Origin of the sequence: Pseudomonas sp. B34(2017) (assembly GCF_002112915.1) — a bacterium.
In the GTDB taxonomy this organism is placed as follows: domain Bacteria; phylum Pseudomonadota; class Gammaproteobacteria; order Pseudomonadales; family Pseudomonadaceae; genus Aquipseudomonas; species Aquipseudomonas pharyngis.
This window is the reverse complement of record NZ_NEJA01000001.1, coordinates 341521-398719: the sequence shown is the minus strand read 5'-3', so window position 1 is coordinate 398719 and position 57199 is coordinate 341521. Positions and strand designations below refer to the sequence as shown.

50 protein-coding genes and 1 pseudogene (2 of these 51 running past the window's edge) are annotated in these 57199 nt (G+C 61.1%); 22 read left to right on the top strand and 29 right to left on the bottom strand.

Annotated features, from left to right (window positions below; genetic code table 11):
* Positions 1–686 carry the 3' portion of an aspartyl/asparaginyl beta-hydroxylase domain-containing protein gene (locus CAF80_RS01865; RefSeq protein WP_085666759.1) on the top strand. It extends 253 nt beyond the left edge of the window, so only the last 686 of its 939 coding nucleotides appear in the window; the start codon falls outside the window, past its left edge; its stop codon occupies positions 684–686.
* A 56-nt stretch (positions 687–742) separates the two neighbouring features.
* Here the strand turns inward: CAF80_RS01865 and CAF80_RS01860 are convergent, their stop codons facing one another.
* The gene (locus CAF80_RS01860) at positions 743–943 is read right to left on the bottom strand and encodes a hypothetical protein (RefSeq protein ID WP_074691111.1); all 201 of its coding nucleotides are present in this window, start codon (positions 941–943) and stop codon (positions 743–745) included.
* Positions 940–1485: a hypothetical protein gene (locus CAF80_RS01855; RefSeq protein ID WP_085666758.1), complete on the bottom strand. Its 546-nt coding sequence runs from the start codon at positions 1483–1485 to the stop codon at positions 940–942. The genes CAF80_RS01860 and CAF80_RS01855 overlap by 4 nt, the downstream gene beginning before the upstream one ends.
* Before the next feature lie 450 nt (positions 1486–1935).
* Between CAF80_RS01855 and CAF80_RS01850 the strand changes: the two genes are divergently transcribed.
* Positions 1936–2799, top strand: a complete 864-nt coding sequence (locus CAF80_RS01850; protein ID WP_085666757.1) for a DMT family transporter — start codon at positions 1936–1938, stop codon at positions 2797–2799.
* A gap of 57 nt (positions 2800–2856) precedes the next feature.
* Here the strand turns inward: CAF80_RS01850 and CAF80_RS01845 are convergent.
* Positions 2857–3764: pseudogene (locus tag CAF80_RS01845) on the bottom strand (DMT family transporter).
* 84 nt (positions 3765–3848) lie between these two features.
* A complete protein-coding gene (locus CAF80_RS01840) occupies positions 3849–5474 on the bottom strand; it encodes a methyl-accepting chemotaxis protein (protein ID WP_085666756.1) in 1626 nt (541 codons plus the stop codon).
* Positions 5475–5879: 405 nt separating this feature from the next.
* On the opposite strand from CAF80_RS01840, the gene aceK reads away from it, so the two are divergent.
* The 5 genes from aceK (at position 5880) to CAF80_RS01815 (ending at position 14065) form a co-directional block, all read left to right on the top strand.
* Positions 5880–7601, top strand: coding sequence for a bifunctional isocitrate dehydrogenase kinase/phosphatase (gene aceK / locus CAF80_RS01835; RefSeq protein ID WP_085666755.1), 1722 nt, complete (start codon positions 5880–5882; stop codon positions 7599–7601).
* 135 nt (positions 7602–7736) lie between these two features.
* Positions 7737–11648 (top strand): ATP-dependent RNA helicase HrpA, encoded by a 3912-nt coding sequence (gene hrpA / locus CAF80_RS01830; protein WP_085666754.1) that lies wholly within the window; start codon positions 7737–7739, stop codon positions 11646–11648.
* A 318-nt stretch (positions 11649–11966) separates the two neighbouring features.
* Positions 11967–13088, top strand: a complete 1122-nt coding sequence (locus CAF80_RS01825; protein ID WP_039772601.1) for a beta-ketoacyl-ACP synthase III — start codon at positions 11967–11969, stop codon at positions 13086–13088.
* Between the two features lie 135 nt (positions 13089–13223).
* A complete protein-coding gene (locus tag CAF80_RS01820; RefSeq protein WP_064594197.1) occupies positions 13224–13835 on the top strand; it encodes an RNA polymerase sigma factor in 612 nt (203 codons plus the stop codon).
* Positions 13829–14065: an anti-sigma factor gene (locus CAF80_RS01815; protein ID WP_039772598.1), complete on the top strand. Its 237-nt coding sequence runs from the start codon at positions 13829–13831 to the stop codon at positions 14063–14065. Before CAF80_RS01820 ends, CAF80_RS01815 begins: the two co-directional genes overlap by 7 nt.
* A gap of 129 nt (positions 14066–14194) precedes the next feature.
* Here the strand turns inward: CAF80_RS01815 and CAF80_RS01810 are convergent, their stop codons facing one another.
* Positions 14195–15517 carry a putative porin gene (locus CAF80_RS01810; protein WP_085666753.1) on the bottom strand — a complete coding sequence of 441 codons (1323 nt, stop codon included), beginning with the start codon at positions 15515–15517 and terminating at the stop codon, positions 14195–14197.
* Positions 15518–15797: 280 nt separating this feature from the next.
* On the opposite strand from CAF80_RS01810, the gene CAF80_RS01805 reads away from it, so the two are divergent.
* Positions 15798–16922 (top strand): GNAT family N-acetyltransferase, encoded by a 1125-nt coding sequence (locus CAF80_RS01805; protein ID WP_085666752.1) that lies wholly within the window; start codon positions 15798–15800, stop codon positions 16920–16922.
* Between the two features lie 15 nt (positions 16923–16937).
* Here CAF80_RS01805 and aqpZ read toward each other — a convergent pair whose 3' ends face one another.
* The 5 genes from aqpZ to CAF80_RS01780 all read right to left on the bottom strand — a co-directional run bounded on the left by aqpZ (position 16938) and on the right by CAF80_RS01780 (position 22172).
* Positions 16938–17633 carry an aquaporin Z gene (gene aqpZ, locus CAF80_RS01800; protein WP_064383176.1) on the bottom strand — a complete coding sequence of 232 codons (696 nt, stop codon included), beginning with the start codon at positions 17631–17633 and terminating at the stop codon, positions 16938–16940.
* 309 nt (positions 17634–17942) lie between these two features.
* Positions 17943–19775 (bottom strand): ABC transporter ATP-binding protein, encoded by a 1833-nt coding sequence (locus tag CAF80_RS01795; protein ID WP_085666751.1) that lies wholly within the window; start codon positions 19773–19775, stop codon positions 17943–17945.
* An 88-nt stretch (positions 19776–19863) separates the two neighbouring features.
* Complete coding sequence (locus CAF80_RS01790; RefSeq protein ID WP_085666750.1) at positions 19864–20427, bottom strand: peptidylprolyl isomerase; 564 nt, start codon at positions 20425–20427, stop codon at positions 19864–19866.
* A 3-nt stretch (positions 20428–20430) separates the two neighbouring features.
* Positions 20431–21234, bottom strand: a complete 804-nt coding sequence (locus CAF80_RS01785) for an alpha/beta fold hydrolase (RefSeq protein WP_064594205.1) — start codon at positions 21232–21234, stop codon at positions 20431–20433.
* 14 nt (positions 21235–21248) lie between these two features.
* A complete protein-coding gene (locus CAF80_RS01780) occupies positions 21249–22172 on the bottom strand; it encodes a LysR family transcriptional regulator (protein ID WP_011332960.1) in 924 nt (307 codons plus the stop codon).
* A gap of 49 nt (positions 22173–22221) precedes the next feature.
* On the opposite strand from CAF80_RS01780, the gene CAF80_RS01775 reads away from it, so the two are divergent.
* The 3 genes from CAF80_RS01775 to CAF80_RS01765 all read left to right on the top strand — a co-directional run bounded on the left by CAF80_RS01775 (position 22222) and on the right by CAF80_RS01765 (position 24389).
* Positions 22222–22536 (top strand): hypothetical protein, encoded by a 315-nt coding sequence (locus CAF80_RS01775; RefSeq protein ID WP_011332961.1) that lies wholly within the window; start codon positions 22222–22224, stop codon positions 22534–22536.
* 159 nt (positions 22537–22695) lie between these two features.
* Positions 22696–23295, top strand: coding sequence for an FMN-dependent NADH-azoreductase (locus CAF80_RS01770; RefSeq protein WP_011332962.1), 600 nt, complete (start codon positions 22696–22698; stop codon positions 23293–23295).
* A 212-nt stretch (positions 23296–23507) separates the two neighbouring features.
* Entirely contained in the window at positions 23508–24389 is an 882-nt protein-coding gene (locus CAF80_RS01765) for a carboxylate/amino acid/amine transporter (RefSeq protein ID WP_085648571.1), read from the top strand.
* Here the strand turns inward: CAF80_RS01765 and CAF80_RS01760 are convergent.
* Positions 24334–25239 carry a LysR family transcriptional regulator gene (locus tag CAF80_RS01760; RefSeq protein WP_085666749.1) on the bottom strand — a complete coding sequence of 302 codons (906 nt, stop codon included), beginning with the start codon at positions 25237–25239 and terminating at the stop codon, positions 24334–24336. The two genes, CAF80_RS01765 and CAF80_RS01760, sit on opposite strands and share 56 nt — an antisense overlap.
* A gap of 169 nt (positions 25240–25408) precedes the next feature.
* Between CAF80_RS01760 and CAF80_RS01755 the strand changes: the two genes are divergently transcribed.
* A complete protein-coding gene (locus tag CAF80_RS01755) occupies positions 25409–26050 on the top strand; it encodes a hydrolase (protein WP_007956548.1) in 642 nt (213 codons plus the stop codon).
* Positions 26051–26115: 65 nt separating this feature from the next.
* Here CAF80_RS01755 and CAF80_RS01750 read toward each other — a convergent pair whose 3' ends face one another.
* Positions 26116–27414, bottom strand: a complete 1299-nt coding sequence (locus CAF80_RS01750; RefSeq protein ID WP_064594211.1) for a mechanosensitive ion channel family protein — start codon at positions 27412–27414, stop codon at positions 26116–26118.
* 191 nt (positions 27415–27605) lie between these two features.
* On the opposite strand from CAF80_RS01750, the gene CAF80_RS01745 reads away from it, so the two are divergent.
* Positions 27606–28946 carry a DEAD/DEAH box helicase gene (locus CAF80_RS01745; protein WP_085666748.1) on the top strand — a complete coding sequence of 447 codons (1341 nt, stop codon included), beginning with the start codon at positions 27606–27608 and terminating at the stop codon, positions 28944–28946.
* A 63-nt stretch (positions 28947–29009) separates the two neighbouring features.
* Here CAF80_RS01745 and CAF80_RS01740 read toward each other — a convergent pair whose 3' ends face one another.
* The 4 genes from CAF80_RS01740 to CAF80_RS01725 form a co-directional block, all read right to left on the bottom strand.
* Positions 29010–29609 (bottom strand): hypothetical protein, encoded by a 600-nt coding sequence (locus CAF80_RS01740; RefSeq protein WP_085666747.1) that lies wholly within the window; start codon positions 29607–29609, stop codon positions 29010–29012.
* Positions 29606–30205, bottom strand: coding sequence for a papain-like cysteine protease family protein (locus CAF80_RS01735; RefSeq protein WP_085666746.1), 600 nt, complete (start codon positions 30203–30205; stop codon positions 29606–29608). Before CAF80_RS01735 ends, CAF80_RS01740 begins: the two co-directional genes overlap by 4 nt.
* A 249-nt stretch (positions 30206–30454) precedes the next feature.
* A complete protein-coding gene (locus CAF80_RS01730; protein WP_085666745.1) occupies positions 30455–30730 on the bottom strand; it encodes a hypothetical protein in 276 nt (91 codons plus the stop codon).
* Positions 30731–30810: 80 nt separating this feature from the next.
* Positions 30811–31545, bottom strand: a complete 735-nt coding sequence (locus CAF80_RS01725) for a thioredoxin family protein (RefSeq protein WP_085666744.1) — start codon at positions 31543–31545, stop codon at positions 30811–30813.
* Between the two features lie 177 nt (positions 31546–31722).
* Between CAF80_RS01725 and CAF80_RS01720 the strand changes: the two genes are divergently transcribed.
* Entirely contained in the window at positions 31723–32115 is a 393-nt protein-coding gene (locus CAF80_RS01720) for a hypothetical protein (RefSeq protein ID WP_039772548.1), read from the top strand.
* Positions 32116–32177: 62 nt separating this feature from the next.
* Here the strand turns inward: CAF80_RS01720 and CAF80_RS01715 are convergent, their stop codons facing one another.
* From CAF80_RS01715 to CAF80_RS01705, 3 genes are all read right to left on the bottom strand, one after another.
* Positions 32178–33047 (bottom strand): DUF6279 family lipoprotein, encoded by an 870-nt coding sequence (locus CAF80_RS01715; protein WP_085666743.1) that lies wholly within the window; start codon positions 33045–33047, stop codon positions 32178–32180.
* A 77-nt stretch (positions 33048–33124) separates the two neighbouring features.
* Positions 33125–33841 carry a TorF family putative porin gene (locus tag CAF80_RS01710; protein WP_039772546.1) on the bottom strand — a complete coding sequence of 239 codons (717 nt, stop codon included), beginning with the start codon at positions 33839–33841 and terminating at the stop codon, positions 33125–33127.
* A gap of 216 nt (positions 33842–34057) precedes the next feature.
* Positions 34058–34246, bottom strand: a complete 189-nt coding sequence (locus tag CAF80_RS01705; protein ID WP_170844885.1) for a hypothetical protein — start codon at positions 34244–34246, stop codon at positions 34058–34060.
* 351 nt (positions 34247–34597) lie between these two features.
* Here CAF80_RS01705 and CAF80_RS01700 point away from each other — a divergent pair, with 351 nt between their 5' ends.
* The 3 genes from CAF80_RS01700 (at position 34598) to CAF80_RS01690 (ending at position 36964) form a co-directional block, all read left to right on the top strand.
* Positions 34598–35434 carry a S1 RNA-binding domain-containing protein gene (locus CAF80_RS01700; RefSeq protein ID WP_039772545.1) on the top strand — a complete coding sequence of 279 codons (837 nt, stop codon included), beginning with the start codon at positions 34598–34600 and terminating at the stop codon, positions 35432–35434.
* A gap of 44 nt (positions 35435–35478) precedes the next feature.
* Complete coding sequence (locus CAF80_RS01695; protein ID WP_085666742.1) at positions 35479–35868, top strand: DUF2177 family protein; 390 nt, start codon at positions 35479–35481, stop codon at positions 35866–35868.
* A gap of 163 nt (positions 35869–36031) precedes the next feature.
* Positions 36032–36964, top strand: coding sequence for a DMT family transporter (locus tag CAF80_RS01690; protein ID WP_085666741.1), 933 nt, complete (start codon positions 36032–36034; stop codon positions 36962–36964).
* On the opposite strand, the gene CAF80_RS01685 is transcribed toward CAF80_RS01690, so the two are convergent.
* Positions 36909–38090, bottom strand: coding sequence for an MFS transporter (locus CAF80_RS01685; protein ID WP_085666740.1), 1182 nt, complete (start codon positions 38088–38090; stop codon positions 36909–36911). The two genes, CAF80_RS01690 and CAF80_RS01685, sit on opposite strands and share 56 nt — an antisense overlap.
* 104 nt (positions 38091–38194) lie before the next feature.
* On the opposite strand from CAF80_RS01685, the gene CAF80_RS01680 reads away from it, so the two are divergent.
* Together CAF80_RS01680 and CAF80_RS29005 are read left to right on the top strand one after the other, a co-directional pair.
* Positions 38195–39088 (top strand): LysR family transcriptional regulator, encoded by an 894-nt coding sequence (locus CAF80_RS01680; protein WP_074691146.1) that lies wholly within the window; start codon positions 38195–38197, stop codon positions 39086–39088.
* A 142-nt stretch (positions 39089–39230) separates the two neighbouring features.
* A complete protein-coding gene (locus tag CAF80_RS29005; protein WP_003184145.1) occupies positions 39231–39359 on the top strand; it encodes a PA1414 family protein in 129 nt (42 codons plus the stop codon).
* A 93-nt stretch (positions 39360–39452) separates the two neighbouring features.
* Here CAF80_RS29005 and CAF80_RS01675 read toward each other — a convergent pair whose 3' ends face one another.
* From CAF80_RS01675 to speB, 6 genes are all read right to left on the bottom strand, one after another.
* Positions 39453–39701: a phosphopantetheine-containing protein gene (locus CAF80_RS01675; RefSeq protein ID WP_039772540.1), complete on the bottom strand. Its 249-nt coding sequence runs from the start codon at positions 39699–39701 to the stop codon at positions 39453–39455.
* A gap of 44 nt (positions 39702–39745) precedes the next feature.
* Positions 39746–40471: an MBL fold metallo-hydrolase gene (locus CAF80_RS01670; RefSeq protein WP_085666739.1), complete on the bottom strand. Its 726-nt coding sequence runs from the start codon at positions 40469–40471 to the stop codon at positions 39746–39748.
* A gap of 82 nt (positions 40472–40553) precedes the next feature.
* Positions 40554–41933, bottom strand: a complete 1380-nt coding sequence (locus CAF80_RS01665; protein ID WP_039772536.1) for a sodium:solute symporter — start codon at positions 41931–41933, stop codon at positions 40554–40556.
* A gap of 93 nt (positions 41934–42026) precedes the next feature.
* Positions 42027–43538: a cytosine permease gene (locus tag CAF80_RS01660; protein WP_064594245.1), complete on the bottom strand. Its 1512-nt coding sequence runs from the start codon at positions 43536–43538 to the stop codon at positions 42027–42029.
* Between the two features lie 56 nt (positions 43539–43594).
* Positions 43595–44017, bottom strand: a complete 423-nt coding sequence (locus CAF80_RS01655; protein WP_074691148.1) for a nuclear transport factor 2 family protein — start codon at positions 44015–44017, stop codon at positions 43595–43597.
* A 10-nt stretch (positions 44018–44027) separates the two neighbouring features.
* Entirely contained in the window at positions 44028–44978 is a 951-nt protein-coding gene (gene speB, locus CAF80_RS01650) for an agmatinase (protein WP_003222717.1), read from the bottom strand.
* 232 nt (positions 44979–45210) lie between these two features.
* On the opposite strand from speB, the gene CAF80_RS01645 reads away from it, so the two are divergent.
* Together CAF80_RS01645 and CAF80_RS01640 are read left to right on the top strand one after the other, a co-directional pair.
* On the top strand, positions 45211–46104 hold the full coding sequence (locus tag CAF80_RS01645) for a LysR family transcriptional regulator (protein ID WP_039772530.1): 894 nt from the start codon (positions 45211–45213) through the stop codon (positions 46102–46104).
* Between the two features lie 4 nt (positions 46105–46108).
* Positions 46109–46702, top strand: coding sequence for a tRNA-uridine aminocarboxypropyltransferase (locus tag CAF80_RS01640; protein WP_085666738.1), 594 nt, complete (start codon positions 46109–46111; stop codon positions 46700–46702).
* Positions 46703–46854: 152 nt separating this feature from the next.
* Here the strand turns inward: CAF80_RS01640 and CAF80_RS01635 are convergent, their stop codons facing one another.
* The 3 genes from CAF80_RS01635 to CAF80_RS01625 all read right to left on the bottom strand — a co-directional run bounded on the left by CAF80_RS01635 (position 46855) and on the right by CAF80_RS01625 (position 51973).
* Entirely contained in the window at positions 46855–48216 is a 1362-nt protein-coding gene (locus CAF80_RS01635) for an HlyD family type I secretion periplasmic adaptor subunit (RefSeq protein WP_085666737.1), read from the bottom strand.
* Positions 48217–48226: 10 nt separating this feature from the next.
* A complete protein-coding gene (locus CAF80_RS01630) occupies positions 48227–50386 on the bottom strand; it encodes a type I secretion system permease/ATPase (RefSeq protein ID WP_085666736.1) in 2160 nt (719 codons plus the stop codon).
* 228 nt (positions 50387–50614) lie between these two features.
* Positions 50615–51973 carry a TolC family outer membrane protein gene (locus CAF80_RS01625; protein WP_085666735.1) on the bottom strand — a complete coding sequence of 453 codons (1359 nt, stop codon included), beginning with the start codon at positions 51971–51973 and terminating at the stop codon, positions 50615–50617.
* A 531-nt stretch (positions 51974–52504) separates the two neighbouring features.
* Here CAF80_RS01625 and CAF80_RS01620 point away from each other — a divergent pair.
* Positions 52505–57199, top strand: partial view of a retention module-containing protein gene (locus CAF80_RS01620; protein ID WP_085666734.1) — the 5' portion only. It continues 3210 nt past the right edge of the window; the window shows 4695 of its 7905 coding nt (coding positions 1–4695); its start codon is at positions 52505–52507; the stop codon falls past the right edge of the window.

Here is a 57199-nt window from a genome sequence, read left to right as displayed (position 1 = left end):
TGCATCTGTTCGACGAGGGTTATATTCGCGCCGCCGAGAAGAACAACGACGCCGGTTTCGGCTCGTTCTTCAAGAAAGGCTGGAAGCGTTTCTACCTCAAGTGGTACGACAAACCTCTGCCATCGGCCGAAACCCTGTGCCCGAAAACCGTGGCGCTGGTCAGTGCCATCCCCAACGTCAAAGGCGCGATGTTCGCGCTGTTGCCGGGCGGCAGCCATTTGAACCCGCACCGCGATCCGTTCGCCGGTTCCCTGCGTTATCACCTTGGTCTGTCAACGCCAAACTCCGACGATTGCCGAATCTTCGTCGACGGGCAGGTCTACGCCTGGCGCGACGGTGAAGACGTGATGTTCGACGAGACCTACGTGCATTGGGTCAAGAACGAAACCGAACAGACCCGCGTCATCCTGTTCTGCGACATCGAGCGTCCGCTGAGCAATCGCCTCATGACTCGCATCAACCGCTTCATCAGCGCCTGGCTGGGCCGTGCCACGGCACCGCAGAACCTCGACGACGAGCGTGTTGGCGGGATCAACCAGGCTTACGCCTGGAGCAAGAACTTCAGCGACAAGTTCAGCGGTGGGGTCAAACAGTGGAAACGCCGCAATCCAAAGGCCTACCGCGTAATGCGGCCGGTGCTGGCGGTGGTGGTGTTGACGTTGCTGGGGTATTGGCTGTTTGGTTGAGGCTGGAATTAAAAGCATAAAAAACCGCTCGTTTGAGCGGTTTTTTGTTTTCGGAATCAGGGACGGCCAGCAAGTAAGCTTGGTTCATCGATAGCGGTGCCGGTTGCAATGATCTGTAAGAGCCGTCTTTGACTGGCTGTCAGAACCGCCGGATCAGATTCACCCCTTATTGCATGCGCTTTTTTCTTTCTGGGGGATTTTTTTATTTCTTTGCGCATATTCACACCGTGGTTGATCAATATTTGAGCGTTTTTCACAATACTAGGCTCCCTACTGTTTTGACAAGGCGACCCTCGTTATCCAAACCGAAGCCGAGTTGTTCGTAAATTGGTATTGCTCCCTGGAATGGTTCTTGAGCCTCGATCAAGCTACTGCCAATGATGCGGGCGTATTGCTCAATTGCCAGAACGGATAGCGGTGCAACACGGTTTTTCAATGGATGTGTTTCTCTTGGCCGCCCCTCCAGTCGTACGATTCGGATGCGTTGGCGACTTTTATTCGGGTTGGCGAAGCAAAGTCCGCACAGTTCAGATTCAAACCAGATTGCGATGTCGAGAGCGAGAGGTTCGCACGCTTTCCATCCAATGACTTCTTCCCATGAAAAATGCGGGCTCTCCCAACACTCAAAAGCACTCAGCGCCAACGAGTCGATGGGTTCGAAACGTACTTTCGAAAGGTCAAGCGTTGTGGGACCGGCCATCTCCAGATCAATCTGGAGTTGAGTCGTGGCAAGGCGGGCAAGCTTCCTGGCTTGCGATTTGTACAACTGATACCGCAGATGATTCCGTTCCCTTGGCATATGATCTCGCGCATTCCATGTCCCCCATCAATGGTCGTTGCAATTGCAAACGAGCCTATGCGCCTGCCTCCTGCCTGTCGCTACTGGCCCTTTGTCCAAGTCGTTGCAATCCATGTCGCGGGCTGGTTATAGTCGGCGCTCGTGAGTCGTATGACTCACCTTTCAACCCTTCAAAAAAGATCAGCCCAGATGCCTGCATCCCTCATCAACGCGGTAGTCGATTCAGCGGTCAACGCTGGCGTCGTGCCGTGCGGGAATCAGCAGCCTGTGCAGATCAGTCATTACCCTCCACCTGTCAGTAGCACGCCGGTGTGCGCAGTCGTATCACCGCCGGGCGTTGGTGTTTCGGGCTGATCAGCGTTTGCTGCTGACCCCTGTGCCCGCCTGAAAAAACCTACTGAATTTCAGCTTCGGCTGAATTGGCTATTTGCCTGACTACAGGTGGTATTCATGTTTGTCCTTTCGAAAAAATCCGCGCTCGCGGCGGCGTCCACGAGCCTGTTCGTTCTGCTGTGGAGCAGCGGGGCGATCTTCTCCAAGTGGGGGCTGGCCCACGCTTCGCCTTTTGCCTTTCTGCTGATCCGTTTTGTGATTGCCCTGTGCGGGTTGGTGCTGCTGGCACCGTTGCTCAAGTTGAAACTGCCCAAGGGCGGCAAGCCGATGCTGTATGCGATGGCCACCGGGGTGGTGCTGTTGGGGGCTTATCAGATCTTCTATCTGCTGGCGCTGGATCTAAAAGTCACGCCCGGAGTGATGGCGACCATCATGGGCGTGCAGCCGATTCTCACGGTGGTGATCATGGAGCGGCAGCGCTCGGCGAGCCGGATGTTTGGGCTGGCGTTGGGATTGGCCGGGTTGATCATGGTGGTTTACCAGGGCATCGGTCTGGCCGGGATGTCGCTGGCGGGAATGCTGTTCGGGCTGCTGGCGCTGGCGAGCATGACCTTCGGCTCGATCATGCAGAAGCGCATCACCGACAATCCCCTCGGCACGCTGCCGGTGCAGTATCTGGCGGGTCTGTTGCTGTGCGGGGTTTTCGTGCCGTTTCAGCCGTTCCACTTCGAGCACAGTGCCGGTTTCATCGTGCCGGTGTTGTGGATGGGGCTGGTGGTTTCCGTGCTGGCGACGTTGCTGCTGTACCGGCTGATCGCCCGGGGCAATCTGGTCAATGTCACAAGTCTGTTCTATCTGGTGCCGGCCGTGACGGCGGTGATGGACTACTTGATCTTCGGCAATCGCCTGGCGGCGTTGAGCGTGCTGGGGATGCTGTTGATCATCGTCGGTCTGGTGTTCGTGTTCCGTAAATCGGCCTAATAGCCGCGCATGAAAAAGGCCCGGGAGGAAACTCCCGGGCCTTTGTGCATCTGTGAATCAGCGAGTGGCGATTTCTGCCGGTTTCACCACAGCGGGTTTCAGCACCAGCCACAGCGCAATGGCGATCAATACCCCGCCATACAAGTGGGCCATCGACAGCGGCTCATCGAGAAACAGCGCCCCCACAATACGCCGAATGGCGGAATCATGAAGGTCACGGTCATCGATTTCACCGGCCCGATGGAACTCAGCAGGCGGAAGTAAATGATGTAGGCAAACGCAGTGCAGCCCAGCCCAAGGCCCAACAGCGACAGCCAGACATTCCAGCCACCCCAGCTCACCGGCGGCGCAGTGATGACGCTGTAACCGAACAGCGGCAACAGAAACAGGGTCGCACCGAGCATGCTGCCCAGCGCCGACAGACGACTGTCGAGCCCGCCGGCCTGATCCAGCCAGCGTCGGGCGAGAAACCCGGCGAAGCCGTAGCAGGTGGTCGCGAGCAGGCAGGCGACCGCGCCCATCAGCAGGTGCAGATCGAACGCGACCGGGCCGGCGCGGGTCAGCACGCCCACCCCGAGCAGGCCGAGGAACACCCCGGCGAGTTTGGCCAGCGTGAGTTTTTCACTGAAGAACAACCCGCCGATCAACACGCCCATCAACGGCGTGGTGGCATTGAAGATTGCGGAGTACCCGGCCGGAAGCACCTGGGCGGCGACCGAATACAGCGTCGCCGGCACGCCGGAGTTGATCACGCCGAGCAACATCACAGTCTTGAGCTTGCCTTTGAAATCCCAGCTGATGCGCATCAGCCCGAGGATCACCAGCAAGCCGACGGCGGCGATTGAAACGCGGAAGAATCCGGTCGGAACCGTACCGATCGCGGGAGCGATGATGCGCATGAACAGGAAGCTCGCGCCCCAGATGGCAGCCAGCGACAACATGCGGAAAATATCGACAGGGCTCACGGGCCACTCCTTCCTTGATCGGGACGAGAGTGTTGCCGAGGGCCCCGGCGATGGCAACCGCTAATCGGGCATTTAATTGTCTGATCAGATCACGAAGCGCGTGACCAGTGCGTTCAGGTCGACGGCCAGGCGCGACAGTTCCTGACTGGCGGCAGACGTCTGGGTGGCGCCGGCAGCAGTCTGGGTCGACAGATCGCGGATGGTCACCAGGTTTTCGTCGACTTCCCGGGCCACCAGCGCCTGCTGCTCGGCGGCGCTGGCGATCACCAGGTTGCGCTGGTTGATCTGCGAAATCGACGCGGTGATTTTCTCCAGAGCCTGGCCGGCGCTGTTGGCCCGGCGCAGGGTGTGGCTGGCCTGCTCGGCGCTGTTTTGCAAGGCGCCGACGGTGGCACTGGTGCCTTGCTGAATGCTGCTGATCATCAGCTCGATTTCTTCGGTGGAGTTCTGCGTGCGCTGGGCCAGCGAACGGACTTCATCGGCAACCACTGCGAAGCCACGTCCGGCCTCGCCGGCGCGCGCGGCTTCAATCGCAGCGTTCAGAGCCAGCAGGTTGGTCTGCCCGGCGATGCCGCGAATCACCTCCAGCACCTTGCTGATGTCTTGAGCCTGAGTCGCAAGGCCCTCGGCCTGTTCGGATGCGCCGAGCACCGCGCTGAACAGTTCCTGAATCGAGCTGATGGTCTCGCTGACCTGCACATGCCCGTGCTTGCTGTCCTCGTTCGACGCTTCGGAGGCCTGGGCACTGGACACCGCATTGGCGGCCACTTCATCCACCGCCGTGCTCATCTCGGTGACCGCCGTGGCGGCCTGCTCGATCTGGTCATTTTGCTGTTGCAGGCCGCGGGTGCTCTGTTCCATCACCGAACTCATTTCCTCGGCGGCGGAGGCCAGTTGCTGGGCCGACTCGCTGATGCCGCGAATGGTCGAACGCAGATTGCCCTGCATCTCGGCCAGAGCCGTGAGCAACTGCGCCGCTTCATCACGACCGTCGCTGTCGATGCGACCGCTGAGGTCTCCCGAAGCAATCCGCCGTGCGACGTTCAGCGCCTGATTGATCGGCGTGGTGATGCTGCGTGTCAGCAACCAGGCCAGCAACAACGTGGCAATCAGGGCGATGACGATGATCGTGGCGACGATCCACAGCGCCTGCTGGTACATCGCCGCCGCGGACTTGGCGGCGGCATCCGCACCTTGCTGATTGAGGCTGATCATTTGCTCCAGCGTCTTGTCGAGCACCGTGCCCTGGGGCGCCAGTTCAGTGCTCAGGCGCGCGTAGGCTTGTTCGTTTTGTCCGGCATCAAGCTGTTTGATGATCTGGTCGAGGATGCTCAGGTACTTGGCGGTGTCGGCGCCCAAGCCTTCCAGCATCGCCCGTTCCTGATCGTTGGCAATCAGGGCCTTGTGATCGTCGAGGCGCTTGAGCAATTCCTGACGTTGCGCCGTGAGAAGGCCCTTGCTGCGTTCGCGAACGGCAGCCTGAGTACTGGTGATCAGGCGCAGGGATTCGAGACGAATACTGGCAATGTTCGCCGCTGCGTCATGGATGCTTTCGATGCTGGGCATCCACGATTCCTCGATCACCGCCGCGCTCTCGCGCAAGGTTTTCATCTGGCCCAGACCAAACAGGCCGACCACCAGCAGCAGACAGGCCAGAACGGCAAAACACAAACTGGCGCGCAAACCGATGCGCAGATTCCGGATAGACATCAATGTGCTCCTTGGGGATTGGGGGAGAGGTCGTCCTCGTGGGCCGAGGATCTTGTTGTGAGGCGGGTGATGGCGGGGTGTATATCAAAGTGCCACTATCTTGGTAAGGCCAGTCGCTGGATTGAATGCACAGGCATGACAAGCCGGGCAAAAGCGCAGGCTAGAGATGTGGCTACTTAATTGGATCCGAAACCCAGACAAATCGCGGGCTGGCGCTCAACGGTGAGGAGAACCTGAAAGACGTTTATTGACCGAACGGTCGATTAAAAAAACTTTGATAAAAACTGTGTCGCTGTACAACCCGCAAGAGCATTTGGCAGAAATTGCGCTTCTCCTGCGCCCGCTTCCGTGGCTAAGCTCAGGCCTTCGAGCACAGATTCTCCAATTCCCGCAGAGGTCTCATCTATGCCGCAGCAATGGCCAGCCACCGACATCGCCCGTCTGATCCTCGATGGCTTTGACGATTACCGCGAGCATTTCCGGCGGATCACCGACGGCGCCCGGGAGCGCTTCGAGCAGGCCCGCTGGCAGGACACGCAAACGGCGTCGGCGGCGCGGATCAACCTCTACGAAGAAAAGGTCGGTGAAACCGTCGCCCGTCTGCGCGAGTACTTCGAGCCGGACACCTTGATGGACGTCACCTGCTGGCCGCTGGTGAAAAGCGCCTACATCAGCATCATCGACCTGCGCTTCGACGATGAACTGTCCGAGACCTGGTACAACTCGATTTTCTGCGGCCTGTTCAGCCACGACCTGATCAGCGACGGCTGCATGTTCATCCACACCACGCGCCCGAGCCTGCGCCGGGCCCGGGCCGCACAGACCCGCACCTATAAGCCGCAAGGGCAGATTTCGGCCATGCTCGCGAGCATCTTTGCCGATTATCGCTTCAGCGAGGCCTACGCCGATTTGCCCGGCGACTTGCAGCGTCTGGAAGCGCAACTGCGCGAGAACCTGCCGGACTGGGTGTGCAAGGACCCGGAACTGAGCGTCGAGCTGTTTTCCTCGGTGCTGTACCGCAACAAGGGCGCGTACCTGGTCGGGCGGATCTACACCAACGACGATCAGTGGCCGCTGGTGATTCCGCTGCTGCACCGCGAAGGGCGCGGGATTCAGATCGACGCATTGATCACCGACGAAGCGGAGGTGTCGATCATCTTCTCCTTCACCCGTTCGTATTTCATGGTGGATGTGCCGGTGCCGGCGGAGTTCATTGGCTTCCTCAAACGCATCCTGCCGGGCAAGCACATCGCCGAGCTGTACACCTCGATCGGTTTCTACAAGCACGGCAAATCCGAGTTCTACCGCGCCCTGATCAACCACCTGGCCAACACCGATGACCAGTTCATCATGGCGCCGGGCGTGCGCGGCATGGTCATGAGCGTGTTCACGCTGCCGGGCTTCAACACCGTGTTCAAGATCATCAAGGACAGGTTCTCGCCGTCGAAAAACGTCGACCGCGCCACGGTGATCGAGAAGTATCGATTGGTGAAAAGCGTCGACCGGGTAGGGCGCATGGCCGATACCCAGGAATTCGCCGACTTCCGTTTTCCCCTGAGCAAATTCGAGCCGGCGTGCCTGGCGGAGCTGCTGGAAGTCGCGCCGTCCACGGTGTCGCTGGAAGGTGAAACCGTGCTGATCCGTCACTGCTGGACCGAGCGCCGGATGACCCCGCTTAACCTTTACCTGGACAACGCCAACGAAGCCCAGGTGCGCGAAGCGCTGGAGGATTACGGCCTGGCGATCAAGCAACTGGCGGCGGCCAACATCTTTCCCGGCGACATGCTGCTGAAGAACTTCGGCGTCACCCGCCATGGACGGGTGGTGTTTTACGACTATGACGAGATCTGCTTCCTCACCGAAGCCAACTTTCGCCACATCCCGGCACCGCGCACGCCGGAGGACGAAATGGCCTCCGAGCCTTGGTATTCGATCGGGCCTCTGGATGTGTTTCCGGAGGAATTTCCGCCGTTCCTGTTTGCCGATGCAGCGCAGCGCAAGCTGTTCGATCAGCTGCATGGCGAGTTGTACAACGCCGATTACTGGAAGGGATTGCAGGAGGCGATTCGGGCGGGGAAAGTCATCGATGTCTTTCCATATCGGCGAAAGGGCCTTGATAACGAATAAAGCAGCCGCGAGCCGCAAGCTACAAGCCTCAAGTCAAAGACCGCATTCAACTTGCGGCTTGTAGCTTGCCGCTTGTAGCTGCTTTTCTGCGACAATCGCGTCCTTGCGCCACTAGACGACCGAATTGCGTACCCGATGACCGACGAATCGCCCTCCATCGACAAACTGCTGAAAAACCTCGATCACGCCATGCTCGCCGACCGCCACCGGCTGCGGCGGCAGTTGCTTGAGCTGCGCAAGAAACCCGACGAGGCCAAGCTGGCCCAGTGGGTGGCGCGCATGCAGGCGTCCTGCGATCAGGTGCTGGCGCGCAAGGCCAGCCTGCCGGTGATCCGTTACGACGACAGCCTGCCGATTGCGGCCAAGCGTGACGAAATCAAGAAGGCCCTGGAAAAGCATCAGGTGCTGATCATCGCCGGTGAAACCGGCTCGGGCAAAACCACCCAGTTGCCGAAAATCTGCCTGGAAATCGGTCGCGGCCAGCACGGTTTGATCGGCCACACCCAGCCTCGGCGGATCGCAGCGCGCAGCGTGGCCAGCCGGGTCGCTGAAGAACTCGGCACGCCGCTGGGCGCGCTGGTCGGTTATCAGGTGCGCTTCGAAGACCAAAGCGATTCGAACACCCTGATCAAACTGATGACCGACGGCATCCTGCTGGCGGAAACCCAGAACGATCGCTACCTCGAACGCTACGACACGATCATCGTCGACGAAGCCCACGAACGCAGCCTCAACATCGACTTCCTGCTCGGTTACCTGAAAACCCTGCTGCCGCGTCGCCCGGATCTGAAAGTCATCATCACCTCGGCGACCATCGATCTGGAGCGTTTCTCCAAGCATTTCGACGATGCGCCGATTGTCGAAGTGTCCGGCCGTACCTTCCCGGTTGAAACCTGGTATCGCCCGCTGACGCTTGAGCAGGACGAAGAGGGCAACCGTGTCGAAGACGACCTGACCGTCGATCAGGCAATCCTCGCCACCCTCGATGAAATCGCCGCGTACGAGCGTAGCGAACGCCGCAGCCCCGGCGATGTGCTGGTGTTCCTGCCCGGCGAGCGCGAGATTCGCGACGCCGCCGACATGCTGCGCAAGGCCCAGATCAAACACACCGAAATCCTGCCGCTTTACGCTCGCCTGTCACCGGCCGAGCAGCAGCGGATTTTCCAGTCGCACCCCGGCCGTCGTGTGGTGCTGGCGACCAACGTTGCCGAAACCTCGCTGACCGTGCCGGGCATCCGTTACGTGATCGACAGCGGCACCGCGCGCATCAGCCGCTACAGCTATCGCGCCAAGGTCCAGCGGCTGCCGATCGAAGCGATTTCCCAGGCCAGCGCCAACCAGCGTAAAGGTCGCTGCGGCCGGGTCGAGCCGGGTATCTGCGTGCGCCTGTACAGCGAAGAGGATTTCCTCGGTCGTCCGGAATTTACCGACCCGGAAATCCTGCGCACCAACCTTGCGGCGGTAATCCTGCAGATGCTCCATCTGCGTCTCGGCGAGATCACCGATTTCCCGTTTATCGAGCCGCCGGACGGCAAGGCGATCAGCGACGGTTTCAACCTGCTGCAAGAACTCTCGGCGGTGGATCGCAACAGTCAACTGACCCCGCTCGGCCGCCAGCTGGCGCGCCTGCCGGTGGACCCGCGCATGGGCCGCATGCTGCTTGAAGCGGCAAAACTCGGCAGTCTGCAGGAAGTGCTGATCGTCGCCAGTGCCATGTCGATTCAGGACCCGCGCGAGCGTCCGCCGGAGCGTCAGCAGGCCGCTGACCAGGCCCACGCTCAGTGGAAGGACGCCGATTCGGACTTCGCCGGGCTGGTCAATCTGTGGCGCGGTTTTGAAGAGCAGCGCCAGGCGCTGACCGCCAGCCCGCTGCGCAACTGGTGCCGCAAGAATTTCCTCAACTACCTGCGCCTGCGCGAGTGGCGCGATTCCCACCGTCAGTTGAGCCTGATCTGCCGCGACTTGCAGCTGAGCCTGAACAAAGAACCGGCGGATTATCCGAAGCTGCACAAAGCGGTGCTGGTCGGCCTGCTCAGCCAGATCGGCCAGAAAACCGAGGACGGCGATTACCTTGGCGCCCGTCAGCGGCGGTTCTGGATTCACCCGTCGTCGGGCATCGGCAAGAAACGCCCGCAGTGGGTGATGACCGCCGAACTGGTGGAAACCACCAAGCTTTATGCGCGGATGGTGGCGAAGATCGACGCCGACTGGATCGAGCCGCTGGCCGGGCACCTGATCAAGAAAAACCACTTCGAACCGCACTGGGAGAAGAAGCGCGGGCAGGTTGTGGCGTTCGAACAGATCACCCTGTTCGGCCTGATCGTGGTCGGTCGCCGGCCGGTGCATTACGGGCCGGTGGACCCGGTGGTCTCGCGAGAACTGTTCATCCGCGAAGGCCTGGTGCGCGGCGAGATTCAGTCCCGGGCCAAATGCCTGACTGCCAACAAGCAATTGCTCGAACAACTCGACGAACTGGAAGCCAAGGCTCGTCGTCGGGACATTCTGGCCGACGAGGAAACCCTCTACGCGTTCTACGACGCGCGACTGCCGGCGGAGATCCACCAGACCGCGACGTTCGACAGCTGGTATCGGGTCAACAGCCAGAAAGATCCGCAACTGCTGATCATGCGCGAGGAAGACGTGCTGGCCCGCGAAGCCAGCGAAGTCACCGCCCAGCATTATCCTGACACGCTGCACATCGGCGATCTGGAACTGGCCCTGAGTTACCACTTCGAACCGAATCACCCGCGCGACGGTGTGACCCTGCGTGTGCCGGCGCCGCTGTTGCCGATGCTGCCGCCGGAACGCCTGGAATGGCTGGTGCCGGGACTGATCGAGGCCAAGTGCATCGCGCTGGTGCGCAACCTGCCCAAGGCTTTGCGAAAAAACTTCGTGCCGGTGCCGGACTTCATCAAGGCCGCGCTGCAACGCATGACCTTCGCCGAAGGTTCGTTGCCGCAAGCGCTGGGTCGCGAACTGCTGCGCATGACCGGCGCGCGGGTCAGCGATGAAGCCTGGGCCGAAGCGGCGCAGCAGGTCGAAAGCCACCTGCGGATGAACCTGGAAATCGTCGACGGCCAGGGCAAGTTCCTTGGCGAAGGCCGGGATCTGGCCGAACTCACTGCACGTTTCGCCGAAGCCAGCCAGGCCGCACTGGCGGTGCCGCAAAGTGCGAAAAGCCAGCAACCGGTGGAGGCCAAGGTCTTCGCGCCGGTGGCGGAAAAGACTCAGCAGAAGATTGCCGGGCTGTCGATGACGGTCTATCCGGCGCTGGTGGAGGAGGGCGGCACGGTCAAGGAAGGTCGTTTCTCGACACCGGCCGAAGCCGAGTTCCAGCATCGCCGCGCCTTGCAACGTCTGCTGCTGCAGCAACTGGCCGAACCGGCGAAGTTCCTGCGCGGCAAGTTGCCGGGCCTGACCGAACTGGGCCTGCTGTACCGCGAACTGGGGCGGGTCGATGCGCTGGTCGAAGACATTCTGTTGGCCAGCCTCGACAGCTGCATTCTCGAGGGCGAAGACCCGTTGCCGCGTGATGGCGCAGGTCTGGCGGCACTGGCCGAGCGCAAGCGCGGCAGCTGGACCGAACACGCCGAGCGCGTGGCACGCCTGACGCTGGAAATCCTCAAGCTCTGGCACGGTCTGCAAAAACGCTTCAAGGGCAAGATCGATCTGGCTCAGGCCGTGGCGCTCAACGACATCAAGCAGCAGCTCAGCCATCTGGTGTATCCGGGCTTCGTCCGCGAAACGCCGATGCTCTGGCTCAAGGAGTTGCCGCGTTACCTGAAAGCGGTCGAGCAGCGTTTCGAGAAGCTGGGCGCGCAGGTGCAGAAGGATCGGGTCTGGAGCGGCGAGCTTGCCGGGCTCTGGACGCAATACCAGACCCGCGCTGCCAAGCATGCCCAGGAAGGCAAGCGCGATCCGCAGCTTGAGCTGTATCGCTGGTGGCTGGAGGAGTACCGGGTTTCGCTGTTCGCCCAGCAGTTGGGGACGAAAGTACCGATCTCCGACAAGCGGCTCAACAAGCAATGGACGCAGGTGGAACCCTAGCGAGTGCCTGATCGCTCCCACGCTCTGCGTGGTAGCGCTTCCCCGGACGCTCTGCGTCCGTTTTTGGGACGCGGAGCGTCCCTGGCTGCATTCCCACGCGGAGCGTGGGAACGATCAGCAAAAGGCGCCAAAAGCCAAGGTTTATGGCAAACTTCGCGCCTATAAACGCCGGCCCCGCGGTTTTGAGCCTTCTCAACTGCGGGCGAGGTCGGAATAAAGCGATGCCAGGTTTTTGCGTCCCTGATACGGGAATGGACCCTTTGCGTGTTGGCACGTCGGTGCCAGCACTTTCTGCCTGAACAGATTAGAGAAACGACCATGCATAACGTCGTCATCAGCGGCACCGGCCTGTACACCCCGGCCAACAGCATCTCCAACGAAGAGCTGGTGCAGTCTTTCAATACCTACGTCGCCCAGTTCAATGCGGACAACGCCGAAGCCATCGCCAACGGCGAAGTCCAGGCCCTGACCGAGTCCAGCGCCGCGTTCATCGAAAAAGCTTCCGGCATCAAGAGCCGCTTTGTCATGGACAAGGACGGCATCCTCGACCCTGCGCGCATGGCGCCACGCCTGCCGGAGCGTTCCAACGACGAATGGTCGGTGCTCTGCCAGATGGCCATCGGCGCTGCCGAACAAGCCCTGCAACGTGCCGGCAAAACCGCCGCCGACATCGACGGCGTGATTGTCGCCTGCTCCAACCTGCAGCGCGCCTACCCGGCCATCGCCATCGAAGTCCAGGAAGCGCTGGGCATCCAGGGTTTCGGTTTCGACATGAACGTGGCCTGCTCGTCGGCGACCTTCGGCATCCAGCAAGCGGCCAACACCGTGCAACTGGGTCAGGCCCGGGCGATCCTGATGGTCAACCCGGAAGTCTGCACCGGTCACCTGAACTTCCGTGACCGCGACAGCCACTTCATCTTCGGTGACGCGGCCACCGCCGTGATTATCGAGCGCGCCGATCTGGCCACCTCCAAGCACCAATTCGACGTGGTCAGCACCAAACTGCTGACCAAGTTTTCCAACAACATCCGCAACAACTTCGGCTTCCTCAATCGCGCGGCGGAAGAGGGCATCGGCGCCCGCGACAAACTGTTCGTGCAGGAAGGCCGCAAGGTGTTCAAGGATGTCTGCCCGATGGTCGCCGAACTGATCGGCGAACATCTGGAAGAGAACAAGCTCAACGTCGGTGACGTGAAGCGCTTCTGGCTGCACCAGGCCAACCTGAGCATGAACCACCTGATCGTGCGCAAGTTGCTGGGCCGCGAGGCCACCGAAGAAGAAGCCCCGGTGATTCTCGACACCTACGCCAACACCAGCTCCGCCGGTTCCGTGATCGCGTTCCACAAATATCAGGACGATCTGGCGGCCGGTTCGCTGGCGGTGCTGAGTTCGTTCGGTGCCGGTTACTCGATTGGTAGCGTGATTCTGCGTAAACGCTAAGAGCGAGTTCATTTCCTCTTAATCGCGCTGACGTTTCCTACATCCGAATCGGCGCGAACGCTGTAATTTTCGAAACTGGCGGCAGGAGAGATCCTGCCGCTATCATTTTCGGAGTCAGGAAAAGGGGATTGATGGATGGCGGTTGACGACACACAACTGCTCGAGCGGTTGTTGGCAGGTGAACAGAAAGCCTTCAAGGAACTGGTCAGCACCTATCAAAGCCCCATGCGCGCGGTGGCCTACGCGATTGTCGGCCAGCGCCATGTCGAGGAAGTGGTGCAGGATGCCTGGCTGTCGGTGGTACGCAATATCGGCCGTTTCGAGGGGCGCTCCAGTCTCAAGACCTGGCTGCTGACCATCACCGCCAACTCGGCCAAGAGCCGCTACAAACTCAATCGTCGCGAAGTGTTGCTGGATGATCTGCCGTCCCCCCACGGCACCATCGACGACAATCGTTTCTCTCCCGGCGACGGGCACTGGCTTGTCGCACCGTTCGCCTGGCACCAGGACACGCCCGAAGCGTTGCTGACAGAAGGCGAGTTGCGTGAATGCCTGGAGCATACGTTGCTCAGTCTCTCCGAACTTCAGAGCAGTGTGCTCACGCTGCGCGAGCGTCAGGGGCTGGAGCTGGAGGAGATCTGTAATCTTCTGGAGATCTCGCTCTCCAATGTCCGCGTGTTGCTGCATCGGGCACGCTTGAAGGTCTTTGCGACCGTGGAGCATTTTGAGGAGACGGGAGAATGTTGACCTGCAAGGAGCAAGTGGCGCGATCCAGCGATTATCTCGATGGCCAGTTGAGCTTTCGCGAGAAGTTGATGGTGCGTCATCACCTGATGTTCTGCCGCAATTGCCGGCGGTTCATTCGCCAGATGCGTTTGATGCAGGCGACGTTGCGAGCGATGCCGCAAAAGCCTGAAGAGGGCGTGGACGCGTTGGCAGAGCAGCTGGCAGCGCTGCGGCGCAAGGACAGTCCCTGAAAACACAGCCTGGCGCGACCGCAGCGAACGGATGATGGGGATCGCTGCGGCCGCGCCAGTCTGTTGAAGCCGCTTCAAACGATGGAACCGGATGTACAACCCATCGTTTGAAGTCTGTTGCCGGGTTGCTTAGAACTTCGCTTCCGCGTCCAGCTGCAGGGTGTTGGTGTCTGCATCACGCTGGGTACGGCTGGAGAAGTCGGCCTTGGTCAGGAAGTAAGTCGCACCGATGGCGAAGTTCTTGTCGATGTCGTAGCCGACCTTGAACTTGTGGCCACGGGAACCGGTTGTGCCGTTGGCGAAGTCCGAATCGGTGAAGGCGCCGACCACCGCGTTGCGCTGCACGTCACGATAGTTGTAGTCGAGGTTCAGGCCGAAGACTTTCGACTTGGCACCTACCAGCCACGCGGTGTCCTGATCGGTCACTGCATCGTTGTTCTTCACGTACTGACCGTAGAACGACAGCGGCATTGGCAGGCCGCCGATGTCGACCTGGCTGAAGCCTTCGTACAGACGGAATTCGTTGTCTGCCGAGTTACCGTTGACGGCCAGGGCGCACGGCGTGGAAGTGCCGGTGCAACGGCTGTCTTCGTCGTTCTGGTAGGCGTAGACGCTGCCGCCCAGGGTCAGTTTCAGGTTGTCGGTGATGGCGAAGCGGCTGCCCAACTGGCCGGCGGTCAGGCGCAGGTCGTGACGGAATTGCACGCCGTCGCCGTCGACGTTGTCCTTGAGGTTGTAGTTGCCCAGGCTGCCGAACAGCTCGACGCTGCTGCCCAACGGATACTTGTAGGTAACGGCCAGACCTTCCGGGTTGATGTCGCTGTCCCAGATCACGTCGCCCATGCTCACCCACGGTTGCAGCATTTTGCCGCCGATGATGTGCAGGTTCTTGATCTGATCCGGGTGGTAGTCGATGTAGCCCAGGTCGAGCCAGATTTGCTTCTTGTCGAAGTAATTGTCCTGGTCCTGGTTGGTCGAACGGGCGTCGTCGCCGCCGCCGGTGGCGATACGGATGCCGGTGTCGACTTGCGGGTTGATCTCGGTGTACGCACCCAGACGGGCACGGATGCGCTGGCGATCCTTGTCGCGGCCGCCGTTGTTCGGCTCGCCATCGATCTTGATGGTTTCCTGACGGATACGCACGTCACCCTTGAACTGGGTCTTGGCGGCCCAGGCCAGTTTCTGGTCGAAACTGCTGAGTTCGTTGGTTTTCTTCGCGGTCGCCGCGATTTGCTCGTTGGTCTCCTGCTGCGCCTGCCGCGCGATTTGCTGGGCCTTCTGATCCTTGGCCAGTTCGGTTTGCAGTTCTACGTACTGCGCCTGGGAAATCGAACCGTTAGCCTTGAGCATGTCGAGCAGTTTGGCGTCGACTGCGGCACTGGCCGGAACACTCATGGCCAGCAACAGGCCACCGCACAGGGCCGCCGCAGTTTTCGTGGAAGCAAGACGCATAGCAATCTCCGAAGATGAAGGGGATGGCTGAACCATCCTGGGCACAACCGACGGTTTGACGGTCGGAAAACAGTGTCCGGGTAGAACCCGGCGCTCTAAAAACAGGCGCCAGTATCGCGATGGTTTATGACAGAGCAGTGGCACGATGATGGCAGGTTGATGACGATACAAAGCTGCCGTGAACTATTGATTTAGAGCGCTGTCGCGTAATCGGACGTGGGCAACGCCCCGCCGATCAGCGATACTCGCCGGGCGTTCACGCCCGAAAGTGGAGAGGAAAATGCCGCTGCAACGTCTGCACAAACTGTCGGAAATTCCAGCGTCCGACTGGGATGTTCTGGTACCGCAAAACCAGCCGTTTCTGCGCCATGCCTTTCTGGCTTCGCTGGAGGACAGCGGCAGCGTCGGGCCGCACACGGGCTGGCAAGCGGAGCATTTGCTGCACGTCGAAGCGGGGCGCGTGATCGCCGCGTTGCCCGGTTATCGTAAGTGGCACTCCTACGGCGAATATGTGTTCGATCACGGCTGGGCCGATGCCTGCGCTCGGGCCGGCATTGATTACTACCCCAAGTTTTTGAGCGCGGTGCCATTCAGTCCGGTCAGCGGCCCACGGTTGTTGGCAGCGAATGTCGAGGACGGATTCGAACTGCTCAAGAGCCTGCCGGGGTATCTGGAAATCGAAGAACTCTCCAGCGCCCACATCAACTTCACCGACGCGTTTACCGATGCCGCCATGGCCGAGCAGCCGGGCTGGCTGCAACGCATCGGCTGTCAGTACCACTGGCAGAATCGCGGCTACCGCGACTTTCAGGACTTTCTCGACGTGCTCGCCTCGCGCAAGCGCAAGCAGATGCGCAAGGAGCGCGAGCAAGTGGCGGGACAGGGCTTCGAGTTCGAATGGCTGGAAGGCCGCGAACTGGACGAGACGCAGTGGGATTTTGTCTACGCCTGTTACGCCAACACCTACGCGGTACGCCGGCAGGCACCTTACCTGACCCGGGAATTCTTCAGCCTGCTGGCCGAGCGCATGCCGGAATCGATCCGCGTGGTACTGGCCCGGCAGGGCTCACGGCCGGTGGCGATGGCGTTCAGCCTGGTGGGCGGCGACAGCTTTTACGGGCGTTATTGGGGATGCCTGGCCGAGTTCGACCGGCTGCACTTCGAGACCTGTTTCTATCAGGGTATGGATTATGCGATTGCTCAGGGTTATCAGCGCTTCGATGCCGGTGCCCAGGGCGAGCACAAGCTGATTCGTGGCTTTGAGCCGGTGATTACCCATTCCTGGCATTACCTGCGCCATCCGGGATTGAAAGCGGCGGTCAAAGACTTCCTGCACCAGGAGCGCGCCGGTGTACTGGCCTATGCGGAGGAGGCGAGGAGCGCCTTGCCGTATCGGCAAGCCTGATCCTCGCCGACACCCTCAGCTGTCTTCCTTGCCCAGCCAGCGATAGAGCACGCCGCCGACCACCGCACCCAGCAACGGCGCGACCCAGAACATCCACAACTGGGCGATGGCCCAGCCGCCGACCATCAGCGCCGGGCCGGTGCTGCGGGCGGGGTTGACCGAGGTATTGGTGACCGGGATCGAGATCAGGTGAATCAGCGTCAGGGCCAGGCCGATGGCGATCGGTGCCAGTCCCGCCGGAGCGCGTTTGTCGGTGGCGCCGAGGATGATCACCACGAACATGGCGGTCATTACCAGCTCGGTGACGAAGCCGGACGCCATCGAGTATTTGCCCGGCGAGTGCTCGCCATAACCGTTTGAGGCAAGGCCTGCGGCGATGTCGAAGCCTTCCTTGCCGCTGGCGATGTGGTAGAGCAGGGCCGCTGCCAGAATCCCGCCGATCACCTGGGCGATGACGTAGGCAGGCAGTTCCTTGGCCGGGAACCGACCGCCGACGACCAGACCGACCGACACGGCCGGGTTGAGATGACAGCCGCTGATGTGGCCGATGGCAAACGCCATGGTCAGCACCGTCAGACCAAAGGCCAGGGCCACCCCCAGCACACCGATTCCCAGGGGTGAAGACGCGGCAATGACCGCACTGCCGCAACCGCCCAACACTAACCAGAACGTACCCAACAACTCAGTGACTGAACGTTTGAACAGAGACATGAGAGTGTCCTTGATAGACGTACTATCGAGACTGGATCGAGTGGTGCTTCCTTGCAGATTTACGACAGGTTCCGTTCCGGAGCCTTGGGTCAGTACAGCAGGGTTCATGCGAATTTCCAGCAGGCGATAAAAAACCGCCAGAGCCCATAGTTAAAGGGCTCTGGCGGTTTTATCTCACGTTGATCGTTCCCACGTCGAGGCGTCGAACCGTCCGCGTGGGAATGCCTCAGGGGACGCTCCGCGTCCAGTGACGCAGAGCGTCATGGGCTGCATTCCCACGCGGAGCGTGGGAACGATCAGAAGCGCGGTTCAGTCGATGCCGACAAACCCTCCGGTCTGGTGCGCCCACAACCGCGCATACAACCCGCCATGGGCCAGCAGTTCGGCATGGTTGCCGCTTTCGGCGATCTTGCCGTTTTCCAGCACCACCAGCCGGTCCATGCGGGCAATGGTCGAAAGGCGGTGGGCGATGGCGATCACGGTCTTGCCCTGCATCAGGGTTTCCAGGCTTTCCTGGATCGCCGCTTCGACTTCCGAGTCCAGCGCCGAGGTCGCTTCGTCCATGATCAGGATTGGCGCGTCCTTGAGCAGCACCCGCGCAATGGCGATCCGCTGACGCTGACCACCGGACAGCTTCACCCCGCGTTCGCCGACATGCGCGTCGAATCCGGTGCGTCCCTCGGCGTCCGACAGCAGCGGAATGAACTCATCGGCACGGGCCTTGCGCACCGCTTCCCAGAGTTCGGCGTCGGTGGCGTCGGGCTTGCCGTACAGCAAGTTGTCGCGGATCGAGCGGTGCAGCAGCGAGGTGTCCTGAGTGATCATGCCGATGCGCGCGCGCAGACTTTCCTGGCCGACTTCGGCGATGTTCTGGCCGTCGATCAGGATCCGCCCGCCCTCGACGTCGTACAGGCGCAGCAGCAGGTTGACCAGGGTCGACTTGCCGGCGCCGGACGGGCCGATCAGACCGATTTTCTCGCCCGGTTTGATGGTCAGGTTGAGGTCGCCGATGATGCCTTTCTTCTTGCCGTAGTGAAAATCCACGTGCTCGAAACGCACTTCGCCACGGGCCACGGCCAGCGGTTTGGCCTGCTCCCGATCGGTGACGCTGACCGGTTGCGAGATGGTCTGCAGACCGTCCTGAACCATACCGATGTTTTCGAAGATGCCGGTGACCACCCACATGATCCAGCCGGACATGTTGACGATGCGGATCACCAGGCCGGTGGCCAGAGCAATCGCGCCGACGCTGATCAGCGATTGCGTCCACAGCCACAGGGCCAGCGCCGTGGTGCCGACGATCAACAGGCCGTTCATGGTGGTGATGGCCACGTCCATGCTGGTGACCACGCGGCCGGCCAGCTGGGCTTTTTCGGTCTGTTCCTGAATCGCCTCGCGGGCGTAATGCTGTTCGAAGTTGGTGTGGGCGAACAGCTTCAGGGTGGCGATGTTGGTGTAGCCGTCGACGATCCGGCCCATCAGTTTCGAGCGCGCATCGGAGGCTTCCACCGAGCGGTCCTTGACCCGTGGCACGAAGTAATAGAGCGCGCCGATGTAGGCCGCGATCCACGTCAGCAGCGGGATCATCAGGCGCCAGTCGGCCTCGGCGAACAGCACCAGCGAACTGATCGCGTAGATCAGCACGTGCCACAGCGCATCCACCGCTTGCACGGCGGAATCGCGCAGCGAGTTGCCGGTCTGCATGATGCGCTGGGCAATGCGCCCGGCGAAGTCGTTCTGGAAGAAATTCAGGCTCTGCTTGAGCACGTAACTGTGGTTCTGCCAGCGGATCAGGCTGGTCATGCTCGGGCTCAGGGTCTGGTGCACCAGCATGTCGTGCAGCGCCAGGAACAGCGGGCGCAGCAGTAACGCTACCATCGCCATCCACGCCAGTTCGACGCCGTGCACCTTGAAGAAGTCGACGTTCGGCGTGCCCTGGGCGAGGTCGATGATGCGGCTCAGGTAGCTGAACAGGGCCACTTCGATCAGTGCACCGAACAGGCCGACGATCAGCAGGGCGACGAAGCTCGGCCAGACCTGCTTCAGGTAATAGGTATAGAAGGGCAGAACGCGGTCCGGCGGAGACGCCGTCGGGGCGTCGCGGAATATGTCGATCAGTTGTTCGAAACGGCGATAGAGCATCAGATAACCGCCCGGAGCACGGGCTCTCCTTTTATCAGTGTGAGCGGCGTGACATCAGGTCAGCGCCGCTCGATATGCCCTGTAAAGCTTAGTCGATGCGCTTGGCCGACTTGATGATCACAGGGTCGACCGGCACGTTTTGCATGCCCTGTTTGGTGGTGGTCTGGGAGTTGACGATGATGTCGACCACGTCCATGCCCTTGACCACTTTGGCGAACACCGCGTAACCGGCGTCACGGCCCGGATCGAGGAAGGCGTTGTCGGCCACGTTGATGAAGAACTGGCTGGTGGCCGAATCCGGGTCGGAGGTACGGGCCATCGACAGGGTGCCACGAACGTTATGCAGACCGTTGCTGGCTTCGTTCTTGATCGGGGCCTTGGTGTCTTTTTGCTGCATCTGCTGGGTGAAGCCGCCGCCCTGGGCCATGAAGCCCGGGATCACGCGGTGAAAAATCGTGTTGTTGTAAAAGCCGCTGTCGACGTACTCGAGGAAGTTCTTGGTACTGATCGGCGCCTTGACCGGGTCCAGTTCGATTTCGATCTGGCCGTTGGTGGTGTCCAGCAGCACGTGCGGCGCTTTTGCCGGCGTGGCAGCCATCAGGTTGGCAGCGAACAGCAGGGTGCCGGCGGCGAGGGCGAGTTTTTTCAGCATGGGTCAGTGATCCTGAGGGTGATTATCGGCTGTGGCGAGGAACTCCAGCAGCGTTTGATTGAAGCGTTCGGGCTGGTCGAGCGGGGTGGCGTGGCGCGAATCGGCGATTACCACCAGCCGCGCATCGGGCAGCAGTCTGACATAGGTTTCTTTCAGCGAAACGGGGGTGTAGTCCCGGTCGGCGCTGACGACGAGGGTTGGACAGGTGACCCGGGAAAGTCGTTCCTGGACCCCCCAGCCAACAATCGCATCGAAGCTGGCGAGATAAGCACGTTTGTCGTTTTTTGCCCAGCGCTCTGCCATCTTCTGGCGCAAATCGGCCTGCTCCGGTTTGGGGAACAGCTTGGCGCCAAGGGCCTTGCCGATGGTGGCGAGGCTGAGCAGGCGCATCAGGCTCCAGCGCTTGAACCACTGCCAGTAATCGTCGCGGCTGCGCACCTTGACCTCGGGCGCGCTGTTGACGATGGTCAGGCTCTTGAGCATCCGCGGCTGATCGACGGCGAGCTGAAAGCCGATCATGCCCCCCATGGACAGCCCGGCGTAGTGCACCGGGCCGAGCTTCAGGTGCTCGATCAGGGCGACGATGTCGGCGCTGAAGCCGGCGATGCTGTAGCGCTCGCGGGGTTTGTCGGAGCGGCCGTGACCGCGCACGTCCGGGACGATCACCCGGTAATGCGCGGCTAGGGCAGGAATCTGCATTTCCCAGTCCAGAGTGCTGGAGCCCAGACCGTGAACCAGCAGCAACGGATCGCCGTGGCCATATTCCTCGTAGTGCAGGTTGCAACCTTCATGCTCGAAATACGCCATCGGTGAACTCCGTGTCAGGCTTGTTCGGGGGCGGCGAACGGTGCGTCCAGCGGCAGGGTGTCGAAGGTGCGCAGCAGTTCGATGAGGATTTGCGTCGCTGGGCCCAAGGGTTTGTCCTTGTTCGAATACAGATAGAAACTGGAGTTGCGGTTGCCGCCTCTGTCCAACGGTAGCAGCTTGAGCGAGCCGTCTTTCAGTTCCCGCTCGATCATGTGGCGTGGCAGCCAGGCGAATCCCAGGCCACTGCTGACGAACGTCGCAGCCGTGGCGAGACTGCCGACGGTCCAGCGCTGCTCGGCGCCGAGCCAGCCGACGTCCCGAGGTTGCTGGCGGCCGGAGTCGCGGATGACCACTTGCATCTGGGTTTCCAGGTCTTGAAAGCTCAGCTCGCGGTTGAGCCGATGCAGCGCATGATCAGGATGGGCGACGGCGACAAATTCGACATCGCTCAATTCCGCGCCAAGATAACCGGGAATGCTCAGCCCGGTGATGGCCAGATCGGCCACGCCTTCGAGCAGCACTTCTTCGACGCCCGACAGCACTTCCTCACGCAGACGCACCCGGCAGCCACGGCTCTGCGGCATGAACGCGGTCAATGCGCGCACGATACGGGCGCTCGGGTAGGCGGCGTCGACCACCAGCCGTACTTCGGCTTCCCAGCCCTGCTCCATGTGATGGGCAAGGTCTTCCAGCTGGCTGGCCTGTTTCACCAATTGCCGCGAGCGGCGCAGCAGGACGCCGCCGGCTTCAGTCAGCACGGCCTTGCGGCCGTCGATGCGCAACAGCGGCACGCCGAGCTGATCCTGCATGCGGGCGACGGTGTAACTCACCGACGATTGCGAACGGTGCAGGGCCTCGGCGGCCTGGGCGAATCCGCCGTGGTCGACCACGGCTTGCAACGTTCGCCATTGATCAAGGGTCACGCGGGGCGCTTTCATCAATAGCTCCTCTTGTCCTAAGCTGGCGGTCCCTCATGGAGACTGCCGAATGAAAAAATTCTGTTGTGTGTTGCTGGCGCTGCTTCCGCTGACTGCGTTCGCGTACCCGATCGATGTGGAAAAGGACCTCAACGGCCTGAAGATCGACTACAACGCGTTCGACACCGATAACGACATCGGCTCCATCCAGGTCAACAACTACGGTGACGTCGACGCGACCTGCAAGGTGGTATTCACCAACGGCCCGGAAGCGCCGCGCACGCGCAATATCGAGGTGGCGGCGGGCAAGCATAAAAACGCCACGGCCAAGTTCACCCGGACCATCATCAAGCTGCGCATAAAGCTGAGCTGCACCCCGAAATAGCGTCACGGGCCTGTGGGAGCGGGCTTCCACAGGCTACGGCTTGCATCTAAACGAATTTTTCGATGCTTTGCAGCAATTATTTGCGCTTTTTCATCGATACGGCACTGTTTAACCTTCACTCCATCGACTTACAACATTCTCGGATGGAGGCTACACAACATGTCCCGCGTTCTGATCATCGAAAGCAGCGCCCGCCAGCAAGACTCGGTTTCCCGTCAACTGACCCAGACCTTCATCAGTCAGTGGAAAGCGGCGCATCCGGCCGATCAGATCACCGTGCGTGACCTCGCCGTGAACCCGGTACCGCATCTGGACATCAACCTGCTGGGCGGCTGGATGAAATCCGCCGAGCAGCGCAACGACAGCGAGCAGGCCTCGCTGGACCGTTCCAACGAATTGACCGATGAATTGCTGGCCGCCGACGTGCTGGTGATGGCGGCGCCGATGTACAACTTCGCCATCCCGAGCACCCTGAAAGCCTGGCTCGACCACGTCTTGCGTGCCGGCGTGACCTTCAAATACACCGAAACCGGCCCGCAAGGCCTGCTCAGCGGCAAGCGTGCCTACGTGCTGACCGCTCGCGGCGGGATCTACGCCGGCGGCCCGGCGGATCATCAGGAACCGTACCTGCGTCAGGTGATGGGCTTCATCGGCATTAACGACGTGACCTTCATCCACGCTGAAGGCATGAATCTGGGCGGCGACTTCCAGGAGAAAGGCCTCAACCAGGCCAACGCCAAACTGTCCCAGGTCGCCTGATATGTTAATCGCCAGATAATCGCCGATTGTTCTAGTGACCTGGCGCAACCCCTTCAAGGCTCTACGCGCATCGAACCTCCCTTTGCACTTGTTGCTCCTGAGTGCTGTAGCCCGATTGAACGCTTTAGCGAGATCGGGCTTTTTTTTGCCCGGGATTTAGCGATGGCTGGCAAAAACCGCTATCGTCGCCGCCATTCGAAATCGAGGCGAGCATGGGCTATCTACTTTTTGTCACGCTGATCCAGGCGTTTTCCTTCAGTCTGATCGGCGAATACCTGGCCGGTCATGTCGACAGCTACTTTGCGGTGCTGGTGCGGGTGGTGCTGGCCGGGCTGGTGTTCATCCCGCTGACCCGCTGGCGCTCGGTGGAACCGGCGTTCATGCGCGGCATGCTGCTGATCGGCGCGTTGCAGTTCGGCGTGACCTACGTCTGCCTGTACTTGAGTTTCCGCGTGCTGACGGTGCCGGAAGTGCTGCTGTTCACCATCCTCACGCCATTGCACGTAACGCTGATCGAAGACGCGCTCAACCGACGCTTCAACCCGTGGGCGCTGATCGCCGCACTGGTGGCCGTGTGCGGTGCAGCAGTGATTCGCTACGACCGGATCAACCCGGACTTCTTCATGGGCTTTCTGCTGCTGCAACTGGCCAACTTCACCTACGCCGCCGGGCAGGTGCTGTACAAGCATCTGGTGGCAAAACACCCGAGCGATCTGCCGCACTACCGGCGCTTTGGTTTCTTCTACCTCGGCGCACTGGCGGTGGCGTTGCCGGCGTTCCTGCTGTTCGGCAAATCCAATTTCCTGCCCGAAGCACCGCTGCAATGGGGCGTGCTGGTGTTCCTTGGTCTGGTCTCCACCGCACTCGGTTTGTACTGGTGGAACAAAGGCGCGTGCCTGGTCAACGGCGGCACCCTGGCGGTGATGAACAACCTGCATGTACCGGTTGGGTTGCTGCTGAACCTGCTGATCTGGAATCAGCATGAAGAACTCGGGCGGTTGTTCCTCGGTGGCAGCGTGATTCTGGCCGCGGTGTGGATCAGCCGGTTGGGGATTCGCAAACCGGCGCCAGTTGCCCCACCAGAAACTCGATAAACGCCCGGGTCTTCTGCGGCACCCGCCGCGCTGACGAATACACCGCGTTGATGGTGATCGCCGGGGCTTGCCATTCGCACAGCACCGGCACCAGCCGCCCGGCCGCCAGCGCCTCTTCGACGATGAAGTCCGGCAGCAGCGCAATGCCCATCCCGGCCTCGGCCGCTTGCGCCAGCAAGTCACCATTGTTGGCGTGCAACGGCCCGGTGACGTTGACGCGCTGGGTCTCCTTGCCGTTGCACAGTTGCAGGCTGACGCCACTCTGCAGATAGCCGTAGTTCAAGCATTGATGTGAGCGCAGATCCTGCGGAGTCTGCGGCGTGCCCGCCCGTTCGAGATAAGCGGGGGAGGCGACCATGATGCGCGGCGCTGGCGCCAGTTGCCGGGCGATCATGGTCGAGTCGGGCAGGCTGGCGATGCGGATGGTCACGTCGAACCCGCCGCGCACCGGATCGACCTGCTGGTCGCTGAGCACCAGTTGCAGCTCGATGTTCGGGTGCTGCTCGTGGAACAGCGGAATCAGCTTGCCCAAGCGCCGCAGGCCGAACGACATCGGTGCGTTGACCCGCAACACCCCGCGCAATTCACCCACCCCGTCTCGCGCCCGCTGCTCGGCCTCGTCCAGTGCCGCAATCACTTCCCGCGCCGCTTCGAAATACTCGGCGCCGGCCTCGGTCAGGTGCAGGCTGCGGGTGGTGCGTTGCAGCAGTTGCACGCCGATGGCTTCTTCCAGTGCCTGAATCTGTTTGCTGACTTTCGAGCGGGGCACGTCCATGGCCCGGGCGGCGGCTGCAAAGCCATTTTCGCCGACCGTCACCACGAAGGCGCGCATGCATTCGATGCGATCCATGATTGTCCCTATTTTAGAATCAATGATTCTCGATTTTAGGGAATTGTCCCTTTATCGGCTAGCCCCTAAAGTGACATCCAAGCCGAGACAACAACGCCGAAGACGGCAAGCCGCCTCGACTCACCAATACCTGATCGAAACTTTGAATCGACATCAAAAGGAACGCGCCATGTCTATCCGTGAACTGCTGAACCCAACCAACTCCGCCCTGATCCTGATCGACCACCAGCCGCAAATGGCTTTCGGCGTACAGTCGATCGACCGTCAGACCCTGAAGAACAACACCGTCGGCCTGGCCAAGGCTGCCAAGATCTTCAACGTACCGACCATTTACACCTCGGTCGAAACCGAAAGCTTCAGCGGCTACATCTGGCCGGAGCTGCTGGCGGTACACCCTGAGCAGAAGCCGATCGAGCGCACCTCGATGAACTCCTGGGAAGACAAGGCGCTGGTTGACGCGGTGAAGGCCACCGGCCGCAAGAAGCTGATCATCGCCGCGCTGTGGACCGAGGTCTGCCTGACCTTCCCGGCTCTGGAAGCTTTGGCTGAAGGTTACGAGGTGTACATCGTCACCGACGCGTCCGGCGGCACCACCAAGGAAGCCCACGACATGTCGGTACAGCGGATGATTCAGGCCGGCGCGGTGCCGGTGACCTGGCAGCAAGTGCTGCTCGAGTACCAGCGTGACTGGGCGCACAAAGACACCTATCAGGCAGTGATGGACCTGGTGCTGGAACACAGCGGCGCGTATGGCATGGGCGTCGACTACGCCTACACCATGGTGCACAAGGCACCGCAGCGGCAGGCCTGATAAATCGGCGGGACAAAAAAAGACGCAACCTGGGTTGCGTCTTTTTTGTTGAGCTCAAGAAAGCTCTACATCAGATGTTTTTCGGCTTCCGGAATATGGCTCGCGCCAAGGACTGCCGGCAATATCCCGGAACGCAAATCCCCACCACTCGGCTGCTGATACAGGCTCAAGCCAAACTCCGGCAGCACCGCCAGCAGGTAATCGAAAATATCCCCCTGGATCCGCTCGTAATCGGCCCAAACCGTGGTGGTGGTGAAGCAGTAGATTTCCAGCGGAATGCCCTGGGCGGTGGTCTGCATCTGGCGGACCATGCAGGTCATGTTCGGCTGGATCTCCGGGTGGCTCTTCAAGTAAGCCAAGGCATAGGCGCGGAACGTACCGATGTTGGTCATGCGCCGACGGTTGGCCGACATCGCCGCGACATTGCCCTGCGCCTCGTTCCAGGCCTTGAGCTCGGCTTTCTTGCGGCCCATGTAGGCGGTCAGCAGGTGCACCTGGGAGAGTTTCTCCTCTTCATCGTCGCGGATGAAGCGCACACCGCTGGCGTCGATGAACAGGCTGCGCTTGATCCGCCGCCCGCCGGACTGCTGCATGCCGCGCCAGTTTCTGAACGATTCGGACATCAGGCGCCAGGTCGGGATCGAGACGATGGTCTTGTCGAAATTCTGCACCTTGACCGTGTGCAGGGTGATGTCGACCACATCGCCATCGGCGCCGACTTGTGGCATTTCGATCCAGTCGCCGACCCGCAGCATGTCGTTGCTGGTCAGTTGGACGCTGGCGACGAACGACAGCAGGGTGTCCTTGTAGACCAACAGGATCACCGCCGACATCGCACCCAGACCCGACAGCAGCAACAGCGGCGAACGGTCGATCAGGGTGGCGACGATGATGATCGCGCCGAACACGTACAGGACCATTTTCGCCAGTTGCACATAACCCTTGATCGAGCGGGTGCGGGCGTGTTCGGTGCGGGCGTAGATGTCCAGCAGTGCATTGAGCAGGGCGCTGACCGACAGCAGCAGGAACAGAATGGTGAACGCCAGCGCCACGTTGCCGAGGAACACCATGGCGGTCTTGCTCAGTTCCGGCACCAGATGCAGGCCGAACTGGATCACCAGCGACGGCGTCATCTGCGCCAGACGCTGAAACACCTTGTTATGGCGAAAGTCGTTGATCCAGTGCAGGGCGGGCTGGCGACCGAGCATGCGGCTGGCATGCAGGATCAGGTAGCGCGCCACTCGTCCGAGTACCAGCGCGATCACCAACAACAGGAGCAGTGCCAGGCCGGCGTGCAGGAGCGGGTGCTGATCGAGGGCACCCCAGAGGTCTTGGGCGTTGAGCCAGAGCTGTTTGAAATCCATGAGAGAAACGATTCTTCTGTAAGACGCGACGGGCGATTAGAGCATTTAAGACGCTGTGTATTACCGTTGGAGACAAATCGAGCAACAAAAAAGCCACTGATTACCGTGGATTTCACAAAGAAACTCGGCCTGAGCGCTCGAAACCGGTAACCTATGCAGCTGATTTTTTGCATATCTTCGAGGTAGCACCCGTGTTTTCCCAATTCGCCCTGCACGAACGCCTGCTCAAAGCCGTGGCCGAGCTGAAATTTGTCGAGCCAACGCCTGTGCAAGCCGCGGCCATTCCGCTGGCGCTTCAGGGGCGTGACCTGCGGGTGACGGCGCAAACCGGTAGCGGCAAGACCGCCGCTTTTGTCCTGCCGATCCTCAACCGCCTGATCGGCCCGGCCAAGGTTCGCGTCAGCATCAAGACCCTGATCCTGCTGCCGACCCGCGAGCTGGCCCAGCAGACCCTTAAGGAAGTCGAGCGCTTTTCGCAGTTCACTTTCATCAAGTCCGGCCTGATCACCGGCGGTGAAGACTTCAAGGTCCAGGCCGCCATGCTGCGCAAGGTGCCGGACATCCTGATCGGCACCCCGGGCCGGATGATCGAGCAACTGAACGCCGGCAACCTCGACCTGAAAGAAGTCGAAGTGCTGGTGCTCGACGAAGCCGACCGCATGCTCGACATGGGTTTCGCCGAAGACGTGCAGCGTCTGGTCGACGAATGCCCGAACCGTCAGCAGACCATGCTGTTCTCCGCCACCACCGGCGGTTCCGGCCTGCGCGAGATGATCGCCAAGGTGCTGAACAACCCCGAGCACCTGCAGCTGAACGCGGTCAGCCAACTGAACGACACCACCCGTCAGCAGATCATCACCGCCGACCACAACCAGCACAAAGAACAGATTGTGAACTGGCTGCTGGCCAACGAGACCTATCAGAAGGCCATCGTCTTCACCAACACCCGGGCCATGGCCGACCGCATCTACGGTCGCCTCGTCGCTCAGGAATACAAGGCGTTCGTGCTGCACGGCGAGAAAGACCAGAAGGATCGCAAACTGGCGATCGACCGTCTGAAGCAGGGCGGCGTGAAAATCCTGGTGGCTACCGACGTGGCGGCCCGTGGTCTGGACGTTGACGGCCTGGATCTGGTGATCAACTTCGACATGCCACGCAGCGGCGACGAATACGTGCACCGCATCGGTCGTACCGGCCGTGCCGGCAACGACGGTCTGGCGATCTCGCTGATCTGCCACGGCGACTGGAACCTGATGTCGAGCATCGAGCGCTATCTGAAGCAGAGCTTCGAGCGCCGCACCATCAAGGAAGTCAAAGGCACCTATGGCGGACCGAAAAAGGTCAAGGCCTCGGGCAAGGCCGTCGGTGTGAAGAAGAAAAAGACCGACGCCAAGGGCGACAAGAAGAAAACTGCCGCCAAGACCCCGACCAAGCGCAAGAGCGCCAACCGTCCGAAACCGGACGCTCTGGTGAGCAGCGACGGCATGGCTCCGCTGAAACGTCGCAAGCCGGAAGCGCCAGCGGCTGAGTAAGCCGTTTCAGGCAGGCAAAGAAAAACCCGGACATGGTCCGGGTTTTTTTATTGCCAGGGTTTATCAACTGCCCAGCAGGCCGGTGGTGTCGGCATCAAAGCGCCGCTTGGCCTGATCGGCTGCCGGTTTGAGCTGTGCGAGCAGGGCGGCCTCGCTGTACAGCCCGGTCAGCGCCAGCTCTTTTGGCGTTGGCTCGATCGGGATCAACACGTCTTCGCCCGCCGCGTGCAGCCAGATCGCCACAAGGTGCAGCGCCGACACAAACAGCATCCGCAGCTCAACGGTTTTGCCCTTCAGTTGCGGTGATCGCTCCGCCAGTTTCAGCGCATCGACCGTAGCGCTCGCCAGGTTGCCGTGGTTCAGCGAGGCGAACTCGACGTGACCGCGTACTTCGGCCAATTGCGCATCGGCAATCGACACACCGCCGGAAAACACCAGGTAATGCCAGTCGCCGACTCGGGCGTTTTTCAGGCCTTTGCCCTGGCTCAGGTCGTCGAGACTGAGCGAGTAGCCGCGATAGGCCTCGCTGAGGCTGATCCCGGCAGGCGCAGCACTGACGAACTGGTGATTGACGCCGAAGCCCTGAGTCTGCAACGCGGCCTGCAGGGCCGGGCGCAAAGTCTGTACGCCGTTGGAAGGCGCCTTTGGATAAGTCAGTTTCATGATGCCGCCCCCTGGTTTTTCGCCGTGAAGTAGGTGTGGGTCCAGTTGCCGCCGCCGTTGTAGGAACCGGGGAAGGAACTCAGCGCGCGGGTCGAATAGCCGTAGATCGAGTCCGCGACCAGCACGTAGTTGCCGTTGGTGCCGTAGATCGCCAGGAAGTGCGCACCGCCACCGTACCAGGCACAGCGCAGGCCGATCGGGCGACCCATGTTGATCTGGTTCTGGATGGCCGACATCTGTAGCGAGCCCGAATTCATGCCGTTGAAACTGCGGGTGATCTTCAGCGCTACGTCCAGATAGCCGTACACGTTGCACGGCCCCGGTTGATTGCAGCAATTGCGATCCAGCGCGGCACTGGCAACGGCGCATTGGGTCCAGGACCCGGTGCCGTAATAATTGCCGACCGAGGCGGAAGCGGCGGCCCAGCACCAGTTGGTCTGGGTCTGTTGCTGCATGATGAAGTTCAGGCTGGCGGCCGCGAGGGCGCGTTGTTGAACAGCTGCCTCGACCTCGACCAGTTGCGGGTCGAGCAGATGGCTGATCAGACATTCGGGCAGGGTGTTGCCAGTGAATGCCGTTGTCTCAGTGGTTAACATTTTTCAATCCTCCATGAATGAAAACAAACGTTCCGCGTTTGCGGGATAACGCTATTGCCGAGCGATCGGTGCTAAAGGGTTGCCATCTCCGATGGCCGGTTCCGATCAGGCTCGGGGTAACCCTAGGTGTGAATATGCATTTGTGCAAATAACAAAATGCACCAATGCAAATTTAAGGACAAAAGAAAGCAGGCCTTGGTATCGATCCAGCCGGATCGATACCAAAGCCTGCCGTTGTCTGCGCGGGTGCTATCCCTCGGTTTTCTTCTCGGCCGAACCCAGTTCCTTCAAGCGCTGATCGATCAACTGGCATTTGTCCGGCAGATCGGCAGAGGCCGTGCCCAGGTCCATTTTCTGCAACTCGGCGTTGATCTCCTTGGCCTTGGCCGGGTTTTGCTCGGTGAGCTTCGCGACTTCTTTGGCCAGTTGCTCGCGTTTGGTGGTGGCTTCTTCCGGCGTACAAGCCCAGACGGGCAGGGCGCAGGCGAGCGTGGTGGCGAGGGTGAGCTTGAGCAGGGTTTTCATGGGGGCAGGCCTCAGTTCCGGTTAAGGCGGGTTAACCGGTTGAGGGTTTTCAACCGTGAAAAGTTCAGTGTGTTAGGGGCTCAGTCTCCATGGCAGCAACTGGATTTCGTTTCTCCCTCATACCGGTCATGGTGCCGCACCCATTCCATGATCTCGTCCTCATTGCGGCCCTTGGGCGTGAGGTCGAGGTAGTTGTAGGCGCCGACCAACAGGTCGAGGCCGCGGGCATAGGTTGAGTAAGTGTGGAAAATGTCGCCGTTGTCGGCGCGATAAAACACGCTGAGCCCGGGCATTTCTTCCTCGACGCTGTCGGTCTTTTCGTAGTTGTACGTAGCCTTGCCTGCCTCGACATCTTCAGCGCGGGCGCACACGCCAAAGTCGTAGTTGAAATCGCAACCGTCCGACGACACCCAGTCGAATGTCCAGCCCATCCGCCGCTTGAAGGCCTGGAATTCGGCGAACGGTGCGTGGGACACCGCCACCAGCGCAATGTCGTGATGGGCCAGGTGTTGGTTGGCGCCGTCGATGTGGTCGCTGAGGAATGAACAGCCCGGGCAGCCTTCCTCCCAGCCCTTGGCGAACATGAAGTGGTAAACGACGAGCTGGCTGTGTTTGCCGAACAGGTCGGCAAGTTTCAATTCGCCGTTCGGGCCCATGAAGCGGTAATCCTTGTCTACCTTCACCCAGGGCAGGGCGCGGCGTTTGGCGCTGAGCCGGTCGCGTTCCCTGGTGAAGGCCTTTTCATCGGCCAGATGCTGCTTGCGGGCGGCGAGCCATGCTTCGCGCGACACCACCGGATGATTCTCAACGTTCATGATGATTTCTCCTGCGGGGGTTGAAACCGTCTGTCTCAGACTAGTCGTTCAACACCCCGGGAAATCGACAGACCGCCGGTCGGTCGGGGCGCGGAATAATCCTGAACGCTGACGCAGCGCCCCGGTCACAACCTGTGAACGCGCCAAAAAATCACGCGCACCGGAGGTTGAATCAGGATGACGACTTATAACTGGGATTTGATTGAGCGCCTGCTGCATGAAGTGCAGAACGGCGCGGGCCACAGCTTTGCGCCACGGTCTTTTGCCGAAGACTATGCGGCGGAAAAAGCGGCGGCGGGCGAGCCGATCGAGAATCTGGATCACCTGAAAACGCTCGCCTGCGACTACGAAAAACTGCTGCTGGAGCGCGGCTACATCGAGCCCCGTGGCGAAGATGAAGGCAGTACCGGCAACAACTTCAGCCTGACCCCGCGTGGTTCCAGCCTGTTGAGCCTGATCGACAGCAGCATTCCCGGCAACGATCATCCGCGTCAGGTGCTCGATGAGCAGGAAGATGCGCTGGATGAGCTGACATTCGATGAGGTGGCCTCCAAGGCGCAGATTGCCTGAGGCTTTGCACAAAAAAATGTGGGAGCGATTTTGCTCGCTCCCACACGGGTTTTTCAGTGATCTCAGCTTTTTTGCGCAGCCTTCAGGCACTTCAAATCATTGAAGTCCTTGCGCACCCCCTCGATTTTTTTCAACAGGCGCTGTCTTTGCTGCGGCGTGCTCTCTGCCATCAGATCGACGAACAGCGAACGGGCTTGCGCCTCGGTATTGGCGTAGGCCTTTTGGTAATCCGGGGTCCATAAACGCTCGCGATTGACCAGAAGGGTCTCGATCCGCTGTGGGAATTCAGGATCTTTGCGTTGCGCGACTGCCGCGCTGAACTGCTTCTGCCAGTGGGCGCGGTTGGCGATCCACTGGGTGTTCTGATCGCCCAGGGCGGTCGACCAAGCCATCACCCGCTGTTCCTGTTTGGCGCTCAATGGGCCGAGCCAATCGTTGAGACGCTTGTCCATGCGCGCGCCTCGTTCGGCAATCTGCTGCGCCAGTGGTGGCTTGAGGTATTCCTGCTGGCGCTTTTGCAGATCCTTGGCAAAGGCGTCGTTCATTTCAGCGACTTGCCGATCATCCAGCCCTTGCAGCAACTCAATCGCCGACGGGGTGATTTCCCGGGCGGTTTCGGCGATCGCCTGCTTGGCTTCTGCGGTGCGGGCCTGGAGCGCGGCGTCGGTGACCTGATTGGTCTCGACCATGGTTTGCAGGCGATCCAGCCAATCGAGATAACCCGGCAATTGCGTGGTGCAATGCCAGTTCAAGTGTTCCTTGAGTCGCTCGTTGAACCAGTCCTTCTGCTCGCCGTTCATGTCCAGGTAGTCGCTGAGCGTCCACGGAATGATCACGTCGAGGTTGCGATAAGCCAGGCCGACACGGCTACAAGCGCCGAGGGCAAGGGTCAGGATCAGTAGAATCGCGATGCGTTTTAACCAGCTAGACATGGGCGAGTCCTTGCGAAAGCCAGCCTTGAGGGTCTGATTCTCATGTGAACACAGGATGGCCCCGGCAGTTCAGCCCATCAAAAGAACGGGCGTTCGGCCTTAAGCGTGACCAGCCCGTCGCACTGACTGTTATGCCCGGAATAGGCCGAGCAATCGCTGCCGCTGAGGCTCGAATTGCTGTAGATCAGGTCGAGATCGATGCCCATGAACGGCCGGGAAAGTTTCACCGACCAATCGGTAAAACTGCTGACATAACCCCCGTCCACCGAGACCGGCGTGTTGAGCTGATGGGTGGTGTATTTCATGCTGATCCCGATGCCGAACGGCTGATTGCCGCCCAGGTCGGCAAACAGGGTGTTGTTCTGTTTATCCGGATCGTTGCTCAGGGCGATGCCGATCCGGCTGCCGAGCAGGGTCAGGCCACCGAACAGTTCCTGGCTGTCGAGGGTGTCGACCTTGGGATAGCTGTAATGGATCATCCCGACTTCGTAACCGAGGGTCTGATCGAAAGGTTGTTTAAAGCCGACGTAGGAGTCGATTTCGAGATTCTTCCCCGGCGTGAGGCCCATGCTCGGGGCGTACTGGCCAACATACAGGCCGCTGTCATGGCTCAGATCCAGACCGCCGTGGAACGAGCCGACTGCGGAAGGTTTGACCAGCCCCTGGGCCATGCTGCGGCTGGGCGTGGTGCCGAGCTTGAGGTCGAAGTCACCGAGTTCACGCTGGAAAATCTGCGCGTGCGCGGCCGTGCTCGCCAGCAGGCCTACAAGCAATAAACAGGATGATTTGAGCATGCGTCACTCCTTGAGCAGCGAGCGCAGGGCGATAAAGCCTGCTGAAACGCTTGATCCAGACGCGTGCAAGGATACCGGCGAATGATCGGCATCGAGGGCCGTTCGTCGATTTCTGCTGTTTTACAGGTTTGATTAAACGCGAGAGAGGTCTTGCGAGGGATCCGGTCCAGACGCTTCGAAGCTCAAAGCGCCTTTGGACTGGTGTGCTGCGGGGTGTTACTTCTTGCCCAGGCTGATCTGCTTGGACGGGCCGAACGTCTGGCCGCTGACGCCCTTGGCAATTTGCTGGATTTCGCCGCCGGACTTGAGGAATGCCGCGATCTGATCGTTGATCGATTCGCTGGTTTCAACGGCTGGAGCTGGCTTTGCTTTGCTGGAGGATGCTTTTACACGCATGGCGGCCATTAACCTGTAGAAAAGTAACTCGGCCAGGCATCGTACAGGAATAACTTGACAATTGCTTGGTAAATATCCCCCGGAATAACCCACCGTGCAGGTGGATTATTCGTGATTAATTATTCGAAATATCCCGCTAACCTGCTGTTTTAAATAACAACATTTAGCCGATTCCATGATGTTCGGCGCTGTCGGGAACGCGTGATAGCCGTCACGCTGGCCTGACGAGCGGCGTCCATCCAACGCGAAATCCAGGAGAATCAAGGCTTCCCACAGATTTTCGCGCGGCCGGCCGATCGGACGGCCAACCAGCACGGCAAAACCGGGTAGAATGCCGCCCACGCAATGAGGGTATTGGAAATGGCTTTAGTCGGGCGTTACAACAGTTTGCAAGTGGTTAAACACACTAACTTCGGTTTATATCTGGACGGCGGTGCCGACGGCGAAATCCTTTTGCCCAACCGTTATATCCCCAAAGATATTCCCAGCGAAGATGAAGACTGGCTCAATGTTTTCATTTATCTGGACAGTGATGACAAACTTATTGCCACCACTGAAAAACCAAAAGTTCAGGTCGGTGAATTTGCCAGTTTGAAAGTTGTTGAAGTCAACAGCATCGGCGTGTTCCTTGATTGGGGCCTGCCGAAGGATCTGCTGCTGCCTTACTCCGAAGAAAAACGCCAGTTGACCGCCGGCGAGTACTGCGTGGTGCATGTCTACCTCGACAAGCACACCCGCCGCATCACCGCCACCGCGCGCCTGGATCGTTATCTGGACAAGACCCCGGCCAACTATAGCGCTGGGCAGGAAGTTGATCTGCTGGTCGCCGAAGCCACCGACATGGGCTTCAAGGCAATCATCAACAACAAGCACTGGGGTCTGATTCACAAGAATGAAATCTTCAAGTTCATGCGTTCCGGCATGCGCGAGAAAGGTTTCATCAAGGAAGTGCGCGCCGACGGCAAGATCAGCCTGAGTCTGCAACCGGTAGGGCAGGAAGCGGCCAGCAGCCTCAACTCGAAGATCCTCGCCAAGTTGCGCGAAAACGATGGCACCCTGGCCGTCAGCGACAAGAGCGATCCGGCACTGATCAGCAGCCTGTTCGGTGTCAGCAAGGGCAATTTCAAGAAGGCCATCGGTTCGTTGTACAAGAACGGTCAGATCGTCATTCATGCCGATCGCATTGAACTAACCTGAGTCTTGCGTGGCCCATGTTGCATGGGCTTACTTGAGATCGGCAGATGAAAAAAGCGTTGATTGCCTACGTTGCCACACTGCTGGCGTTTCTTCTGCTCGACGGGCTCTGGCTCGGCGTGCTGATGGCGCCGACCTATCGTGAACTGCTCGGTTCGCTGATGCTCGAAAAACCGTTGCTGGTGCCGGCAGCGGTTTTTTATTGCCTGTACGTTTTCGGCTGCGTGGTGTTTGTGGTGCTGCCGTCGCTGACCTGGCAACGCGCCGCCCGCATGGGCGCGCTGCTCGGGCTGGTGGCTTATGGCACCTATGACCTGACCAACTGGGCGACATTGCGCGGCTGGTCGGCGCAGGTATCGCTGATGGATTGGGCCTGGGGGACGTTTGCCACGGCGCTGGCCTGTACGGTCGGGTTTTGGGCCGCTCGCCGAGGCTGACGGCGGGCATGACGCAACAGGGCAATTGCATGTCTTTGCCGGGCGGCAATTTCTGTCCGACTGGTTGATAATCCCTGCCATCCTTTCTCGCCCCGGACAAAGAGCCGGGGCTTTGTTTGACCATTGGAAAAACTGCCATGTCGTGTGTGTTCGAGGTGTCGAGGTGAGCGCCAGTCGGCGCAGTGCCGACGGGTTTGCCCTGCAAGTGATGATCGGCCTGTGCCTGATCTGGGGCGTGCAGCAGGTGATGATCAAGTGGGCGGCGACCGACATTGCGCCGGTGATGCAGGCGGCGGGGCGGTCGGGAATTTCCGCGTTGCTGGTAGGACTGCTCATCTGCTGGAAGGGCGGCTGGGATCAGGTCGGTGCTACCTGGCGCGGCGGCTTGCTGGCCGGTGCCTTGTTCGGTCTGGAGTTCCTGTTCATCTCCGAAGGCTTGCAGTTGACCACGGCGGCGCACATGTCGGTGTTCCTTTACACCGCACCAATCTTCACCGCGCTGGGTGTGCATTTCCTGTTGCCGAGCGAGCGTCTGCGCCCGGTGCAATGGCTGGGGATTTTCCTCGCGTTCGTCGGGATTGCCATTGCATTTGCCGGTGGCGTGTCGTGGGACAACCTCGACCGCCGCATGTTGATGGGCGATGCCCTCGGCGTGCTGGCCGGTGCCAGTTGGGGCGCGACCACCGTGGTGGTGCGCGCCTCGCGTCTGTCGGAAGCGCCGGTGACCCTGACCCTGTTCTATCAACTGATCGTCGGCTTCATCGGCCTGTTGCTGATCGCACTGCTCAGCGGCCAGATCACCCATGTCAGCCTGACCGTCGTGGCCGTGGGCAGCGTGCTGTTCCAGGGGCTGGTGGTGTCGTTCTTCAGTTACCTGACCTGGTTCTGGCTGCTGCGCCGTTATCTGGCGGCCAACCTTGCGGTGTTTTCTTTCATGACGCCATTGTTCGGCGTGACCTTTGGCGTGGTGCTGCTCGGCGAAGAACTCAGCCTGAACTTCATCATCGGCGCCGTGCTGGTGCTGCTCGGCATCACCTTCGTCAGCGCGGAACAGTGGGTGCGTCGGCGCCTGCGCAAAGCCCTCGGCCAGCCGTAACCGATTTGCACGCCAGACCGCCGGCAATCAGCAGACCGCTGCCGGCGATCACCAGCGCCGGTTGCAGGCCACCGCTGAAGTGGCTGCTGACCGCCGCCAGCAACGGCCCGCTGAGCTGGCCGACGGCGAAGCACGCAGTGAGCAGGCCGGCGTTGCGCTGGGTGGCGTGGGGCGCCAGTTCCCGGGAGCGTTGCATCACCAGTTGCATGCAGGCCAGGAACGGCGTGCCGCACAGGATCACGCCCAGCGCCAGACCAAGGCCACTGCCCAGCAGACAAGCGAACATCCCGACAGCCTGCAGCCACAACGTCGCCATCAACCAGTGCCGGGTGGTTTCCGGATCGTGCCGACGCAAACTCACCAGCAGCACACCAATCGCAGCGCCAAGGCCGAAGCACGGCCAGAACAGATCCGCCTGCCATTGCCCGTGAAACTGCGCGTTGGCCATCTGCGACAGAAACGTGGCCGGAATGATGTAGCCCACGCCGTACAAGGCATACACCACCGCCAAACGTCCAATGCCACGATTTGACGAACCGACCGCAGTCGGCGCGGCCGGCACGCCGACACCCGGTTGTGGCAGGATCCGCACGATCCCCAGCAGCGTCACCAGCGCCACGGCGGCGTAGATCAGCCACAGGGTGGCGGAAGTCTGCTGCGCCAGATGTGAGAACAGCGCCAACAGCCCAGTCAGAAAAATCCCCAACCCCGGCCCGGCAAACACCAGCGCCCCCAACCGTGGACGACCCGCCGCCGCAGCCAGCGGCTGACTCAATGCAGTAATCATCACCAGCACCCAGGCGCTCGCCACTCCGGTGCCGAACCGCAGCAACAGATGCGACCAGAAGCCGTTGGCCCAGAACGACGCCAGTGTCAGCAACACACACAACCACAAGCCACCATGCAGGCGCCGCTGCACCTGCTCGGGCCGGCGGGAAAACATCGCGTCCACCGCACCGAGCAGATAGCCGAGGTAGTTAGCCGCCGCAATCAGACCGGCGGCGGTCAGGTCGATCTGCCCTTCACTGAGCAGGTGCGGCAGTTGCGGGGTGAGGGCGAAACGCCCGATGCCCATGGCCATCATCAGGGCAATGAAACAGGCGGATAAGCGAATCAGCGGTGACATGGTCTGAATTCCGTTGGAGGTTCAATGACCGTCAGGCTAGGACTGATTGACTTTCTTTAAAATTGAATAATAGTGAGAAACTTGTTCTGTTCAGGAGAAAGGTTGTGGAGTTCAGCCAATTGCGGATCTTCCAGGCCGTTGCGGAAGAGGGCTCGATCACCCGCGCCGCCGAACGTTTGCATCGGGTGCCGTCGAACCTGTCGACACGGCTTAAACAACTGGAGGAGCAACTGGGCGTCGAACTGTTCGTCCGTGAGCGTCAGCGTTTGCAGTTGTCGCCTGCGGGAAAAGTCCTGCTGGACTACACCGGCAAACTGTTCGCCTTGCGCGATCAGGCCTGCGCGGCGGTGATGGGCGGGCAGCCGGCGGGGGATTTCGTGCTCGGTACGCTGTACAGCACGGCGGCGATCCATTTGCCGGCGCTGCTGGCGCGCTATCACAAGCAATATCCGGCGGTGAATCTTCAGGTGCAGTCCGGGCCCAGTGGCGAGTTGCTCGAAGGCCTGCTCACCGGGCGCCTCGACGCCGCGCTGGTGGACGGCCCGCCGCAACTGGCCGGGATCGACGGTGTGCCGTTGTGCAACGAGCGACTGGTGCTGATCAGCGAGGCCGATCACCCGCCGGTGCGCAGCGCCAAGGATGTCGAAGGGCGCGCAGTGTTCACCTTTCGTCATGGCTGCGCCTATCGCGCACGGCTGGAAGCGTGGTTCGCCCACTACCAGGCGGCGATGGGCCGGGCGATGGAAATCGAGTCCTATCAGGGCATGCTCGCCTGCGTGATTGCCGGCAGCGGTGTGGCGCTGATGTCGGAGTCGATGCTCGCCAGCCTGCCGGGGCGCGAAAGCGTGGCGGTGCATCCGCTGGCCGAACCTTTTGCCAGTGCGACAACATGGCTCATGTGGCGCCGGGGCATGGTCGGTGCCAACCTCAACGCGTGGATTGAACAGCAGCAGGCGCTCTATCCCGTGGCTGGCGAGGACGTGCGGGAAACGGCTTGAACGAACGGTCAGGGATTTGGATCAATTCAGTAACAGATCATTGCGGATTTGGCCGAGCATTGCGTAGGACTTCGGACTATTATCAGTGCGAAGCGGCCTCAGAATTCCGGACGCTCAGCACCACCCTGAAGGGGGCATGACGATGAAAGAGAAAATTCAAAACTGGCTGCACGATTTGGGTGTTGCCCTCGGCTTGATCGAACCGCCTCTGCAACCGGTCCCGATTCGCACCGATGACGAACAGCGTCGGCGTCAGCCACGTCGGCGGTAATGCCCCGCTTTGAAGGATCAAAGGATTTAAACGACAAAAGATCGCATCCGGCCGTCGCTCCATGGAGTGGCGGCCGGGTGCGATCTTTTGTTTTCAGTGACGCCCGATTTCCATCAGAAACCGGCTCAGGTCATTCACGGTTTTCGCAGTCTTGAGCATCCGGTCCTCTTCGGCGGTGAAGGCCGTCAGTCCGAATTCATCTTCCAGATGGAAGATCAGATCCTCGATATCCGCTTTTTCCAGCCCCAGTTGCGCAAGGCTGGTGTGGTCGTCGAATTCACGATTTTCCAGCAGGCGCAGGATGAAGCGGTGCACGGCAGCACGCACGGCAGCTCTTCTCATGGCAGATTTTTATTGTGGTTGATCTGACTGAAGTACAGCAGGCCTCAGGCGTGCCGGCGCAACCATTCGTCAATCATCCCGCGCAAATGCGCCCCGGAAAAACTGCCGAAGTGCCCGCCATGCACCGTGCGGATCTTCAGCCCCTGCAAGCGCCGCAGGCTGGCAGCGTAGTCGTCGAGGTTGGAATGGTAGGCGTCTTCGATCAACGGCCCGTCGTAAATGATGTCGCCGCTGAACAGGGTTTCGCTGGTCGCTTCATAGAGGCTGATCCCGCCCGGTGAATGCCCCGGCGTGTGCAGCACCTGCAGCGTGCGATTGCCCAGGTCCAGCACATCGCCGTCCTCGACAAAACCAGTGGCCGGCGCAGCCTTGACCCGATATTCGGCGTAGCACAACGGGCAATCCGGGTGCGCGTCGAACATGTCGTCGCCGACGAAGGCCCGGCTCAGATCGTTCTCGCCATCCGGCGCTGCCAGAATGTTCGCCTCGGCGGGATGCACCAGTCGTTCGGTAAATTCGTGATGCCCGGCGATGTGGTCGAAATGGCAATGACTGGCCACCGCCACCAGCGGCCGTTCGGTCAGCCACGGCAGTTGTTCGCGCAGGCTGACCAGCCCGGAACCGCTGTCGAGCAACAGATCCTTGTCCCGGCCCTGAACGTGCCACAGGTTGCAGCGATAGAACGGGCGGATGAACGGCTCGTGAATCAGCCGAATGCCGTCGCTAAGGTGCTGCACTTCGAACCACTGATCGCGAGAAACAATCTTCATAAGCACTTTCCTTGAGACGAAAAAAACGGGTGTGGCAACCGACGCCACACCCGCCGAAGAAAGTTGTTGCTACCGCTTCAGCTTAGATCGCGCTGGCCACCACGTTTGGGCGACGGGACATCAGGCTGACCACCACAAAACTCACCAGCCCCACAGCCAGGCTGTAGTAGATCGGCGTGTTGGCATCCAGACCATCCTTGAACATGAACAGCAGGGCGGTGGCGAAGCCCAGGCCCATGCTGGCGATGGCGCCGGCGGTGGTGGCGCGTTTCCAGAAGATCGCACCGATCAGCGGGATCAGCATGCCGCCCACCAACAGGTTGTACGCGAGGGTCAGGGCGCTGATCACGTCGTTGACCACCAGCGCGATGCCCAGCACCACGACACCGGTCAGCAGGGTGAACAGGCGGTTTACCCCCAGGCTCGACTGTTTGCCGCCACGCAGTTTCGGCAGCAGGTCTTCGGTCAGGGTGGTGGCAGCGGCGAGCAGACCGGCGCTGGCGGTGGACATCATCGCGGCCAGGGCAGCGGCGATCACCAGGCCACGGATGCCATCCGGGAGCGACAGTTTGACGATGGCGGCGAAGGCGTTGTTGACGTTGTCCAGATCCGGGATCAGCACGTGCGCCGCCATGCCGATCAGAGCACAGGCCAGACCGTAAAGGATGCAGTAGATGCCCGCGAAGCTACCGGCGTACTGAGCCACTTTTTCGTTCTTGACGGTGAACACCCGTTGCCAGATGTCCTGACCGATCAGGATGCCGAAGAAGTAGATCATGAAGTAGGTGATGATCGTGTCCCAGCCGATGGTGGTGAAGCTGAAGGCGGTGGCCGGCAGTTTCAGCACCAGTTCGTCCCAGCCGCCGACGCGGTACAGGCAGATTGGCAGGAGGATGAACATCAGGCCGACGGTCTTGATGATGAACTGGACGATGTCGGTCAGGGTCAGCGACCACATGCCGCCGATGGCCGAGTAGATCACCACCACGCCACCGCCGAGCAGTACCGAGATCCAGAACGGCAGGCCGAACAGCACTTGCAGCACGGTGCCGATGGCGAGGATCGAGGTCACGCCGATCATCAGCGCGTAGGCCAGCATGATTGCCGCGCTGGCCGAGCGGGCCATCGGGTTATAGCGTTTTTCCAGGACCTGGGTAACGGTGTAGATCTTCAGTTTCAGCAGCGGCTTGGCGAGGAACAGGTTCAGCGCCACGATGCCGCAACCCAGTGCCGCGCACAGCCAGAAACCGGAGATGCCGTGCACGTAGCCCAGGCGCACGGTGCCGACGGTGGACGCGCCGCCGAGAACGGTCGCAGCCATGGTGCCCATGTACAGGCTCGGGCCTAGGTTACGCCCGGCGACCAGGAAGTCCTCGTTGGTCTTGGCCTTGCGCATGCCAAAGTAGCCGAGCAAGAGCATGCCGGCGGCGTAGATGAGGACGACGAATAAATCCAAAGCCATGATGGCGTGTCTCCGATTGTCTTTTTTATGGTGAAACAAAATTGGTTCTATGAGGCTGCCCTTGTGGGAGCAAGCCCGCTCCCACAAGGTTGATCAGGCAGCCTGACGCAGCGCCGCTTCAGCCGGCGCATGCGCGCCTTTGCTGCGGGGATCCTTCGGGCCGTAGACCAGCGCCGGCTCCGGGAACAGGCTCAGCAGCATCAGGTACATCACCGAGGCCAGCCCGAGGGTCACCAGCAGGCTGATGTCGATGCCGCCGGCCAGCTCACCCAGCGGACCCACGAACTGCCCCGGCAGGTTGACGAAGCACAGGCCGACCGCCGCGCTCGGGATCCACGCGCCCAGGCCGCGCCAGTTCCAGCCGTGGCTGAACCAGTAGCGCCCGCCTTGCTCACCGCGAGTGAACACTTGCAGGTCGTCCGGGCAATAGAAGCCGCGACGCACCACCAGGCCGATGATCATGATCACCATCCACGGAGTGGTGCAGGTGATGATCAGCACGGCGAAGGTCGACACGCTCTGCACCAGATTCGCCGCAAAGCGCCCGATGAAGATGAAGGCAATCGACAGCACGCCGATCAGCAACGTCGCCTTGACCCGTGAAAGCAGACGCGGGAACACGCTCGACATGTCCAGCCCGGTGCCATACAGCGAGGTGGTGCCGGTGGACATGCCGCCGATCACCGCAATCAGGCACACCGGCAGGAAGAACCAGCTCGGTGACACCGCCAGCAGACCGCCGACGTAGTTGTTGGCCGCGATGTAGTCCGGCGCCTGGATCGCCACAATGGTCGCGGTGGTCAGGCCGAACAGGAACGGGATGAAGGTGGCGATCTGCGAGAGCACCACCGCCGCCATGATCCGCTGACGCGAAGTTTCACGCGGGATGTAGCGGGCCCAGTCGCCGAGGAACGCGCCGAAGGAAATCGGGTTGCTCATGGCCACCAGCGCGGCGCCGATGAACGCGGCCCAGAAGCCCGGCTGGCCGAGGCTGACGGTGCCGGCGTAGTGCGAATCGAACGGGCCGGCGAAAGCGAAGATGCCCAGCAGGAACAGCAGGCTCGCGCTCCACACCGCGACCTTGTTCACCCACAGCAGGAAGCGGAAGCCGTAGATGCACACGGTCAGGACCAGAATCGCGAACAGACCGTAGGCCAGGCCCAGGGTCAGGTCGGTTTCCGGCAGGCCGATCAGGCGTTTTGCACCACCGATCAGCGCATCCCCCGAACTCCACACCGAGAGCGAGAAGAAGGCGATGGCGGTCAGCAGCGACAGGAACGAACCGACGATCCGCCCGTGCACGCCGAAGTGCGCACCGGACGACACGGCATTGTTGGTGCCGTTGAGCGGGCCGAACAGGCCCATCGGTGCAAGGATCAGCGAGCCAAGCAGCACGCCCGAGACAATCGCCCAGACGCCCGCCTGAAAGGACAGGCCGAACAGCACCGGGAAACTGCCGAGCACGGCGGTGGCAAAGGTATTCGCGCCGCCGAAGATCATGCGGAACAAGTCCACGGGACCGGCGGTGCGTTCGTTGTCCGGGATCTGTTCGACCCCGTGGGTTTCAATCTGCGTAAGGCTTTGATCGTTGTTGTTGTTATTCATGATCTGCTCCGATCATAAAGGCGCGCCTCATCGTGTGTGAGGCGTCACCTGTTTGGCTAAGGGGATGGCAGCCCTTCCGGCATTGCGGACAAATGTTCGTGACAGGCCAGCCAAAGGCCTTGTTGTTCTAGGCTCGACGCTTGTTTTCTGAAAACAATCGTCTCGCGCTCCTGGCTGAAGTGTTGCTCCCCTTGCATGCGCAGCTCGGTGGCCACGTCATGGATGAAAATCGCCACGTCACCCTGCAGGCTGACGAAGGCGTTGCTCGAGGTGCAGGACAGCACCTCGAAGCCATCCTCGGCGCGCCAGTTGTCCCACAACGCCTGATAGGCATCGCGCGACAGCAGGGGCTGTTCGAGGGTGTAGAACACAAAGCTCGCATCGGCGCTGAACGCGCCGAAGTAGGCTTCGCGATCGTTGCGGGCGAAGGCGGACACCAGAGCGGCGGCCGCTTTCAGAACCTGATCACGTTCGTTCATGACCCGACCCTCAGCGGTGGACCACGCCCGGCAGTACGCAGAGCATTTCGTACAGCAGGTTGGCGGCCAGCAGCGAGGTGTTGCCGGTGGTGTCATAAGCGGGCGAGACTTCTACCAGATCGCAGCCGATCAGGTCGAGGCCCTGACAGCCGCGAACGATTTCAATCGCCTGAATGGTCGTCAGACCACCGATTTCCGGGGTGCCGGTGCCAGGCGCCCAGGCCGGGTCGATGCCGTCGATGTCAAAGCTCAGGTACACCGGGCCGCCACCGACTTTCTCGCGCACTTCGGCCATCAGCGGCGCCAGCGACTTGTGCCAGCACTCTTCGGCCTGAACGACGCGGAAGCCCTGATCGCGGCTCCAGTTGAAGTCGTCGGCGGTGTAACCCTGCGCCCGCAGACCGATCTGCACCACGCGGTCGCAGTCCAGAAGACCTTCTTCGACCGCGCGACGGAAGGTCGTACCGTGGGCGATTTTCTCGCCGAACATGTGATCGTTGACGTCAGCGTGGGCATCGATATGCACCAGACCGACCTTGCCGTGCTTTTTGTGGATGGCACGCAGGATTGGCAGGGTGATGGTGTGGTCGCCACCCAGGGTCATCGGGATCACGTTGTGCTCGAGGATGTTGTCGTAGGCTTCTTCGATGATGCGCACGGCGTCGAGCAGGTTGAAGGTGTTGATCGCCACGTCACCGATGTCGGCAACCGACAGCGAGTCGAACGGCGCAGCGCCGGTGGCCATGTTGTACGGGCGGATCATCACCGATTCGGTGCGGATGTCGCGCGGCCCGAAGCGGGTGCCGGGGCGCAGCGAAGTACCGATGTCCAGCGGCACGCCAACGAAGGCGGCGTCCAGACCGGCAGCGGTCGGTACATGGGGGAGTCGGAGCATGGTGGCGATGCCGCCGAAGCGCGGCATTTCGTTGCCGCCCAGTGGTTGGTGAAGAATCTTGTCCACGGGTAGGGCCTCATCGTCTTTGTTTTATTTATGTCGGCACGCCGTATTCGCAAGGTCACGGGCACCGCTGTGGGCCGATTCTGCGAAATGTAGTGAGGCGGAAGAATCGCTACGGGCAAATACTTAGTTCAGAAATTTCTAAACTAATGCGAGGGAGATGGATAGACTTCTCGCTGATCGTTCCCACGCAGAGCGTGGGAACGATCTATGGGGAACGATCCTTGGAGTAGACATGGCCAACGCTTTACCCGACCTGAAACTTTTGCGCATCTTCGTCAGCGTCGTGCGTCATCAGGGGTTTGCCAACGCGCAGCAGGAACTCAACCTGTCGACCTCGGCGATCAGCACCTACATGAGTCAGCTCGAAGCCGCGCTGGGTCTGGTGCTGTGCCATCGCGGGCGCGGTGGTTTCAGCCTGACCAGCAAGGGCGAGCTGTTCCATCAGGAAACCCTGCGCCTGCTCGCGGAGCTTGAAGGTTTCGAGCAATACGCCGCCGCGCTCAAGGGCGAATTGCGCGGCACCCTCAACCTCGGGGTGATCGACTCCACGGTCAGCGACAAGGCCTTGCCGTTCGCCGAAGCCATCGGCGCCTACAGCCAGGAACACCCGGCGGTGCATCTGCATTTGTCGGTGATGAGCCCGTATGAGCTGCAACTCGGCGTGCAGGACAATCGTCTCGATCTGGCCATTGGCGCGTTTTCCACGCGCATGAGCGGTCTGGTGTACATGCCGCTGTATCGCGAGCAGCACTGGCTGTATTGCAGCAACCGGCACCCGCTGTTCAACGAACGGCGGATTCCCGAGCAGGTCATCACCCAGCAACGCATGGTCGGGCGCGGTTACTGGAGCCAGGCCGAACTGGCGCGCCACGGTTTCAAACACAGCGCCGCGACCGTGGAAAGTATGGAGGCGCAGCTGATTCTGGTGCTGTCCGGCGCCTACATCGGTTACCTGCCGGAGCACTACGCCCAGGCCTGGGCCGACAAGGGCGACCTGCGGGTGCTGCTGCCGGCCACCTTCGGCTATCAGGCGCCGTTTTCCATGATCATGCGCCGTGGCCGCAGCCGCGAGCCGCTGATCCAGACTTTCCGCGACCTGCTCAAAGCGCAGCTCAATCAGGCATAAGACAATGTCCAGACCCCAATGCCCGCGCTGCCTGCGCCCACAAACCCATTGCCTGTGCCCGCTGATCCCCAGCCTCGACAGCCGCACCCGGGTGTTGCTGTTGCAGCACCCGAGTGAGGTCAATCACGCGCTCAACACCGCGCGGCTGGCGGCGCTTGGGTTGAACAATGCCGAGCTGATCGTCGGTGAGGTATTCGAGGATTTGCCCGCGCTGCTGAATCGGCCGGGGTATCGGGCACGGTTGTTGTTCCCGGCGGACGATGCGCAGCCGATGCAGGCTTACGCCGCATCGGATGAACCGCTGTTGCTGGTGGTGCCGGACGGCACGTGGCGCAAGGCGCGCAAGATGTTGCACCTCAATCCGTTGCTGGCGGCGTTGCCACGGGTGACGTTGGCCCAGGGCGGGGTTTCGCGGTATCGGCTGCGCAAGGCTCCGGAGCCAGGGGCGTTGTCGACGATTGAGGCGATTGTTCAGGCGTTGCAGACGCTGGAAGCGCCGGCCTCGTTCGAGCCGTTGCTTAAACCGTTCGAGGCGCTGATCGAGGGGCAGATTGCGGCGATGGGGGAGGAGACTTTCCAGAAGAATCACGGAGGCTGATCGGACGGATACTGATCGCCTGATCGTTCCCACGCTCCGCGTGGGAATGCCGCCCGGGACGCTCCGCGTCCCTTCGAGACGGTGACGCAGAGCGTCACTGGATGCATTCCCACGCAGAGCGTGGGAACGATCAACGTGAGAGCGATCAATCACTAGCGCTCGCGCATCGCCTCGGTCCGGGCTTTCAGCACCGGTTTGAGCAGGTAATCCAGCACGCTTTTCTCCCCGGTAATGATGTCCACCGTCGCGACCATCCCCGGAATGATCAGCAACGGTTTCACATCCCCGCCCAAATGGTTTTTGTCGGTGCGCACCTGAATCAGGTAGAAGCTGTTGCCCTTGTCATCAGTGATGGTGTCGGCGCCGATCAGCTCAAGCTTGGCGCTGAGCCCGCCGTAGATCGTGTAGTCGTAGGCGCTGAACTTGACCATGGCTTTCTGGCCCGGATGCAGGAACGCCACGTCCTGAGGGCGGACCTTGGCTTCGATCAGCAGGTTGTCTTCCAACGGCACGATTTCCACCATGTCGCTGCCCGGCTGCACCACGCCGCCGATGGTGTTGACCTTCATCTGCTTGATCACCCCATGCACCGGCGAAGTCACGGTGGTGCGGCTGACGCGGTCGTCGATGGCGATGCTCGACGCGGTGATTTTCGACAGGTCGGTGCGTTTCTCGTTGAGCTCTTTGGCCGCTTCGGAGCGGAAGGACTGTTCCGATTCGTCGATCTTGCTGCGGATCTCGGCGATGGCCGATTCGGCGCGGGGAATGGCCAGTGTCGTGGCGTTCAGGGAACCGCGGATTTCCACCGCACTGCGCTTGAGCCGCAAGATCTCCACCGGCGACACGGCACCGGTCTTGACCAGCGGTTCGGACATGTTCATTTCCTGATTGACCAGTGCCAGGCTCGAACTGTATTGCCCCTGTTTCGAGCGAAACTCCGCCAGCTCCTGAGTTTTCTGCCGCAGCTGTTCGCTAAGGGTTCTCTGTTCGCTGGCCAGCCGCCGCTGCCGTTGTTCATACAGCGAGCGCTCGTCCTCGGCCACTTGCGGCGCCTTGGCGATCACTTCATCCGAGAGCTTGAACGGCCGGCCCTCTGCTTCGGCGGACAAGCGTTCGACCTGCGCGGTCAAGGCATAACGATCGGCCTCGCTCTCACCCTTGTTCGACAGAAACCGCGTGTCGTCCAGGCGCAGCAGTTTGTCGCCCTTATCGACCATTTGTCCTTCGCGCACGAAGATCTCGGTGACGATCCCGCCCTCCAGGTTCTGGATCACCTGGACCTTGCTCGACGGAATCGCCTTGCCTTCGCCCATGGTCACTTCCTGCAACACCGCGAACTTGGCCCAGACCAGCGCACTGATCAGCAGCGCCGCCGCCAGCCACACGGTGATGCGCGACCAGCGTGGCGAATCCTGCAGCGAGGCACCGGCGGTTTCCGGCATGAATTCGGCTTCGGCGCTTTTACCGAAGCTGTCGAAATAACCGCGGGGTTTTGAAGGTGAGGAAGCAGACATGGGGTAACTCCTAGACCGCTGCCGAGCCGACCCGGCCCTTGCGCAACGCATCGATGACCGCTTCTTTCGGACCGTCGGCGACGATCCGGCCGTTGTCCAGCACCAGCAACCGGTCCACCAGGCTCAGCATTGAAGTGCGGTGGGTGACCAGCAACAAGGTTTTGCCCTGCACCCAGCCGTGCAGCTTCTGGCGCAGGACGTCTTCGCTGCTGTTGTCCATGGCGCTGGTGGGTTCGTCGAGCAGCATGATCGGCGGGTCGAGCAACAGCGCCCGCGCCAGCAACACTGCCTGGCGCTGGCCGCCGGAGAGCAATTGCCCGCGCTCGCCCACAGGCCGGTCGAAGCCTTGCGGGTGCTGGCGGGCGAGCTCGGTGACGCCGGTCAGTTCGGCCACTTCGAGCATCCGTGAATCGCTGATGTAGCGGGCGCCGAGGGTCAGGTTGTCGCGCAGGCTGCCGGCCAGCAGCGGCAGGTCGTGGGCGACGTAGCCGATTTGCTGGCGCAGGTCGGCGACATCCAGTTGCCGCAGGTCGAGGCCGTCGAGCAGAAACTGGCCTTCGTCCGGTTCGTAGAAGCCCATCACCAGTCGCGCCAGGGTGCTTTTGCCGGAACCGCTGCGGCCGATGATGCCGATCCGCTCGCCGGGTTTGACGCTGAAGCTGACGTTGTTCAGGGCCGGGGCGTTCTGACCGTTGTAGTGGAAGGTCACCGCGTTGGCGTCCAGCGCACCTTGCAGTTGCGTGCGCTCCAGCGGCCGCTGTTTGCCGTCGCGTTCCTGAGGCAGGGACATCAGCGCGTCGGTGCTTTTCATGGTCAGTTGCGCTTGCTGGTAGCGGGTGATCAGCCCGGCGATCTGGCCCAGCGGCGCGAGCACGCGGCTGCCGAGCATGTAAGTCGCCACCAGCGCGCCGACGCTGAGGTTGCCGGCGATGATGCTGTAGACCCCGGCCACAATCGTCGCCATCCCCGAAAACTGCTGGATGAACAGCGTGCCGTTGGTGGCCAGCGCCGAGAGATTACGGGCATGGCTGTCGAGGCGGGTGAGGGCGCCGTGGGTGCTCTCCCATTTGTGCTGGCGCTCGCTTTCGGCGCTGCACGCCTTGAGGGTTTCCAGGCCACCGAGGGTTTCGATCAGCAACGCCTGACGCTCGGCGCCGAGGCTCAGGCTTTTCTGCACGGTGTCGCGCAGGCGGACCTGAATGATCATCGCGAACACGATCGTGATCGGAAACGCCAGCAGTGGAATCACCACCAGCCAGCCGCCGAGCAGGCCGATCACCACCAGCATCAACACCACGAAGGGCAGGTCGATCAGGCTGGTCAGGGTCACGGCAGTAAGGAATTCCCGCAGGCCCTGAAAGTCGTGAATGCTCTGGGCGAATCCGCCGATGGTCGCCGGCCGGGCCTTCATCGACATGCCGGTGATGCGTTCGAATAAAGTTGCGGAAAGGATCACGTCGGTTTTCTTGCCGGCAGTGTCCAGCAAGTGCGCGCGCACCACCCGCAGCACCAGTTCGAAACCGGTGCCGATCAGCAGCCCGATGGCCAGCACCCACAGGGTCGACGTGGCCTGGTTCGGCACCACGCGATCGTAGGTCTGCATGACGAACAGCGGCACCATCAGGCCCAGCAGGTTGATCAGGAAACTGGCGAGGATCGCGTCGCTGTAAAGCCATTTCGACAGCTTCAGGGTGTCGCGAAACCACGCCTGCACCCGTGGCACCAGCGGCGAGCGCAGGTCTTCCAGTTCATGCCGTGGCCGGGCGAACAAGGCCTGGCCGCTGTAGTGTTCGGTGAGTTCTTCACGGCTGACCCATTGCTCGCCGCCGTCGGCTTCACTGGGCAGGATCAGCGCCTTGCCGTCTTCGCTAAAACGCCGCAGCACTGCCGTGCGCCCGTTGCCCAGCAACAACAGCACCGGCAGGTTCAGCGGTGAAATGTCCTTGAGTTCCCGGCGCAGCAAGCGCGCCTGCAACCCGGCCCGGGCTGCGGCGCGGGGCAGCAGGTCCAGGCTCAGGCGTTGTTTGTCCAGGGGCAGCCCGGCGCTCAGGCTGGCGCGACTGACCGTCGCGCCATGCAGTTTGCAGAGGATCAACAGACCGTCGAGCAACGGGTCATCGAAACTCAGCCGCGGATCGATCCCGGTGTTACCGGGTTGCATGCTGGTCATATTGATCGCTCCCGTTGAACTGGCTCGGCTATCCACATCAACCCTGTGTTGATCGTTCCCACGTCGAAGCGTCGAACCGTACTGATCGTTCCCACGCTCTGCGTGGGAATGCCTCTAGGGACGCTCTGCGTCCAGTGACGCGGAGCGTCACGGGCTGCATTCCCACGCAGAGCGTGGGAACGATCAAAACGATCAGGTTGCGGCCTTCGGCAGCGCCCGCACGCGGAACTACTTCAGTTCAGGCAAGCGCGCTTCGTTCTTAACCTCGGTCGCGGCAATCGCATCGGCCGGCAGCACCACCCGTTGCTTGCTCAACAACTGGCCCATGTTCGCCAGCACGCGGTACATCGAGTATTCCTCGGTGTAGCGGATTTCGGTGTAGCGACGGTTGGCGTTGTACAGCTCGTTTTCACTGTCGAGCACGTCCAGCAGGGTGCGCTGGCCGAGGCCGAACTGATCCTGATACGCAGCGCGCACACGCTTGGTGGTCTCGGCGTATTCGCGGGCGGTCGGGGTCTGTTTCCTGGCGTTGAGCATGGCGTTCCAGGCCAGGTGAATGTTCTCGTTGAGCTGACGCAGGGCGTTGTTGCGGATGTCCATCGCCTGGTTGATCTGGTGCGCGTCGGAGGCCAGTCGCGCCTTGTCGCTGCCGCCACGGAACAGGTTGTAGTTCATCACCACGCCGACCCGCCATTCGTTGTCGTGGCCCTCGTCACCCTGCACGTTGTTGTTGGCGCCGACGGCGGCTTCTGCGTCGAAGCGTGGATAGAACGGCGACTTGGCGACTTCGTACTGACTCTCGGCCGATTGCACGTCGGCCTGGGCGGATTTCAGATACGGGTTGTTCTCGACCATGCTCTGCTGGGCTTCGGGCAGCGTGGCGGGCAACTCGCCACGGGTCGAGGTGGGGGTTTCCAGTTCATCCGGCATGCGCCCGACCACGCTGTAGAAGTTGGATTCGGCATCCGCCAGATCGACTTCGGCGGTGTCGAGGTTGTTCTGCGCCAGCGCCTTACGGGCCACCGATTGATCGGAGTCGGCGGTGCTGCCCACCCCGCGCTCGGTGCGCAGGCCGATCTGGTCGTTGACCCGCAAGTGCGCCTGCAGGTTGTTCTTGGCCAGGGTCACCAGTTCGCGACGCTTGAGCACTTCGAGGTAGACCTCGATGGTGCGCAGGGCCAGATCCTGGGCGGTGCCTTGCGCGTAATAGGCACGCGAGTTGGAAACGCCCTTGGTGCGCTCGACTTCGTTGGCGGTGTTGAAACCGTCGAACAGCATTTGCCGCAGACGCAGCTCGGACTGGGTGTAATTGAGGATTTCGGTGTGGTGGTTACCGAAGGCCCGGGTGTTGGTGTTGTCGCTGTAGCCGCGCCCGTAAGCAGCGTTCAGATCCACCGACGGATAGAAGCCGCCCTTGGCGACCTTCACCTGTTCATCAGCCGACAGGCGCGCATCCACGCGCGAGGCCAGTTCGGGGTGGGTGGCGATGGTGCTCTGAATCGCCTCGGTGAGGTTCATGGCCTGGGCTTGAGAAGTGCAAGCCATGGCCAGCAAAACCGCGCTGCAGAGGGGGGTTAGTACGCGCATGGGTGCATCTCCCTGAGTCCTGATGGTGTTTCGCTGTCGCCAATTTATTGACGATATTTTTAGTAAAAAGCGTTTCATGCCTGTAACAACAGAGCTAAGAACATCCTGAAGCGTAGCTAAGAAAAAATTTTCATAAGGGTTATGCCAAAAAAAACTTATGCGGTTCGCCAAATCCAGCACATTGTTCCACTCGAAAGCCTTTGTTTTATGCGCTTTAGGGAGCACAGAAAGGCTTGAGGAAAGTTCCACTCACTTTGCGACATACGGCGAAGTACTGCTAAAGGGGAGGGACGCGTAGCGGCTGATGAGCGACAGATTTTTGTCACTCGGGTGATTCACCACCGTTACGTAGCGCTAGTGGGCCTGCTGCAGTGAACAGAGATTCCAAGTGCCTGATGGCGCTGGCATTTCTGGATTTGCGCAACCTGCGAAACGAACTGTCGAGGTGCGAGCGTCGCCCCGACAACCCGCTTGAGCCATGGGCTGCTTCGCGAACCAGCGCCGACGGTGGTCGGCAGCGGAGGAATGCACATGGCAACGCTCATCGGGATCGTCACTAAAGTCATTGGTCAGGTTTTCGCTCAGTCGGCGGACGGCTCTCGTCGCGCACTGGTCGAAGGCGATCGGCTGTTTGCAGGGGATCAATTGATCACCGGGGCGCAGGGGGCGGTTGCCGTTCATCTGCAAAACGGCCAGGAACTGACCCTCGGCCGCGACAGCAGCCTGACCATGACCGGCCAGTTGCTCGCCGATCAGGCGGCTCACGTCAATGCACCGGAAGCGGTGACCCCGAGCGAGTCGCAACTGACCGACGTCGAACAGATCCAGAAAGCCATTGCCGCCGGCGATGACCCGACCCAATCGGCCGAAGCGACGGCGGCGGGCCCTGGAGCCACCGGTGGTGCGCCGGGCGCATTGGGTGGCGGCCACAGTTTCGTGTTGTTGACTGAAGTGGCGGGCCGGGTTGATCCGGTCATCGGTTTCCCCACCGCCGGTTTCAATGGCATTCCCGAGTTTCCCGAAGAACGCCACAACGCGGTGATCAACAACGGTGACGACACCGCGCCGATCGCTCCACCACCACCGCCAGTCAACAATCCGGTCACACTCACCGGACTGTCGGTTGCCGGTGGCGAATTGAATCTCAACGAAGCCAATCTGCCCGACGGTTCCGCCGCCAACCCTGGCGCGCTGACCCAGACCGGCAGCTTCACGGTGTCGGCGCCGGACGGTCTGAGCAGCCTGAGCATCGGCGGCATCAACGTGATCGTCGGTGGTGTGCCGATCGGTTTCCCGCAATCGATCACCACGCAACTGGGCAACACCCTGACCATCACCGGCTACAACCCGGCCACCGGCACGGTCAGTTACAGCTACACCCTCAACGGCAACGAAACCCACGCGGCGGGCGACGGTGCCAATAACCTCAGCGAGCAATTCACCGTGATCGCCGGCGACAGCAATGGCGACACCGCCACCGGCACGCTGGACGTCAACATCACCGACGACGTGCCGAAAGCGTTCGATGACAACAATGGCACGGCATCAGAGACCCAACTGACCCTGACCGGCAACGTCCTGACCAACGACGTGCAGGGCGCCGACCGCGTACCTGTCGGCGAAAACGCCGGCCCGATCACCCCCGGGACCTTCATCGGCACTTACGGCACGTTGGTGCTGAATGCCAACGGCACCTACACCTACACGCTGAATACCAGTGATGCGGACTTCAAGAATCTGCATGGCGGTGGCAATGGCACCGAGACTTTCACTTACACCCTGACCGATGCCGACGGCGACACCAGCACCGCCAACCTTGTGCTGCAGATCCACAACAACGACGATCCTGTGGTCATCAACGGGTTGAACGTCGAGGGTGGTGAACTCACCGTTTACGAGAAAAACCTCGGCGACGGTAGCGCCCCGGATTCGGGAGCCCTGACCCAGACCGGCACCTTCACCATCACCGCGCTGGACGGCGTCACCACGCTGACCATCGGTGGCATTGCCGTGGTCACCAACGGTGTAGCCGCAGGCTTCCCACAATCGGTGACTACGCCACTGGGCAGCACACTGACCATCACCGGGTTCAACGCTGCAACCGGCGTCGTCAGCTACAGCTACACGCTGGTCGACAACGAAGCGCACTCAACTGCCAACGGCGCCAACGTACTCAATGAGCAGTTCGCCGTGACCGTGGTCGACGACAACGGCACCACCGCCAATGCCACGCTGGACGTGAACATCGTCGACGACTTGCCAAAAGGCGTGGACGACAGCAACGCCGGCACCGCCTCGGAAACCAATCTCACGCTGAGTGGCAACGTCCTGACCAACGACGTGCAAGGCGCCGACCGCGTACCTGTCGGCGAAAACGCCGGCCCGATCACCGCAGGCACTTTCACCGGGACTTACGGCACTCTGATGCTGAACGCTAACGGCACTTACACCTACACCCTCAACACCAGCGACGCCGATTTCAAAGCGCTGCACGGCGGCGGCAACGGCACCGAAACCTTCACCTACACCATCACCGATGCTGACGGCGACACCAGCACCGCCAACCTGGTGCTGCAGATCCACAACAACGACGATCCGGTAATCATCAACGGCCTCGACGTGAATGGCGGTGAACTCACCGTCTACGAGAAAAATCTCGGCGACGGCAGCAGCCCCGATGCTCCAGCCCTGACCCAAAGCGGCACCTTCACCATCACCGCGCTGGACGGCGTCACCACGCTGACCATCGGCGGCATTGCCGTAGTCACCAATGGCGTGGCAGCAGGCTTCCCGCAATCCATCGTCACTCCGTTGGGCAGCACCCTGACCATCACCGGTTTCAACGCCGCCACCGGTGTTGTCAGCTACAGCTACACCCTGGTCGACAACGAAGCGCACCCGAATGCCAACGGCGCGAATGTGCTCAACGAGCAATTCGCCGTGACCGTGGTCGACGACAACGGCACCACCGCCAACGCGACACTGGACGTGAACATCGTCGACGACCTGCCAAAAGGCGTGGACGACAGCAACGCCGGCACCGCTTCGGAATCCAGCCTCACCTTGAGCGGCAACGTCCTGACCAACGACGTGCAAGGTGCTGACCGTGTACCAACCGGCCCGAATGCCGGCCCGATCACCGCCGGCACCTTCACCGGGACTTACGGCACCCTGGTATTGAACGCCAACGGCACTTACACCTACACGCTGAACACCAACGATGCGGATTTCAAAAACCTGCACGGCGGCGGCAACGGCACTGAAACCTTCACCTACACCATCACCGATGCCGACGGCGACACCAGCACCGCGAACCTGGTGCTGAACATCCACAACAACGACGATCAGGTGTACCTCAATGGCCTCGACGTCAACGGTGGCGAGCTGACTGTCTACGAGAAAAACCTTAGCGACGGCACCAGCCCCAACACCCCGGCACTGACCCAGAGCGGCACCTTCACGGTGACAGCCCTCGACGGTCTGCAAACCCTGACCGTGGGCGGTATCGCCGTGATCACCAACGGCGTCGCGGCCGGCTTCCCGCAATCGACCGTCACCCCGCTGGGCAGCACGCTGACCATCACCGGTTACAACCCGGCCACGGGCGTTGTCAGCTACAGCTACACCCTGGTGGATAACGAAACCCATCCGACCGCCAACGGCGCCAACAGCATCACCGAGAACTTCAACGTGGTGGCGACGGACACCGACGGCAGCACCGCCACCGGGCAAATCAACGTCAACATCATCGACGACCTGCCGACCGCCAAACCCGACGCGACGTCGGTGCAGGAGGGCGGCACCGTCAGCGGCAACGTGCTGGACAACGACATCGGCGGCGCCGACGGCCCGGCAGCCAGTGGCGCGGTAGTGGGCGTGCGCGCCGGCTCCGACACCTCGACCTCTGCCATCGGCGGCCTCAACAGCAACATCAACGGCACCTACGGCTACCTGACCCTCGACGCCAACGGCAACGCGGTCTATCACAGCAACCCGAATGCCGTCAGCGGCCCCGGCGCGGTGGATGTGTTCACCTACACCGTGCGCGATTCCGACGGTGACGAAAGCACCACCACCATTACCATCGACGTCTACAACAGCAAACTGTGCGCGGTCAGCGACACCGACGTCACCGTCTACGAAAAAGCCCTCGATCTGACCAAGGACGGGCAAGACCTGGCCCCTGGCACGGTCACCGGCAGCGATCCGACCAGCACCGGGGAAACCGCGTCCGGCACGCTGGTCGGCTCGGTCACCGGCGCGGTCGGTGCGATCAGCTATGCGCTGGTCGGCAGCGCCACCGGCAACTACGGGCAGATCGTGCTCAACCCCAACGGCACGTACACCTACACCCTGACCTCACCGGCCAGCACCACCCCGCACGCCGACGACGGCGCCAACACCCTGACCGAAACCTTCACCTACCAGGCCACCGATTCGCTGGGCAACGTCGTCACCAGCACCCTCGTGGTCAACATCGTCGATGACGTGCCGAAGGCGATCAACGACAGCAACGCCAGCACCGCATCGGAAACCCAGTTGACCCTCAACGGCAACGTGCTGACCAACGACGTGCAGGGCGCCGACGTGGTGGCAACCGGTCCGAATGCCGGCCCGATCACCCCCGGCACCTTCACCGGCACTTACGGCACCCTGGTGCTGAATGCCAACGGCACGTACACCTACACGCTGAACACCAACGATGCGGATTTCAAAAACCTGCACGGCGGTGGCAACGGCACCGAGACCTTCACCTACACGCTGACCGATGCCGACGGCGACACCAGCACCGCCAACCTGGTGCTGAACATTCACAACAACGACGATCCGGTGGTCCTCAACGGTCTCGACGTGTATGGCGGCGAGCTGACCGTTTACGAGAAAAACCTCAGCGACGGCACCAGTCCCGACACCCCGGCGCTGACCCAGAGCGGCACCTTCACCGTCACCGCCCTCGACGGTCTGCAAACCCTGACCGTGGGCGGCATCGCCGTGATGACCAACGGCGTGGCGGCCGGCTTCCCGCAATCGACCGTCACCCCGCTGGGCAGCACGCTGACCATCACCGGTTACAACCCGACCACCGGCGTGGTGAGTTACAGCTACACCCTGGTGGATAACGAAACCCACCCGAACGCCAACGGCGCCAACAGCATCACCGAGAACTTCAACGTGGTGGCGACCGACACCGACGGCAGCACGGCGACCGGGCAGATCAACGTCAAC

Excerpts from the sequence above, each read along its gene's own strand:
- CAF80_RS01775 (WP_011332961.1), top strand. The coding sequence starts at position 22,222 with ATGAAAAAATTCTGTTGTGTGTTGCTGGCGCTGCTTCCGCTGACTGCG.
- CAF80_RS01675 (WP_039772540.1), bottom strand. The coding sequence starts at position 39,701 with ATGAGAAGAGCTGCCGTGCGTGCTGCCGTGCACCGCTTCATCCTGCGC.
- CAF80_RS01625 (WP_085666735.1), bottom strand. The coding sequence starts at position 51,973 with ATGCGCGTACTAACCCCCCTCTGCAGCGCGGTTTTGCTGGCCATGGCT.
- CAF80_RS01735 (WP_085666746.1), bottom strand. The coding sequence starts at position 30,205 with ATGTTAACCACTGAGACAACGGCATTCACTGGCAACACCCTGCCCGAA.
- CAF80_RS01700 (WP_039772545.1), top strand. The coding sequence starts at position 34,598 with ATGGCTTTAGTCGGGCGTTACAACAGTTTGCAAGTGGTTAAACACACT.
- CAF80_RS01685 (WP_085666740.1), bottom strand. The coding sequence starts at position 38,090 with ATGTCACCGCTGATTCGCTTATCCGCCTGTTTCATTGCCCTGATGATG.
- CAF80_RS01825 (WP_039772601.1), top strand. The coding sequence starts at position 11,967 with ATGCATAACGTCGTCATCAGCGGCACCGGCCTGTACACCCCGGCCAAC.
- CAF80_RS01815 (WP_039772598.1), top strand. The coding sequence starts at position 13,829 with ATGTTGACCTGCAAGGAGCAAGTGGCGCGATCCAGCGATTATCTCGAT.
- CAF80_RS01640 (WP_085666738.1), top strand. The coding sequence starts at position 46,109 with ATGTCCAGACCCCAATGCCCGCGCTGCCTGCGCCCACAAACCCATTGC.
- CAF80_RS01795 (WP_085666751.1), bottom strand. The coding sequence starts at position 19,775 with ATGCTCTATCGCCGTTTCGAACAACTGATCGACATATTCCGCGACGCC.
- CAF80_RS01645 (WP_039772530.1), top strand. The coding sequence starts at position 45,211 with ATGGCCAACGCTTTACCCGACCTGAAACTTTTGCGCATCTTCGTCAGC.
- CAF80_RS01710 (WP_039772546.1), bottom strand. The coding sequence starts at position 33,841 with ATGCTCAAATCATCCTGTTTATTGCTTGTAGGCCTGCTGGCGAGCACG.
- hrpA (WP_085666754.1), top strand. The coding sequence starts at position 7,737 with ATGACCGACGAATCGCCCTCCATCGACAAACTGCTGAAAAACCTCGAT.
- aceK (WP_085666755.1), top strand. The coding sequence starts at position 5,880 with ATGCCGCAGCAATGGCCAGCCACCGACATCGCCCGTCTGATCCTCGAT.
- CAF80_RS01790 (WP_085666750.1), bottom strand. The coding sequence starts at position 20,427 with ATGCTGAAAAAACTCGCCCTCGCCGCCGGCACCCTGCTGTTCGCTGCC.
- CAF80_RS01765 (WP_085648571.1), top strand. The coding sequence starts at position 23,508 with ATGGGCTATCTACTTTTTGTCACGCTGATCCAGGCGTTTTCCTTCAGT.
- CAF80_RS01665 (WP_039772536.1), bottom strand. The coding sequence starts at position 41,933 with ATGGCTTTGGATTTATTCGTCGTCCTCATCTACGCCGCCGGCATGCTC.
- CAF80_RS01705 (WP_170844885.1), bottom strand. The coding sequence starts at position 34,246 with ATGGCCGCCATGCGTGTAAAAGCATCCTCCAGCAAAGCAAAGCCAGCT.
- CAF80_RS01840 (WP_085666756.1), bottom strand. The coding sequence starts at position 5,474 with ATGTCTATCCGGAATCTGCGCATCGGTTTGCGCGCCAGTTTGTGTTTT.
- CAF80_RS29005 (WP_003184145.1), top strand. The coding sequence starts at position 39,231 with ATGAAAGAGAAAATTCAAAACTGGCTGCACGATTTGGGTGTTGCCCTC.
- CAF80_RS01720 (WP_039772548.1), top strand. The coding sequence starts at position 31,723 with ATGACGACTTATAACTGGGATTTGATTGAGCGCCTGCTGCATGAAGTG.
- CAF80_RS01750 (WP_064594211.1), bottom strand. The coding sequence starts at position 27,414 with ATGGATTTCAAACAGCTCTGGCTCAACGCCCAAGACCTCTGGGGTGCC.
- CAF80_RS01725 (WP_085666744.1), bottom strand. The coding sequence starts at position 31,545 with ATGAACGTTGAGAATCATCCGGTGGTGTCGCGCGAAGCATGGCTCGCC.
- CAF80_RS01850 (WP_085666757.1), top strand. The coding sequence starts at position 1,936 with ATGTTTGTCCTTTCGAAAAAATCCGCGCTCGCGGCGGCGTCCACGAGC.
- CAF80_RS01810 (WP_085666753.1), bottom strand. The coding sequence starts at position 15,517 with ATGCGTCTTGCTTCCACGAAAACTGCGGCGGCCCTGTGCGGTGGCCTG.
- aqpZ (WP_064383176.1), bottom strand. The coding sequence starts at position 17,633 with ATGTCTCTGTTCAAACGTTCAGTCACTGAGTTGTTGGGTACGTTCTGG.
- CAF80_RS01770 (WP_011332962.1), top strand. The coding sequence starts at position 22,696 with ATGTCCCGCGTTCTGATCATCGAAAGCAGCGCCCGCCAGCAAGACTCG.
- CAF80_RS01670 (WP_085666739.1), bottom strand. The coding sequence starts at position 40,471 with ATGAAGATTGTTTCTCGCGATCAGTGGTTCGAAGTGCAGCACCTTAGC.
- CAF80_RS01805 (WP_085666752.1), top strand. The coding sequence starts at position 15,798 with ATGCCGCTGCAACGTCTGCACAAACTGTCGGAAATTCCAGCGTCCGAC.
- CAF80_RS01755 (WP_007956548.1), top strand. The coding sequence starts at position 25,409 with ATGTCTATCCGTGAACTGCTGAACCCAACCAACTCCGCCCTGATCCTG.
- CAF80_RS01785 (WP_064594205.1), bottom strand. The coding sequence starts at position 21,234 with ATGGCGTATTTCGAGCATGAAGGTTGCAACCTGCACTACGAGGAATAT.
- CAF80_RS01715 (WP_085666743.1), bottom strand. The coding sequence starts at position 33,047 with ATGTCTAGCTGGTTAAAACGCATCGCGATTCTACTGATCCTGACCCTT.
- CAF80_RS01760 (WP_085666749.1), bottom strand. The coding sequence starts at position 25,239 with ATGGATCGCATCGAATGCATGCGCGCCTTCGTGGTGACGGTCGGCGAA.
- CAF80_RS01635 (WP_085666737.1), bottom strand. The coding sequence starts at position 48,216 with ATGTCTGCTTCCTCACCTTCAAAACCCCGCGGTTATTTCGACAGCTTC.
- CAF80_RS01820 (WP_064594197.1), top strand. The coding sequence starts at position 13,224 with ATGGCGGTTGACGACACACAACTGCTCGAGCGGTTGTTGGCAGGTGAA.
- CAF80_RS01655 (WP_074691148.1), bottom strand. The coding sequence starts at position 44,017 with ATGAACGAACGTGATCAGGTTCTGAAAGCGGCCGCCGCTCTGGTGTCC.
- CAF80_RS01660 (WP_064594245.1), bottom strand. The coding sequence starts at position 43,538 with ATGAATAACAACAACAACGATCAAAGCCTTACGCAGATTGAAACCCAC.
- CAF80_RS01780 (WP_011332960.1), bottom strand. The coding sequence starts at position 22,172 with ATGAAAGCGCCCCGCGTGACCCTTGATCAATGGCGAACGTTGCAAGCC.
- CAF80_RS01630 (WP_085666736.1), bottom strand. The coding sequence starts at position 50,386 with ATGACCAGCATGCAACCCGGTAACACCGGGATCGATCCGCGGCTGAGT.
- CAF80_RS01855 (WP_085666758.1), bottom strand. The coding sequence starts at position 1,485 with ATGCCAAGGGAACGGAATCATCTGCGGTATCAGTTGTACAAATCGCAA.
- CAF80_RS01730 (WP_085666745.1), bottom strand. The coding sequence starts at position 30,730 with ATGAAAACCCTGCTCAAGCTCACCCTCGCCACCACGCTCGCCTGCGCC.
- CAF80_RS01695 (WP_085666742.1), top strand. The coding sequence starts at position 35,479 with ATGAAAAAAGCGTTGATTGCCTACGTTGCCACACTGCTGGCGTTTCTT.
- CAF80_RS01740 (WP_085666747.1), bottom strand. The coding sequence starts at position 29,609 with ATGAAACTGACTTATCCAAAGGCGCCTTCCAACGGCGTACAGACTTTG.